57 protein-coding genes, 2 tRNA genes and 1 pseudogene (1 of these 60 only partly in view) are annotated in these 55,238 nt (G+C 60.9%); 28 read left to right on the forward strand and 32 right to left on the reverse strand.

What is annotated here, in order from left to right; all coding sequences use genetic code 11:
* Positions 1-116: 116 nt before the first annotated feature.
* Positions 117-503 carry a hypothetical protein gene (locus tag AC1U7K_RS17910; RefSeq protein ID WP_480253174.1) on the forward strand — a complete coding sequence of 129 codons (387 nt, stop codon included), beginning with the start codon at positions 117-119 and terminating at the stop codon, positions 501-503.
* A gap of 226 nt (positions 504-729) precedes the next feature.
* Here the strand turns inward: AC1U7K_RS17910 and AC1U7K_RS17915 are convergent, their stop codons facing one another.
* The gene (locus tag AC1U7K_RS17915; protein ID WP_480253176.1) at positions 730-1,179 is read right to left on the reverse strand and encodes an Hsp20/alpha crystallin family protein; all 450 of its coding nucleotides are present in this window, start codon (positions 1,177-1,179) and stop codon (positions 730-732) included.
* A 305-nt stretch (positions 1,180-1,484) separates the two neighbouring features.
* On the opposite strand from AC1U7K_RS17915, the gene AC1U7K_RS17920 reads away from it, so the two are divergent.
* Positions 1,485-1,880 carry a hypothetical protein gene (locus tag AC1U7K_RS17920; RefSeq protein ID WP_480253177.1) on the forward strand — a complete coding sequence of 132 codons (396 nt, stop codon included), beginning with the start codon at positions 1,485-1,487 and terminating at the stop codon, positions 1,878-1,880.
* A gap of 596 nt (positions 1,881-2,476) precedes the next feature.
* Here the strand turns inward: AC1U7K_RS17920 and AC1U7K_RS17925 are convergent.
* The 3 genes from AC1U7K_RS17925 to AC1U7K_RS17935 form a co-directional block, all read right to left on the reverse strand.
* The gene (locus AC1U7K_RS17925; protein ID WP_480253179.1) at positions 2,477-3,229 is read right to left on the reverse strand and encodes a protein-L-isoaspartate(D-aspartate) O-methyltransferase; all 753 of its coding nucleotides are present in this window, start codon (positions 3,227-3,229) and stop codon (positions 2,477-2,479) included.
* A gap of 152 nt (positions 3,230-3,381) precedes the next feature.
* On the reverse strand, positions 3,382-4,035 hold the full coding sequence (locus AC1U7K_RS17930; RefSeq protein ID WP_480253181.1) for a hypothetical protein: 654 nt from the start codon (positions 4,033-4,035) through the stop codon (positions 3,382-3,384).
* Between the two features lie 156 nt (positions 4,036-4,191).
* Positions 4,192-5,472, reverse strand: a complete 1,281-nt coding sequence (locus tag AC1U7K_RS17935) for an MFS transporter (RefSeq protein WP_480253182.1) — start codon at positions 5,470-5,472, stop codon at positions 4,192-4,194.
* A gap of 293 nt (positions 5,473-5,765) precedes the next feature.
* Between AC1U7K_RS17935 and AC1U7K_RS17940 the strand changes: the two genes are divergently transcribed.
* Positions 5,766-6,233, forward strand: a complete 468-nt coding sequence (locus AC1U7K_RS17940) for a response regulator (protein WP_480253184.1) — start codon at positions 5,766-5,768, stop codon at positions 6,231-6,233.
* A 64-nt stretch (positions 6,234-6,297) separates the two neighbouring features.
* On the opposite strand, the gene AC1U7K_RS17945 is transcribed toward AC1U7K_RS17940, so the two are convergent.
* A complete protein-coding gene (locus tag AC1U7K_RS17945) occupies positions 6,298-6,690 on the reverse strand; it encodes a hypothetical protein (RefSeq protein ID WP_480253186.1) in 393 nt (130 codons plus the stop codon).
* 664 nt (positions 6,691-7,354) lie between these two features.
* Here AC1U7K_RS17945 and AC1U7K_RS17950 point away from each other — a divergent pair.
* Positions 7,355-7,543, forward strand: coding sequence for a hypothetical protein (locus AC1U7K_RS17950; protein ID WP_480253188.1), 189 nt, complete (start codon positions 7,355-7,357; stop codon positions 7,541-7,543).
* A 70-nt stretch (positions 7,544-7,613) separates the two neighbouring features.
* On the opposite strand, the gene AC1U7K_RS17955 is transcribed toward AC1U7K_RS17950, so the two are convergent.
* Positions 7,614-8,342 (reverse strand): PEP-CTERM sorting domain-containing protein, encoded by a 729-nt coding sequence (locus AC1U7K_RS17955; RefSeq protein WP_480253190.1) that lies wholly within the window; start codon positions 8,340-8,342, stop codon positions 7,614-7,616.
* Between the two features lie 396 nt (positions 8,343-8,738).
* Positions 8,739-9,131 carry a hypothetical protein gene (locus AC1U7K_RS17960; RefSeq protein WP_480253191.1) on the reverse strand — a complete coding sequence of 131 codons (393 nt, stop codon included), beginning with the start codon at positions 9,129-9,131 and terminating at the stop codon, positions 8,739-8,741.
* Positions 9,132-9,626: 495 nt separating this feature from the next.
* On the opposite strand from AC1U7K_RS17960, the gene AC1U7K_RS17965 reads away from it, so the two are divergent.
* Together AC1U7K_RS17965 and AC1U7K_RS17970 are read left to right on the forward strand one after the other, a co-directional pair.
* The gene (locus AC1U7K_RS17965) at positions 9,627-10,040 is read left to right on the forward strand and encodes a hypothetical protein (protein ID WP_480253193.1); all 414 of its coding nucleotides are present in this window, start codon (positions 9,627-9,629) and stop codon (positions 10,038-10,040) included.
* Between the two features lie 79 nt (positions 10,041-10,119).
* Positions 10,120-11,229 carry a hypothetical protein gene (locus AC1U7K_RS17970; protein ID WP_480253195.1) on the forward strand — a complete coding sequence of 370 codons (1,110 nt, stop codon included), beginning with the start codon at positions 10,120-10,122 and terminating at the stop codon, positions 11,227-11,229.
* 121 nt (positions 11,230-11,350) lie between these two features.
* Here AC1U7K_RS17970 and AC1U7K_RS17975 read toward each other — a convergent pair whose 3' ends face one another.
* The 5 genes from AC1U7K_RS17975 to AC1U7K_RS17995 all read right to left on the reverse strand — a co-directional run bounded on the left by AC1U7K_RS17975 (position 11,351) and on the right by AC1U7K_RS17995 (position 16,316).
* Positions 11,351-13,486, reverse strand: coding sequence for an LEPR-XLL domain-containing protein (locus tag AC1U7K_RS17975; protein WP_480253197.1), 2,136 nt, complete (start codon positions 13,484-13,486; stop codon positions 11,351-11,353).
* A gap of 346 nt (positions 13,487-13,832) precedes the next feature.
* The gene (locus AC1U7K_RS17980; RefSeq protein ID WP_480253199.1) at positions 13,833-14,321 is read right to left on the reverse strand and encodes a response regulator; all 489 of its coding nucleotides are present in this window, start codon (positions 14,319-14,321) and stop codon (positions 13,833-13,835) included.
* A gap of 287 nt (positions 14,322-14,608) precedes the next feature.
* A complete protein-coding gene (locus AC1U7K_RS17985) occupies positions 14,609-15,454 on the reverse strand; it encodes an outer membrane protein (RefSeq protein ID WP_480253201.1) in 846 nt (281 codons plus the stop codon).
* 299 nt (positions 15,455-15,753) lie between these two features.
* Positions 15,754-16,089: a DUF4142 domain-containing protein gene (locus tag AC1U7K_RS17990; RefSeq protein WP_480253202.1), complete on the reverse strand. Its 336-nt coding sequence runs from the start codon at positions 16,087-16,089 to the stop codon at positions 15,754-15,756.
* A 29-nt stretch (positions 16,090-16,118) separates the two neighbouring features.
* Positions 16,119-16,316 (reverse strand): hypothetical protein, encoded by a 198-nt coding sequence (locus AC1U7K_RS17995; protein WP_480253204.1) that lies wholly within the window; start codon positions 16,314-16,316, stop codon positions 16,119-16,121.
* A 280-nt stretch (positions 16,317-16,596) separates the two neighbouring features.
* Between AC1U7K_RS17995 and AC1U7K_RS18000 the strand changes: the two are divergent.
* From AC1U7K_RS18000 to AC1U7K_RS18010, 3 genes and pseudogenes are all read left to right on the forward strand, one after another.
* Positions 16,597-17,511 (forward strand): annotated as a pseudogene (locus tag AC1U7K_RS18000) (alpha-amylase family glycosyl hydrolase); the annotation flags it as partial.
* Between the two features lie 45 nt (positions 17,512-17,556).
* Positions 17,557-17,760, forward strand: a complete 204-nt coding sequence (locus AC1U7K_RS18005) for a DUF3459 domain-containing protein (protein WP_480253327.1) — start codon at positions 17,557-17,559, stop codon at positions 17,758-17,760.
* 194 nt (positions 17,761-17,954) lie between these two features.
* A complete protein-coding gene (locus tag AC1U7K_RS18010) occupies positions 17,955-18,131 on the forward strand; it encodes a hypothetical protein (RefSeq protein WP_480253205.1) in 177 nt (58 codons plus the stop codon).
* Positions 18,132-18,666: 535 nt separating this feature from the next.
* Here the strand turns inward: AC1U7K_RS18010 and AC1U7K_RS18015 are convergent.
* From AC1U7K_RS18015 to AC1U7K_RS18035, 5 genes are all read right to left on the reverse strand, one after another.
* On the reverse strand, positions 18,667-19,161 hold the full coding sequence (locus AC1U7K_RS18015; RefSeq protein ID WP_480253206.1) for a hypothetical protein: 495 nt from the start codon (positions 19,159-19,161) through the stop codon (positions 18,667-18,669).
* Positions 19,162-19,356: 195 nt separating this feature from the next.
* Positions 19,357-19,752, reverse strand: a complete 396-nt coding sequence (locus tag AC1U7K_RS18020; protein ID WP_480253208.1) for a hypothetical protein — start codon at positions 19,750-19,752, stop codon at positions 19,357-19,359.
* A 94-nt stretch (positions 19,753-19,846) separates the two neighbouring features.
* The gene (locus tag AC1U7K_RS18025; protein ID WP_480253209.1) at positions 19,847-20,134 is read right to left on the reverse strand and encodes a hypothetical protein; all 288 of its coding nucleotides are present in this window, start codon (positions 20,132-20,134) and stop codon (positions 19,847-19,849) included.
* Positions 20,135-20,140: 6 nt separating this feature from the next.
* Positions 20,141-20,857 carry a hypothetical protein gene (locus AC1U7K_RS18030; RefSeq protein WP_480253211.1) on the reverse strand — a complete coding sequence of 239 codons (717 nt, stop codon included), beginning with the start codon at positions 20,855-20,857 and terminating at the stop codon, positions 20,141-20,143.
* Positions 20,858-20,878: 21 nt separating this feature from the next.
* Positions 20,879-21,619, reverse strand: a complete 741-nt coding sequence (locus AC1U7K_RS18035) for a DUF1499 domain-containing protein (RefSeq protein WP_480253212.1) — start codon at positions 21,617-21,619, stop codon at positions 20,879-20,881.
* 645 nt (positions 21,620-22,264) lie between these two features.
* Here AC1U7K_RS18035 and AC1U7K_RS18040 point away from each other — a divergent pair.
* From AC1U7K_RS18040 to AC1U7K_RS18050, 3 genes are all read left to right on the forward strand, one after another.
* Entirely contained in the window at positions 22,265-23,575 is a 1,311-nt protein-coding gene (locus AC1U7K_RS18040; protein ID WP_480253214.1) for a glycosyltransferase family 87 protein, read from the forward strand.
* The gene (locus AC1U7K_RS18045; protein WP_480253215.1) at positions 23,572-24,288 is read left to right on the forward strand and encodes a polyprenol monophosphomannose synthase; all 717 of its coding nucleotides are present in this window, start codon (positions 23,572-23,574) and stop codon (positions 24,286-24,288) included. Before AC1U7K_RS18040 ends, AC1U7K_RS18045 begins: the two co-directional genes overlap by 4 nt.
* Positions 24,289-24,414: 126 nt before the next feature.
* A complete protein-coding gene (locus AC1U7K_RS18050) occupies positions 24,415-24,690 on the forward strand; it encodes a SemiSWEET family transporter (RefSeq protein ID WP_480253217.1) in 276 nt (91 codons plus the stop codon).
* A gap of 686 nt (positions 24,691-25,376) precedes the next feature.
* On the opposite strand, the gene AC1U7K_RS18055 is transcribed toward AC1U7K_RS18050, so the two are convergent.
* The 6 genes from AC1U7K_RS18055 to AC1U7K_RS18080 all read right to left on the reverse strand — a co-directional run bounded on the left by AC1U7K_RS18055 (position 25,377) and on the right by AC1U7K_RS18080 (position 30,566).
* A tRNA-Arg gene (locus tag AC1U7K_RS18055) sits at positions 25,377-25,452 on the reverse strand.
* A 137-nt stretch (positions 25,453-25,589) separates the two neighbouring features.
* On the reverse strand, positions 25,590-26,357 hold the full coding sequence (locus AC1U7K_RS18060; RefSeq protein ID WP_480253219.1) for a CBS domain-containing protein: 768 nt from the start codon (positions 26,355-26,357) through the stop codon (positions 25,590-25,592).
* Between the two features lie 110 nt (positions 26,358-26,467).
* Positions 26,468-27,286, reverse strand: coding sequence for a glucosamine-6-phosphate deaminase (locus AC1U7K_RS18065; protein WP_480253220.1), 819 nt, complete (start codon positions 27,284-27,286; stop codon positions 26,468-26,470).
* On the reverse strand, positions 27,274-28,350 hold the full coding sequence (locus AC1U7K_RS18070) for a glycosyltransferase family 4 protein (protein ID WP_480253222.1): 1,077 nt from the start codon (positions 28,348-28,350) through the stop codon (positions 27,274-27,276). Before AC1U7K_RS18070 ends, AC1U7K_RS18065 begins: the two co-directional genes overlap by 13 nt.
* Positions 28,351-28,374: 24 nt before the next feature.
* Positions 28,375-29,964, reverse strand: a complete 1,590-nt coding sequence (locus tag AC1U7K_RS18075) for a N,N-dimethylformamidase beta subunit family domain-containing protein (protein WP_480253223.1) — start codon at positions 29,962-29,964, stop codon at positions 28,375-28,377.
* Positions 29,965-30,473: 509 nt separating this feature from the next.
* Positions 30,474-30,566: transfer RNA gene (locus tag AC1U7K_RS18080), tRNA-Ser, on the reverse strand.
* A gap of 251 nt (positions 30,567-30,817) precedes the next feature.
* Here AC1U7K_RS18080 and AC1U7K_RS18085 point away from each other — a divergent pair.
* A complete protein-coding gene (locus tag AC1U7K_RS18085) occupies positions 30,818-31,297 on the forward strand; it encodes a response regulator (protein WP_480253225.1) in 480 nt (159 codons plus the stop codon).
* Between the two features lie 536 nt (positions 31,298-31,833).
* Here AC1U7K_RS18085 and AC1U7K_RS18090 read toward each other — a convergent pair.
* Positions 31,834-32,517 (reverse strand): response regulator, encoded by a 684-nt coding sequence (locus AC1U7K_RS18090; protein ID WP_480253227.1) that lies wholly within the window; start codon positions 32,515-32,517, stop codon positions 31,834-31,836.
* 190 nt (positions 32,518-32,707) lie between these two features.
* Here AC1U7K_RS18090 and AC1U7K_RS18095 point away from each other — a divergent pair, with 190 nt between their 5' ends.
* From AC1U7K_RS18095 to AC1U7K_RS18125, 7 genes are all read left to right on the forward strand, one after another.
* Positions 32,708-33,328 carry a chemotaxis protein CheB gene (locus tag AC1U7K_RS18095; protein ID WP_480253228.1) on the forward strand — a complete coding sequence of 207 codons (621 nt, stop codon included), beginning with the start codon at positions 32,708-32,710 and terminating at the stop codon, positions 33,326-33,328.
* Complete coding sequence (locus tag AC1U7K_RS18100; protein ID WP_480253230.1) at positions 33,325-35,205, forward strand: CheR family methyltransferase; 1,881 nt, start codon at positions 33,325-33,327, stop codon at positions 35,203-35,205. The genes AC1U7K_RS18095 and AC1U7K_RS18100 overlap by 4 nt, the downstream gene beginning before the upstream one ends.
* A gap of 16 nt (positions 35,206-35,221) precedes the next feature.
* Positions 35,222-35,593 carry a hypothetical protein gene (locus tag AC1U7K_RS18105; RefSeq protein WP_480253232.1) on the forward strand — a complete coding sequence of 124 codons (372 nt, stop codon included), beginning with the start codon at positions 35,222-35,224 and terminating at the stop codon, positions 35,591-35,593.
* 9 nt (positions 35,594-35,602) lie between these two features.
* A complete protein-coding gene (locus AC1U7K_RS18110; protein WP_480253234.1) occupies positions 35,603-36,205 on the forward strand; it encodes a chemotaxis protein CheB in 603 nt (200 codons plus the stop codon).
* Positions 36,206-36,562: 357 nt separating this feature from the next.
* Entirely contained in the window at positions 36,563-37,054 is a 492-nt protein-coding gene (locus AC1U7K_RS18115; protein WP_480253236.1) for a PRC-barrel domain-containing protein, read from the forward strand.
* Between the two features lie 306 nt (positions 37,055-37,360).
* Positions 37,361-38,944 carry a hypothetical protein gene (locus tag AC1U7K_RS18120; RefSeq protein ID WP_480253238.1) on the forward strand — a complete coding sequence of 528 codons (1,584 nt, stop codon included), beginning with the start codon at positions 37,361-37,363 and terminating at the stop codon, positions 38,942-38,944.
* An 87-nt stretch (positions 38,945-39,031) separates the two neighbouring features.
* The gene (locus tag AC1U7K_RS18125) at positions 39,032-39,427 is read left to right on the forward strand and encodes a hypothetical protein (protein ID WP_480253239.1); all 396 of its coding nucleotides are present in this window, start codon (positions 39,032-39,034) and stop codon (positions 39,425-39,427) included.
* 127 nt (positions 39,428-39,554) lie between these two features.
* Here AC1U7K_RS18125 and AC1U7K_RS18130 read toward each other — a convergent pair whose 3' ends face one another.
* From AC1U7K_RS18130 to AC1U7K_RS18150, 5 genes are all read right to left on the reverse strand, one after another.
* Positions 39,555-40,349 carry a PAS domain-containing protein gene (locus AC1U7K_RS18130; RefSeq protein WP_480253241.1) on the reverse strand — a complete coding sequence of 265 codons (795 nt, stop codon included), beginning with the start codon at positions 40,347-40,349 and terminating at the stop codon, positions 39,555-39,557.
* A 269-nt stretch (positions 40,350-40,618) separates the two neighbouring features.
* Positions 40,619-40,927, reverse strand: coding sequence for a hypothetical protein (locus tag AC1U7K_RS18135; protein WP_480253242.1), 309 nt, complete (start codon positions 40,925-40,927; stop codon positions 40,619-40,621).
* A gap of 243 nt (positions 40,928-41,170) precedes the next feature.
* On the reverse strand, positions 41,171-42,259 hold the full coding sequence (locus AC1U7K_RS18140; protein ID WP_480253243.1) for an AI-2E family transporter: 1,089 nt from the start codon (positions 42,257-42,259) through the stop codon (positions 41,171-41,173).
* Positions 42,260-42,297: 38 nt separating this feature from the next.
* Positions 42,298-42,924: an MlaC/ttg2D family ABC transporter substrate-binding protein gene (locus tag AC1U7K_RS18145; RefSeq protein ID WP_480253245.1), complete on the reverse strand. Its 627-nt coding sequence runs from the start codon at positions 42,922-42,924 to the stop codon at positions 42,298-42,300.
* Positions 42,925-43,136: 212 nt separating this feature from the next.
* Entirely contained in the window at positions 43,137-44,363 is a 1,227-nt protein-coding gene (locus AC1U7K_RS18150; RefSeq protein WP_480253247.1) for a glycosyltransferase family protein, read from the reverse strand.
* A 482-nt stretch (positions 44,364-44,845) separates the two neighbouring features.
* Between AC1U7K_RS18150 and AC1U7K_RS18155 the strand changes: the two genes are divergently transcribed.
* From AC1U7K_RS18155 to AC1U7K_RS18190, 8 genes are all read left to right on the forward strand, one after another.
* Positions 44,846-48,181: a YhdP family protein gene (locus AC1U7K_RS18155; protein WP_480253328.1), complete on the forward strand. Its 3,336-nt coding sequence runs from the start codon at positions 44,846-44,848 to the stop codon at positions 48,179-48,181.
* 23 nt (positions 48,182-48,204) lie between these two features.
* On the forward strand, positions 48,205-49,359 hold the full coding sequence (locus AC1U7K_RS18160; protein WP_480253248.1) for a M24 family metallopeptidase: 1,155 nt from the start codon (positions 48,205-48,207) through the stop codon (positions 49,357-49,359).
* Between the two features lie 93 nt (positions 49,360-49,452).
* Positions 49,453-50,421, forward strand: a complete 969-nt coding sequence (locus AC1U7K_RS18165) for a succinate dehydrogenase/fumarate reductase iron-sulfur subunit (protein ID WP_480253249.1) — start codon at positions 49,453-49,455, stop codon at positions 50,419-50,421.
* A gap of 3 nt (positions 50,422-50,424) precedes the next feature.
* Positions 50,425-50,865 (forward strand): archease, encoded by a 441-nt coding sequence (locus AC1U7K_RS18170; protein ID WP_480253250.1) that lies wholly within the window; start codon positions 50,425-50,427, stop codon positions 50,863-50,865.
* An 87-nt stretch (positions 50,866-50,952) separates the two neighbouring features.
* On the forward strand, positions 50,953-52,404 hold the full coding sequence (locus tag AC1U7K_RS18175; protein ID WP_480253251.1) for an RtcB family protein: 1,452 nt from the start codon (positions 50,953-50,955) through the stop codon (positions 52,402-52,404).
* Positions 52,401-52,763: a nuclear transport factor 2 family protein gene (locus tag AC1U7K_RS18180; protein ID WP_480253252.1), complete on the forward strand. Its 363-nt coding sequence runs from the start codon at positions 52,401-52,403 to the stop codon at positions 52,761-52,763. Before AC1U7K_RS18175 ends, AC1U7K_RS18180 begins: the two co-directional genes overlap by 4 nt.
* A 132-nt stretch (positions 52,764-52,895) precedes the next feature.
* Positions 52,896-53,162, forward strand: a complete 267-nt coding sequence (locus AC1U7K_RS18185; protein ID WP_480253253.1) for a hypothetical protein — start codon at positions 52,896-52,898, stop codon at positions 53,160-53,162.
* 38 nt (positions 53,163-53,200) lie between these two features.
* Positions 53,201-53,650 (forward strand): hypothetical protein, encoded by a 450-nt coding sequence (locus tag AC1U7K_RS18190; protein WP_480253254.1) that lies wholly within the window; start codon positions 53,201-53,203, stop codon positions 53,648-53,650.
* Here AC1U7K_RS18190 and AC1U7K_RS18195 read toward each other — a convergent pair.
* The 3 genes from AC1U7K_RS18195 to AC1U7K_RS18205 all read right to left on the reverse strand — a co-directional run.
* Positions 53,647-54,243 (reverse strand): LemA family protein, encoded by a 597-nt coding sequence (locus AC1U7K_RS18195; RefSeq protein ID WP_480253255.1) that lies wholly within the window; start codon positions 54,241-54,243, stop codon positions 53,647-53,649. The genes AC1U7K_RS18190 and AC1U7K_RS18195 overlap by 4 nt on opposite strands.
* A gap of 87 nt (positions 54,244-54,330) precedes the next feature.
* On the reverse strand, positions 54,331-55,065 hold the full coding sequence (locus AC1U7K_RS18200; RefSeq protein WP_480253256.1) for a GIDE domain-containing protein: 735 nt from the start codon (positions 55,063-55,065) through the stop codon (positions 54,331-54,333).
* Positions 55,066-55,072: 7 nt separating this feature from the next.
* On the reverse strand, positions 55,073-55,238 hold the 3' portion of the coding sequence (locus tag AC1U7K_RS18205) for a zf-TFIIB domain-containing protein (protein WP_480253257.1). The gene runs 383 nt beyond the window's last position; the window shows 166 of its 549 coding nt (coding positions 384-549); the start codon falls outside the window, past its right edge; its stop codon occupies positions 55,073-55,075.

The following is a 55,238-nucleotide window of genomic DNA, read 5'->3' on the forward strand; positions in this document are numbered from 1 at the left end:
GAACACGGCTCGCCGGCTGTCCGGATCACGAGCCCGGCTCCGCCTCTCTTGACAAGCCGCCCGGCGATGATTATTGGCGGCTCCGCGAGCACCACTCTGGACGAAAGGAGGTTGGCATGACGAACATTCGCGCGTGCGGCGTCGCGGTCGTGGCTTGTTGTCTCGTCTTCATGGGCCTTGTGGCAGGACCAGTGGCCCCAACCGGCCTTGCCTATGCGGCTGAACTCAATGTCGATAATCTGCCCGGCGATCCCAAGGCCTTCAGAGCGCAGGTGGATCAAATCGTCGGCAAGGTCAGCAGCATCATCGAGAAAGCGAAGGACAGCAAAGGGACCGATCCGGCGTTGCTCGACCTGATCCAGACTCGCGACAATATCCTTCGCGAAGTGCCGAAGGTTGAACACACACCGGACGGCGCGAAGTGGACGGCAAAAGAAGCGCAGGCCAGTGTGCAATCGATGCTCAAGCTTCTCAAGACGCAACTCGACAAGGTCTCCACCTAACGTCTCTGACCGCGCATTTTCCTCGGTCTCGATCCGCGGGCGCCGCGTCGATACACGGCGGCGCCTGTCGCCCCGGGCCTTTGGCCAATCCCGCGGAAGAAGGACTGCACAGGCGGGAGCCGATGCCATCCACATCGATCACATCGATGTGGCCTCGCATGTGCTGTTCGGGGGAATCCGTGGCGGGACGGCGATCCAGGACCGGTCCCGTCCACGGATCGCGTCGTCACGTCACTTTTACTTCGATGGCTTTCGGTTTGGCCTTCTCGGATTTCGGAAGGCGCACGTGCAGGACACCTTGCTTGAACTCCGCTGAGACTTTCGTCTCATCGACAGAGTCGGGGAGAGCAAAACTCCGCACGAAGCGACCGTACGACCGCTCCACGCGGTGGAAGCGCTTGCCCTTCTCCTCCTTCTCCTGCTTCCGTTCGCCTTGGAGCGTGACCACACCGTCTTCGAGCGTGATCTTGACGTCGCCCTTGTCGAGCCCGGGAAGTTCAGCCTGGAGATGGTACTCCGTATCGGTTTCGGTGACATCGACGTCCGGAGACCACTCGGCAACGGCGAGCCACTCCTTGTCATTGTCGCGGCGGCCGTTGGTCCGGCCGAATACCCGATTCAGGCGATCGGTCATTTCGGCTAATTCATGGACAGGATCCCAACGCACGAGGTTCATTGACTCTCACCTCCTTCAGTTTTTGGCGCGACCTCCATCCGGCGTGTCACCATCGGGCCGTGACGCGCCAGGTACCGACCGGTCACGGCAATTGACCACCGGAAGCGGTGTCGCGTTGCGACTCTCTCTCTATTTGTGATGCCTCATGGAGATACTAATCTCGCCGACGGCGAGGTCAAGAAGACCATCGCCTCTTGACCTTTTGAGAGATGGCATTATTACTTGGCCAGCAACAAGAAGTAGAGTCTGAGTGAGATCAGGCGGTCCTGATCTCATAGTGAAACCGGTCACGAAAGGAGGGACGTATGCGAAAGATCATCTCGGTCGTCGCAATGCTGTCCCTGCTGCTGGGCGGGATTGCATTGTGGCCGTCAACGGCGCACGCGGCGCCATGGATTTCCGCCGGCGACACGTACGCGGCCGGCTGGGTCAAGGATATCGAGCAGGAGTTGAACAAGGCGGACTATCGCGCCGTGTTCCTCAATGATCCTCGTACCCCGCAGACCTCAGTGCTTCGGTTCTTGAACCGTGCCGCTGTCGCGGCCGAGGCGGGCAACTCGGGGCTTGCCGCGGAATTGAAGCAACAGGCGATCGGGGTACTGGAGGAGGGCGTGCACAAGCGCTATTACGACGAAACGGACATTGCCCCGATCATCAATTACATCAATCAGCATGTCCCGATCGGCAAACGGTCGGCGTAACGACACGAGGAGGGAGCAATGCTAGCCGTATGGTGCTTGTTCGGATTGATGTTGTTGACCTGGGCGGCTGCCGTGTGGGCCACGTATGCTGAGGAAGAAGAAGATCAACACACCGTTGCCCCATCTGGCTCTTCTCGCTTGAAGGCTGCCTAAGGTCCATCAATAGGCGGGGGATTCCCCCGCCTCCGAACCTCTTCTTTAGGGTCGTCTCTCTGTCCTCAGAGCGAATTCCTTCCAGGACAGTGCGCCCGTCACCGAGATCACTGTCGTGTCACAGCGGGTCTGATGTCAGCGCGATGCCGATGGGCAAGACGCGCGGCATCAGGTATCTTCGTACTACACGACGATTGCGAGGGTCTTGTGACGCATTTCGCGGAGGAGAGAACAGATGTCATTAGCCGAACATCTTCGTGACTGCTATCTCTGCGCAGCGCACCGATTTGTTCAGCGAACCATGCAGGTGTGCGGCGAGTGCGGCCGACACTTCTGCGGAAGCCATGGCTTCATCATCAGCGGCCGCTGCACCCCATGCTGGAAGGATGATCAGCAACGCATCGCGGTCTGAAACCGAATCGTCATCAGTCTAGCCGGCCTCCTTACCGTTCCTTCCCGCCTTCGATCAGCGGTACAAACGCCACCGGTGCAAGCGCCGTCGACTCAATGCGGTCGGCAGTGCGGCGGTACAGCACGAGGCGTTGATCCTCGTCAGGGCCGATGGGAATGACCATCCGGCCGCCTTCTGCAAGTTGCGGGAGTAGGAGCGGTGGAACCTGCTCGGCGGCCGCCCCGACAATGATCGCGTCGAACGGCGCTTCGTCGGGCCACCCCACAGACCCGTCGCCTACTCTCGTTGTGACATTCGTGTAGCCGAGGTCATGGAGCGTCTGGGCCGCGCCCTCCGCGAGCGACGGAACGATTTCGATGGTGAACACGCGCTGAGCGATCTCAGCCAGAAGGGCCGTTTGATACCCCGATCCTGTGCCGATTTCCAACACGCGATCGTCGGCGTGAAGCTCCAGCGCTTCGAGCATGTACGCGATGATAAATGGCTGGGATGCCGTCTGACGGAAGCCGATCGGGACCGGCGCGTCATCATAGGCCATGGAGGCGTACCTCGCAGGGACGAACCGATGGCGGGGAACGTGCCGCATCGCGTTCAGAACATGTTCCGCCGTGATGCCACGCGCGATGAGCTGGTGGGCGACCATCGCGTCGCGCTCTGTTTGCCGATTCGCATCCGTTGACGGGTATGGCGCTGGTGGTGTGGCTGTGCAGGCGAGAACCGGCACAAGGAGGCCCAGGACGAGCCCGATTGCCGTCGCATAGGTCCCACTGAACGATGGCCTCACGTCGAGGCGGGGCCTCGTTTCCGTTGCCGCGTGTGAACGTCTGTCACGAAGGCCGCACCGTGGCCGCATGCAAGCGCTCCAGGCGGGATTCGTCGTATCGGGGGTGAGCCGGCTACCTCAGGGACACTGGGTGCGACGCCGCGTCGGCATGCTCATGCCACGCGCTGCCGGTTCCTCCCGTCTCCCTTCTTTTTTGATACGGCGCCCTGCGCCGCATCGGCTCGTCCTGCCTGCTGACGGAGCCTCAGTGCGAGGCCGATGAAGACCAGCGAGCCGATGACAATGAGCCCGAGCACGCCGCTGCCGAGAATCACCACCGGGTTGGTCCGGCGGGGCCAGGGAAATTCGAATGCGTCGGCGTTCTCGAAGGTCCAGCGGGAGAGACCGCCTAGCGGATACTCGGTCGTATCCCGAAGGTCCAGCTCGTCCCTGCCGCTATAAAATTCCTCGATGAGTCGAAGATGCGATTTCGCCTCCTCGTCGAAGTAGATCGGGGGTGTGACGTGGCGAATGAAATGGAGGACGTCTCTCGCTCCATCCGGCGAGAGGCCGCCGGCTCGGCTTCCGATCATGGCAATCAACCGACCCATCTCTTTCCGCGCGCGAGCTGTGTCGCCCGCTGAGACGGCATCTTCGATGCGTTCGAGTGCATCGAGGTAGACGGGTTGTGCCGGAAGATTCGCACCAGCGGTGTCGAGGTGTTCGGCGATCTCGCCGATCCACGAGGAGCCGGACGCGCTCGCGGCCGCCAGTGGCAGCACAAGCACGGTTGCGATCATCAGCATGGCACGAACAGTGGGATGCATGACGGCAGGCTCCACATGACCTCGAGAACCCTGCATCCGCTGACGTTCCAGGAGAGAGGGACGTTCTTTAGGATGAGCGATTCACGACGCGTGGTCAAGAACCTTGAGGGTCGCCGCCGCCGGACTGCAATTCGACGTCCGGCGAAAAGGGCGGCGTTACTGAGCGACCACACCGGCCTCTACCGGATACCGGTCTTCCTCCTTCGGCATGCCGAGGGGGAGAAAGGGCAGCCACACAAAGCCGAGGGCCGTCACCGCCGCATGGATGTAAAGGAGTGGCGCGAAGTCATGATGGAAGAGCTCGAAGAGCAGTGATCCGCAGACCTCGGAGACTTGGCCGGCGGCACTGAAGATCGCCATGAACAGCGCGAAGCCAAACCCGGCGTGCGCCGGCGGGCACGATGCGGCGGCGAAAGAAAAAATCGTCAACAAGGGGATCATGCTGACGGCCCCCGCGACGAAATACCAGATGACCGCAGTCTGAGAGTCGGTGATCAAGAGATATCCCATCGTCGTCGCGATGCCGAGGAGCAGGCTGATGCAGAGCAGACGGCGAAGCGCAATGCCTTCCGAGAGATACCGGCCATAGAGCCATGCTCCGCACACGGCGCCCGCGGCTCCAATCGCGTTCAAGTGTCCGATGAAAGCCTGATCAAAGTGCAGATGATCGACCAGGTGATAATACAACGGCGTGCCAAAGCCCGGCGTCAGGTTCCAAAAGGCAACGAAAGCGGCCGCAATCCACAAAGGCCTCGTCGCCAGGGTCCGGCCCACCGTTCGAGCCGCCATGCGGAGTCGTGCCGGATCAAGCGTCGTCCGCGGTTCCTGTACGGCGAACAGAGCGGCGCCTGCGAGACTTGCCGGTGCAACGGCGATGATGGCCGCCGCCGTCCGGAGCGCGGCCTCAGGGCCCAGGTGATGGCTAAGCCACCCGCCCAGGAGTCCGGTTCCGATTCGTGCGACGTTGAGCCAAAGTAATTGCTGGCCTTGGAAGAGCCTCAGCAACCCGGACCGCTGTCCCTGCTCCACGGTCAAGGCATCGACAACCACGTCCGTTGCCGCGATGCCGAGCGTCGTGAGCGTCAGCGTCAGGATGATGACATCGGTCGCGAACAATTGCGTGAGTATCAGATACCCGAGGGCCGCGAGGCTGGTTGTGAGCAAGAGGTAGCTTTTTCGATGATAGCCGAAGAGCGGGACGACATCGCTCAGCAGTCCCCAGAGCGGCTTGACGATCCACGGCAGTGCGACGACGGCCAGCGATTGCGCGACCACATCGACGGCCATGCCATTCGATTTTAAATAATAGACCAGCGGCTGCGTGATAAGGCCGCCCGTGATGCCCTGGACAAAATACGCCAATCCAAAGAAGGCCACGAGCCGGTGCTCGGACGGCGTGAGTGATCGTCCTTCCGGACCAACGAGTTTCCCATGCATAAAAGCGAATACTCCAGTTACGTGGCCGTCGCGACCGTCCGACTACTCTAAAGCTCCGGCCTTGTCCACGGGAGTAGGAGACAGCGACACTCGGCGTCTCATCGATCGTTACGTATTTTGCTGGTGAAACCGGAAAACCAACCCGAGCGAGGATTGATTGCAGCCGTAGGGCGGTAAGCACATGTCTGACGGTTGCATGGGAAGCAACAGCGGGCTCGCAGTGACGAGATGCTGAATGCGAACGAGACAGACGTACGGTATAAGGAAAACAAGACGAGGGGGCAGAGAGAGCGATGCACAGAATCTTGATCGTCGACGACGACCGAGAATGTTTGAGGGCGTTGTCCGACCGTCTCCGGTTTTGGTTCCGGGGTCTCAAACTCGTCATCGACACGGCCGATACGGCCTCGGACGGCCTGATCCTCGCTGCTCAATATGACTATGACTGCTTGATCGTGGATATCGTCATTCCCGGGATCAACGGGCTCAAGTTTGTCGAGCAGGTCCGGGAGCGACAGCCCCACACGCCCGTCATTCTGATGAGCGGGCGTGACGATGACTATCATGCGACGATCCAGCAACTCGCCGTCTTAGCGTTTCTGCCAAAGCCGATCGACTGTGGTGAGCTGCGTCGTCTCGTCGCCTTCGCTCTTCATCTCGATGACATCCACAGATCACAACACGTGGGTGCCCCTCAGCGGCCACGAGATCGATCACTTCACGTCCATTCAGAGCAGCGCGCCGAGATCTCTATGGGCTAATTCTCGTCCTGCCGTCACTCTTCCGCGCTGGCCGTTCTCCAGAGCTTGACTGCCGAGGCGAGAATTAAGACTTCGCGTCCGCCTTCTGTTCGTAGTATTCCCCGATGTGCTCGTAAACTTCAGCAGGAAATGCAAGGTCCTTGTAGACGTTGCATTCGTCCGGATTGTCGGGATCCGGACAAATGGGAAAATCCTGCTGCCGCTGCCACTCTAGAATGCGTTCCCGCCGCGGCGGACTGTAATCCTTGCCCTGAACCTGAAGACACAAGGCCCTCGCCTGCTCCTCGCTCACGCCGGGATTCTTCCTCAACCATTCACTCAGTTCCTCCGCCTCGAGAAAATGTCTCGCGACCATGGCAAAGACAAACCGACCGTAGTGGCCGATGTCTCGCTTTGCCTCGAGCGCGTCCAGTAGGTGAGCCATCATGCGACTTTTTCGGAGATCGGCAATCGACATTCGCACCTCCGTTCGTGATTCACGTCACCATACCCGAGCCCGCCGAGCCGTTCCTACCAGCCATGCGCCTACGCGCTGTCCCGCGAGACGCACCGGCTCTCGCCCGGCAAGCGTAGCCAGATGTCAGTCATAGGCCTACGGCGTTATAAGGGCCTGTACTTAATTCCTCCACAGGTAAGTCACAGACCGCGCCTTTTTTACCGCTGTCGTCATCTATTCGGCACACTTTCCCACGGTCCTGCTATATATGGTGAATTTCCAAGGGATGCCACAATGCCTAATTTATAAGCAAAACGCTGTCGCTCAGTATTGATCGACCTCCGGCCAACGTATCGGTTGGGTTTCCACTGACTTATCCACAGAAAATGTGTATGAGAAAACGGTTGACAGCGGTCCATTGTCCTACAGCGGGAAAGGGAAGCACGTGAGCCAAGTGACATCGCGCTCCCGCCGTTCTTTCTTACGGGATGGCTCGGCGTCGCGAAAGGGAAGCTCCGGCGCTCCTTTGTCGGTCGGTGGCCCGACGGTTTTTCCCGTGCGACGCCAACTCCCTTCTGATATGGGAAATGCCGAGCTGAAGTGAAGTCCGACTGCAGTCCTACATCTCTAGATCGATTGAGTTTGCACCGCCGATATTGGATGCTTGCCGTCTTGGGAGGCGCCTATGAATGGATTTGCGTTGCGGTGGATGACACGTCGAAGCGAGACAGAGACGGGTCGTCAGTGTGCGGACCAGCGGGCGGTCAAACGGCACGATGGCTGGACGTTTCGGCGGATGTTGACGCTGCCCGAGAGTAGCAAGCCCTTGTATCTCACGGTCAACTTGCCGCCTGAGTGGTTCGAGCGGAAGTGACGGCGGAGGAGGGCACCAACCGTATGGCGCCCTCCTCCGGCTGCTGGACTTCAGAGTACGCGCGGTACTTCTAGGCGATGTGCCGACGGCGCACGAACCAGCCCACGCTCACCAACCCTGACCCTAACAGGAGCAACGACGACGGCTCTGGGACCGGCCGCAGTGTCAGGTCTCCAGAGCCCACAATGGTGCCTCCGGTGAAAGGTCCAAGGGACACGCCGGTAATACTCGTATTGTTTCCTGCAAAGTCGGCATTGAGAACGAAGTTGCTCGAAAAGAATCCGCCCACCGGCTTCAAATCCAACACGACGTGAAAATCGCCTTGGGCCAGGGATGAAAAGACGTGCGCTTGGCCGGCGAGAAACGAGTCGGTGGTCGCCACGAGCGTTGACAGGCCGCCCGGCTGGCTCTGCGCGAACATCTGCAGATTAAAGCTATTGAAGGCGATATTGATTCCTCCCGATGCATCGGGCGTTGCCGTCCCGGACGCCGTGAATTGCCCCGTCAACGTGTAGCCGGGACTCTCATTCAACCCGCTATTGATGACCGGGGTCGTGAAATCGACCTTCCAATTACTGAACGACCCTGTCCCGCTTTCCGTAAAGGTGCAGGAAGGGACGCAGCCGACCGGACCGGTTTGATTGACCGTCGCGCTATAGCTGAAGTCGACGAGGTTGGCGGTAAATGGTCCTTGCGGGGCGCCGATTGCCGTCGGATCGATGGTGACACCCAAGCTGGGACTCGCAGCGCCCACCACGAGCGCCATCGCAAGACCCAGACGAACACATGTTTGTTTCATTGGTCGTTCTCCTCTTGAAAAATGGTTGTTGGAAGGCTGCAGCCGCATCGAGAGGGAGCAATGGAAGTGCCAACGCCGATCACGTTGATCCGTCTAAGTACTACACCTGGAACAGGGCCACCGTGTCGCCACAACTTTCCACTTGACCTTCTCTACCTAGGAACAAACATGGTCAGGGAAAGGGCCTGGGGCTGCCGCAGGCATGGGATTTATCGCTGCGAGTAGGAGTGAGTACGGAGGCGATGTCAGCGGGAAGGAGTCAAACGCGTTTGACACGGATCTGAGCGCGGACGTCAAGCCGGATCGCCACCTTTAAAGGAGAGGCTTCTCGTGATTCCTGTCGACGGGAGACGGAACGTGCGCGGGAACGAGACGATGAACCGACGAGCGGACTTGTCAGCGAGGTGCAGGCCCAGCTGTGAGTCCGAATGACCGAGTGTGCCGGCCGCGCGATCCGCCTAAATGGTCGTCGGCAGGCATAACGAGGAGGAGATGATTGTCAACGACCGAGCCGTTCAGGTGCTCCACGGCGTCACGGGCCGCTCTCGCACAGGCCATTTCGACATAGCCAAAGCGCAGTGATTCTCCATTGTCGCCGCGTTCGATTTCGGCGCTCACCACGCTACCGTGTGGCGAGAAGAGCAGGACGAGATCCTCGACGCCGTAGAAGGAGGGGACATTATCAATGAAGAGCCGCATGGCGTCCTCGAGGGGAAGGATGGCAGGCCGTACAGGAGGGGAAACGGCCATGCCATCAAACCGATGCCGGCACGCATCGGTTCTTCCCATGGCGCGATCCTGCCACTTACACCTAGGTAATAAAAATCGGCAATTGAGGAAGTTCCGCCGTCCCTCGTTCACCTACAGGGTGGGCGACGAACGCTGCGACGCACGAGCGAAGGAGGAGAGACCGGAGCACAAACGATGTTGGAATTGTGGCAGACTGAAAGGTGGACGGACTGTTGACCCGCAAGGCATACGTCTGAGGAGCCACTGGATAATTGATCGACAAGATGCCGCCGCAGTCACCGATGTACTGGGGTGCAGGGGCTCGTTAGACAGACAGTAGAGAGGGGACCGAGGAGCATCGCGGTTTAGTACCGAGCGCTGACGATGAGGTATGGTTTGAACCGGTCCAGCTTCGCGGTGTGCAGTTGGGCCGAGCGTATTGTCGTTTCCTGACAAGCGTGGTGCGTGGCGAGCGGGGAATTCTGACGCGTTGACCGTCATGGCCATTCAGGGGGCCGGCCGCCACGTCGGTGGAAGACCAGACGTGAGCGCTACATGAAGCGCTACCTCAGCTGTGCCGTGTTCATTGCACTGCCGTGCTTTCTCGCCTTGCTGATCTACGATTGGGTCGCGGTCGTCGCGGCGGCTCGTGGCCTCTATCGCTCGGTGCGCTGGTCGGACTTCGCGCAAGGAGCGCTGCAAGATGCGGGCTTGGCGAGTATCTATGGCCTCATGGTGACACCACGGGTGACCGGTTCTGTCGCCGGCGATGGCGAGCGTGCACGTCGGCTGTGTTTGATGATGCTCGGATTTGGTCTGGCCTGGTACGACGTGATGTGTGCATGGGTCACACGCTGGCTCAATGCCTCTCAGGACTTGGGTGTGAGCCTCGTCATGCTGTTTCTCGTGCCGTTTCTCGTTGCCCCTTGGTATGTCCGGTGGCTCAGGTCAAAAGTCCACGCCTCCTAACTGCGCCTCTGGGATTGTGGGTGTCCTCGGTATTACGCGAGAGGATATCGAAGACCGGTCCATGCATAGGAGCCATGCGATGGGACTACTCCACGGCATGATGTTGCTTTTGACTGTCTTGCTCCGACCGGCTGCAATCTGGGCGGATGACACGCCCATTCCGCGCCTCGCGGAATGGGAAGCCAACATGACGACGTATGGCAAGCAGCACTGCGCCAAGCTCGCGCCGAAGACCGCCGATTGGGCCACACAGGCCGAGAGTATTTACTATGACGGCGAGCGGGTGTTTTACCAAATTGCCTTGTACACGAACGACCCGAGCTGGAAAGATTGCGCGGCGCGTGCGGAAGCCATTTATCGAGATGGGTATGTGTTGCCTCATCAGGGCGGCGCGGCGGGGTTCAACAATTTTAGCGGCGGCCTCATGATGGATTATCACCTGACACAGGATGCGACGTCGCAACGGGCCGTGACACTGCTCGCGCAGAACGCAGCGTTCGCGAAGGACGGCACCCCGCTCAACTGGACGGCCGATGCCTTCTACAGTCGGGAGGTCGCGTACGTCATCATGGCGTATCTGAACGCGGAGGCCGTCGGCGAACCGAGGCGGCCGCGGCTGACTGACATGATCAACCAAGCGCTGGACCATATCGATCAATGGTTCGGCCGGAAATCGGCGAGCTTTGTCCGGCCGTTCATGGTCGGGATCACGATGCAGGCGTTGATTCAGGCCCACGCGGCGACAGGGGACCCCCGCATTCCGCCGGCCATCAAGACCGGCCTCGACGGCCTCTGGTCCCTCTGGGATGCCGGTGCGCAGGCCTTTCTGTATACGAACGTGGATACGAGCAAGTTTCCCCAGAACGCTCCTGGCTACAACACCGGCGGGCGCCAGCCCGCGCCGGACCTCAATCTTCTGGTGGCCCCTGCCTTCGCATGGTGGTATGCGCGTACGGGAGACGTCACGTACCGGGACCGAGGCGATCAGGTCTTTGCCGGCGGAGTGGCGAACGCCAAGAATTGGCTTTATCTGGGCAAGCAGTTTGATCAGAATTATTGGTGGAGCCCGCTCTACGTCGTCTGGCGGAAGGCGGCGACGCCCGGCAGACCGCTGCAGGCCTTGCCGCCCATGTCCATGACAACGATGCCGAACGCCGCGTCGGCCTCCGCCACACCAGGGACACCATGAGACGCTTCACCTTGCCAGCTTCGATCCAAAGCTGAAGGCGTCTTACCCGGCGCTTTAGCTGAGGAATCTCCGACGAACGCGTCCGGCCTACCGGCATCTCAAGGGCAACCCGCGCCGCTCTTTAACTCATCCACAGATTCAGCCCTTGGCTCCGCCACGCGACGTAGTCAAAACTCCACATATAGTTTTGATCGAAATGCTTCCCATCGCCAAGGTACGCCTGCTGCACCCCGCCAGCAAAAATCTGGTCCCCCTTGTTGAGATATTGAATATTCCCGGTCTGCTTATACATCCAGGCATAGGCGGGCGCGATGAGGAGATTCAGGTCAGGGGAGGGCTCGGTGCCGCCCGTATTGTACCCGACGCTGGACGGGTCGATCGTGCTGGTATCGACGTTGGTATACATAAACGCGTGCGCGCTCGGCACCCACATCTGGTTCCATAGCCCGTCCAGCGCTGTTTGAATGGCGGCCGGAATTCTGGGGTCGCCCGTCACCCCGTACGCCTGGATCAGCGCCTGCGCCGTCAAGCCGACCATAAAGGGTCGGATGTACAGCGCCGTCTGGGAGACGAACCACTGGTTAATGTGCCCGAGCGCTTGATTGATCAGATCGCCCATTCTTGGATCAGCCGCTACGCCGACAGTCATGCCGTTGACGTACGACATGATCGAGTATGCGACCTCTCGACTATAGTCCGGGGATTGGGTCCACGATAACGGGACCCCGTCCGCATTCCACATCTTCGTGCTCAGCTCTCGGATCGCTTGCAGGTCGAGCGGATTCCCGGTCTGCTGGTAATCGATCAACAGGCCGGTCGAGAAGTTCCAATAGCCCGGCACGCCGCCCGAGTTGGCGAGCACATAGGTATCCCGATAGATATGCAGCGCGGTTTGCGCATAGCCCAGCCAACTCGGATCACCGGTGTATTGCGCAATTTGATAGTAGACCCGCGCGGCATCGTAGTACGTCATCTCGAGTTGCGTCCCCCAATCCGTGGCATTCTGAAGCGCCTGGCCCGTTTGCTGTCCAAAGGTAATCATGTTCTGCTGCCACTGCTGGAGAATCTGGTTCCACTCGGCCGTCGACATCGCAGGGCCCGCCGTGAGGCTCTCCGATGAGACGACACGAAAAGCATCGGGAGGCCCGGCCGTCCGGCCCTCGGTCAACTGCGGCAGAGCCGTTGTCGACACCGAGGCCGAGCCAATCTGAACCTCCTGCGGGAGCGCCGGTGCCGCAATGAGATTGTCGGTGGTGAAGCCGCCTTGGATCCAGATCAGCCCGATGGCGCCATTGCCCACCTGCGACCCCACGCCCACCACGCTGCCGTGCATGGAGCCCCCCACAAAGAAGGCGCCCACTCCCCATGCCGTGGCGTCACCGGGACCTCCGAATCCGACGCTCACGGTACTTTGACTCATATCGCCGATGATGTTGAGCAATTGAATTTGGGACGCCGTGATGCGGCCGCCATGGATCGCGCCGAGCGTGAGCCCGTTCACCGGCCCGCTCACCGCCATGGGTCCTTGTAAGTCGAGTGCCGCCAGATTGAGATTGCCGATCGCGCCCGCGATCTGCATTCCTCCCGTCGGGAGGAGCGTGCCGTTCTGAGAGGTGACGGACAGTGTGGAGGTCGCGTCCGTTCCACTCAGTTGGATGGTCCATTGACCGTTCTGCATGCTGACGTTTCCGACGCCGGGACCGTCGAGGTGAAATGCCGCGACGTTTCCGGTTGCGTCCTGGAGGGACAGGTCCACGTTCGTCAGTTGTCCGGGGACCTGGCCGAATTGGCCGGAGATCGGGCCGGGCGAACTTGCGGCACTTCCCGGTGTGGTGAGTCCTTCAACCGTGGCCATGTCGGTCGGCACGACGAGGAGTGGGGACGGCTGCAGGCCGCGATCCGCCAAGCCGGTGAGTGCGATGACGGCCGACTCCGTCCCGCCAGGTGCCAACGGGCTCGCCAGTGTGGCTCCCACCCAGGTGGCGGGGGTGGACTGACCCGGTGAGGCGGCATACGCATTAAGATTGATCGCCCCCGATGCCGTGGTCCCGGTATTCTGGACCTGCACGGTAACGTGCGTTGGTGACTGTGGTGTGAGGGACTGGGGAATCTGTACCGCTTGGACGACGGCAGACAGGTCCGCATTCAGGAGCAGGCGTTCTTCGAGTGCCTCCAGCCAGCACGTCGTCCTGCTCGGTTGGTGCTTGGCACCGCGCTGTTGCTGTCGCCCGAAGCAAAGGAACCGATTCAGTCCCATACCCAGCCTCCTTGTGCCTAAGTTACAAAACGTAGTCTTACAAGGACGCCGTATACCATACTTATTCCTACATGACAACACCGAAGTACTAGGCGTGATCATTAACGCAGGCCAAAATTAAGTTAACTATCCTAGTGTAATAAACGTGTAGGGGATGGCCAGGCGAATGGCGTCTCTTTTTCAACGAAACGAAGCGGATACTGAAATTGTGACCGGGGGCGGTCTTGTTCCCGGCGGGAAGGGGTGAGGTCGGATTGGGCCGCCCGTCGATGACAGCGGCGGGCAGGTGGAGCCGAACGTTGGGGCGCTTGTTATGGATGTCGAGGTGCGGAAAGCCGACGAAGGGTTAGGGCGCGGTATGGTGCCTCGCCCTAGACACGTCCTGTACCACCTTGATGCGCGCGTTGGCCTTTTCGATGACGCTCCGTGCAGATGAGAGGCGGCGCGAGACCTCCTTCCGGTGCCGACAGAACGCGAACGCTCGGTCCATGATTTCGATGAATTGAGGGCGATCTATCGGCTTTTCGATGAAGCCAGTCGCCTTCATTAACGCATCGTATGGCTCCTCCAAGCCATGTCCGGTCAATACATACACCGGCATCTTGGGTAGCTCCTTCCGGAGCCTGGCGATGAACTGGTCCGCCCCGAGTTCTGGCATCACCGCGTCGCAGATTACGAGATCGATTCCGTGATGGCCGACAACACCTAGTGCTTCCTGTCCGGACACCGCGTGGATGACAGAGATGTGGGGGAACCGCCCCACCAACGTCAGCGTGAGCGCCTCGCGGAGCACGGCATCATCATGGACGAGTAGAACGTGCAACGGTGAGAGCATACAAGGCAGGTACCATAGCACGAGCCCCTGTCCCGTCAATCGTGCGGCTTGCTACGTAAACTGACGTCCAGACGATTCAGGAGAGCGCCGCGCGCACCGTCCAAAATGGCCATAGCGCCATAGGCGAGCGTCAGCCGATCGCTCCCCTTCAGTGTGGGACTCCATGGCGGCCCTCGGTCAACAAGATCTCGCGGAGAGCGTGCTTGTGGCGAGCTGCGAAGAGAAATGTCGGGCGAGAAGCGTGGCGGATCAGGGGATGTCATCGTGCTTGCCTGAACGGAATGTGGTTAAAAGTGGAGCGACAATCCGCCCACGACCATGCTCACCGAGTAATCTCCGCGCAAGCCGCCTCCCGGCGTCACCGGATTATCGAACGTGAAGGTCGCCCGGTTGTACTTGTATTCGCCAAACAGCGCGACATGCTCGTTGAAAAAGTATCGCAGCCCGGCTAAACCGTTGAAGCCCGGGACGGCGTTGTCAGAGCTGCTCGTGTTGCCCAAAAGGGCGCCATTGGCGTGAGCAAAGAATACGCCGAGGCCGGCCCCGACATACGGTTGAATGCGACACAGGCGTGTGCTGCGCGTATCCGCTGCCGATCGGACATCGGTCCGGCGGCGCGCCGGATCCTCGTCACGATATTCCTCACACCTGAACTTGCCGCGGATAATCGCGTTAAAGGCCAGTGTCGTGACCCGAAGCGTGGCGCCGGGACCAATCCCCGATTGTTGCAACCCCGGGCTCGTATTAAAGGCCTCCACCTCGAATCCGAGCCAATTCATATTGTCCGGTAGGAAATAGCCGACCTTGGCCCCGTAGACTCCACTATTCTTTAAATCGATGCTCCCCAAGGGCGTCCCGTTGGTCCCCTGGACATTGCTAAACGTGTGCGCGAAGGTGTATCCCCCGAAGCCGGCGACATAGAGCTCCGGCGGCCGGCGATAGTCATAAGCCAGATCATAGTCGCGTCGTGTGCCGAGGTCAGGGCGATCGGTATCACGCCGCACATCCGTTCCTCGCGGCACCCCTGGCTCCGCTGTCCCCGTCGTGTCTTGTCCGGCAACAAGAGCCGGCACAGCGAGCAGCAGGAGAGTCACACTGAAAACGGTCGTTCGAAAATGCTTGTGCGTCAACATGGCATCTCCTCCATTTAAAGTGTCGTGCAAGACATGTATCACGCCCGGCCCATGAACTCGGTAAAGTAATTTAGCTCTATAGCGCTACCACAGAATGATCGGAGTCGCGGGTTGTTCGGTGGAAGGAGCGAGCACAGACATCATCCAGAGCGGAGGGCGAGATGCGGTCAGGTTGCGAAGGCGATGGGTAACTCTGGAAGGCGTAAGCCGATGCGGCGACATCCAGTGGGGCACACTGAAGGTGCCCCGTGGGAAAGTCGGGCGCGGGCTCGCGCGGCCCGCGCCATCGCGGAACACCGTTAGGAGGCGGATCGCAATGACTGTTGGACGTCCTGCGCCGACATTAAATGGCGTTCCAAGACCGGCTGCGTTTGCTGAAGTAAGTGCTTCAATGCCGGGTTATTGGCGGACCGACTGGCTTCCTCTACCAAGGAAAGAACCTTCTGATGCATCGTGATCTCATGCGCAATGTACGCCCGGTCGAACTCCTTCCCTGATTTGGCCTTTAAACTGTCCAGTGTCGCCATGTGGTCTCGGACGAGAGTTTGGCCGATGTCCGGCTGAACCGGGAGGATCATGTGGGCATTGGATAATTGGGCCCCCTGTTCAAGCATCGCCGAGTGATCGTTGACCATGTGGCCCGCGAACGCTTTTACCCTGGGGTCTACGCCCGTCTGTTGCGCCAACTGCCCCACCCTTCGATGTCGCTTCGGTTCGCAATCGTCAGGAGCGAGATAATGTTGCCGTCCGACAAATTGTGCGATTGGGCGGCGGTACTGTCTGCCGCGCGCCCTGCCGCGGCGTACGTGAGGGCCAGCGACATTGCCACGAGGACCGTCTTACTGCACGCGCCTGTCATCATTACATCCTCCGTTCCTGTTGATCGTGTCGTGATTCTCGCATTCGGCGGAGCGTCACGTAATCGGCTTGAGGGCGACTGTCTCGTGGAAGTTCTTTGTAGCGCGCTGTGGTGCGGCGATGTTTCAGCAGTTCAGTTGCAAGGAGCAACGGTGCAGGTCATCAAGGAGCGGGTCGGTGTAGAAAGTCTCACGTACCTACCCTCGGCCGTTGCCGTCGTGGTGCGAGGACCATCACGATGAAGTTTGAAGCACTGGCAACGGCAAGGATCAACCACTGACGCCGTGGTTCTGTTCACTCCGGTCGCGGCGGCCTGGGAGTACGACACCGTGACGGGGCAGTATTACTATCACGCTTTTTTGGCCGCGCAACCTGATCTCAACTGGCGGAATCCTCAGGTGCGTGCTGCCATCTACGACGTGATGCGATTTTGGCTGCGGCGTGGGGTCGATGGGTTTCGGGTGGATGTCATCTGGCATCTGATCAAGGATGACCAATTCCGCGACAACCCCCCGAATCCGGCATTCACGCCGGACCAGCCTGCGTATCATTCGCAGATTCCGTTCTACACGACCGACCGGCCGGAGATCCACGACGTCATCGCCGAGATGCGGGCGGTCATCGAAGAATTCTCCGACCGGGTGTTGATCGGGGAAATTTATCTCCCCATTGAACGGCTCGTGGCCTACTATGGACGTGACCTCACGGGCTTACATCTGCCGTTCAACTTTAGCTTACTCACCGCACGATGGAAGGCGAGCACCATTGCAAGCTTGATCGGGCAGTACGAGGCCGCGCTGCCGGCCGGTGGGTAGCCGAACTGGGTGCTCGGCAATCACGACCAACCTCGCATGGTCAGCCGTGTGGGATCTCGGCAGGCGCGGGTCGCGGCCGTGCTCTTGCTCACGTTACGTGGCACGCCGACCATTTACTACGGCGATGAAATCGGCATGGAGAAAGTGGCGCTCACGCTCGAATCGGCACGAGACCCTTGTGCCCGGGAAGGCTTCGGCCGTGATGGCTGCCGAACGCCGATGCAATGGGATGCGATCCCGTACGCGGGCTTTTCCACGGTGGAGCCGTGGTTACCCATCGCGCCCAATGCCGGTAACGTGAACGTCGCCGCGGCTCGTGCGGATCCGGCATCCTTGTACCGATTGCACCAACGCTTGCTTAATCTTCGACGCAGTAGGTCCGCGCTGATCCGTGGCGCATACCGGCCGGTGATCGCGACGGATGATCTGATGGCATATATCCGGGAGCTCGACGGCGAAGCTTTGCTGATCGTGCTGAACTTTCGAGACGCACCCCAAGACGTCACTGCCCCGGCTGGTCCCCGCTCGATCCGTGTCCTGCTCTCATCCTACGGTGATCGCGAGGACGAAGAATTGCACGGGGAGATTCACCTCCGTCCTGATGAAGGCGTCGTCATCGAACTGCTGGAATAAGGGCGGTCCTCCTTCCAGGTCTCATCGTCGTGGAAATGTGCCGACAGTGGATGAACCGGCATTTGCGGGGGAGAGGACTGCAGCCCGGGGGCGGCGATCTGGGACATACGATTTATCTCTCTCCCGATGTGAACGACAGGCCGTTTTCGTTAAAAGGGAGACACAGACTCGCATATCGATTAAAGGATCAGATTATGCCATGCCCTCGTTGTCTCAACGAAGAATTCAGCCATACCGGCGCACTGTGGTGGTGCGCGCACTGCGGGTTCAAAATCACCGGACAGGCGCTGCGTGTGGACGAGCAGCGGCAGGGGCGGAACAGCAGATTGGCATCGCAGCCTGCCGCTCGTCCCGAACGGCGGGCGTCATAGTTGCCATGGAAATGAAAAATGAAATATGAAATCGTGGCGTTGTTGTTTAAATTGCAGAGCCTCGGACACCGCTGGAAAGTGGCACTGCGGTCCCATGCGGCTTGGTGTCACCGGACCGGCTCACAGGCCGGGTCAAAGGCCTTACTGTGATGAGTCTCGGCGCTGTTGCGTCTTGAGGCCGTCGCGGAGGTTCTTGATCGCCTGATCGACTTCCTGCCGGAACCGGCTACCGAACCGTTCCACCTCAGGCTCGATTTTCGCACTCAGGCGTTGAATCTCCTTCAGCGCATCCTGGACAGGCTTCGGAAGGTCCTCGATGCGGAGGTGTTCGTCCTCGCTCGATCCCGATCGGGTGGTGGAATCATTGGGACTTTGGTCCTCGGCGCAGGTCAACGGTGTTGCCGCGGCGAGACTCAGGAGAACAGCAACAACAAGAGCAGAGCCAGAGACGCAGCTCGGAGAAACGATGTGCCGCTCGAGGTGTCGAGATCGAGATGAGTTCTGATGCCGATTGTTGAACATCGGGCTTCTCCCTTTATGGCGATAGCATTTGCTTCAACAAAATGATCGCCCACAGCACGACAAACAGTCCCGGCAGACCGAGCAGCGACACCGTGGTCAACCAGTGTACGACGGGCCCGTCCTGAAGGGGCGGGAAGGCCTTGGTACTGGTGTCGTCACTTCCCGTTCGCTCTTCGTAGGCTTGATAGTAGTGTTGCAGTTCGCGGACGCGGATGATGGAAGCCGTCACAGCGCCGAGTGCCAGGAGCGCGGCGAGAAGGGCGGCGATAGGGACGAGCCAAAACAAGAGATCCTGTTGCCCGGCGAAGAGGCCATTCTTCGCCTGAGCCTGCGCGTTGAGCAACGTCGCAAAGCCGCCAACGAAAAACGCTTCCGCAATGAGCAGCCAGATCACGCGGTTGCTCGTCAGTTCGTTCTCGGCATCAATCTGCGATCGGAGCATTTGGTAGTAATCGGCCTGGCGCAGTGGGAGGTCGTTTCCCGATTCTCGGTGTTGGCTCAACTCCATGTCTCCATGGTCTCGCAGCCGCGATCGCGTGGCTATCAGACTGCAAGGACTCCGATGTCGTAGCCGTAGCACTCAGCCTGGTCGACGAAATGGTACGCGATTGTGCAGCGAGGAATACGGTGATGACCGCCTTCAGGTCTCATGCAGGCTGTTCGTGCCTGTCGAGAGTCGTCACACGACCGCATCCGGGTCCACCTAAGCGAGTGATGGGTTGCCGTCGTCAAAGTTCCATCGGGCTGAAGCAGTCGAGAAGACGATGAGTGACCCGAGCGCCGCGGGCGCTGACGCCAGCACCAGCAGCATGTCGAGCGACAGACGAAAGCCTAAGGCGAGTTTGATGACGATCGGAATGGTGAACAGAAGGATGCCCAGCGAGTAGCCGATGGCAAGGATGCGGGCTGCATTCCGCCGCCGGTACAGGCCGTATCCAATGACCGCGGCAAACAGCGCACCCATGCTGTCAATGGCGTCTCGATGGAGCCAGGTGAGGATGATCGTTACCATCGGTCCGAGCAGATACGCGGCGATGATGAGTTGCAGCCCAATTGGCGGCTGCCATCGTTGGTCAATCTTCTGCCGGCCGCATGCCACAGCGCATCGAAACAAGCCGGGCGGACTTCGGTCAAGAGTGATCAAGCTGTCACACCAGAGTTCAGCGTACCGTATCGAGGAACAGCGATGTAGTTTACCCAGCGAGGGGAGCCTGTGCCGCGTGGGTCCGGGCGAGGACTTCCTCGAGCAGTCGCTCCAGATATTGATGCATCAAGCCGATCTGCGCTTCCAGCATGTCGAGCATTTGCGCCCGAGCGCGGAAATCTTCGACGTCATACCGTCCCCCGGCCGCGAATAAGATCTGAGTGCGGTGAGCCTCCAATTTCGAGCCCGGCTCACCGAGTCGTCCATCGCGGCGCCACCGGGCGATAATCGCCGTGCGCAAGGTCGCGCGGGGGTCCTCTTCCAACGGGCGATTCAAAAACCGCTAGACCGCGGGCGGGTAGAGCGTCGACGTGCGCGGGCCTTCCCAGATGTCCCGCAGGAGATTTCGCGGATGCTTGAAGTCGAGCGTCTTGTGCTGAATGAGCGCCGCAGAGCCGAATGCGGTGGAGACCACCCCGCCCACGACGCCGACGATGCCCTCCGCGACCGATTCGTTGGCGATCGCCACCGCGCCGCCGACCAGCCCGGCGACACCGGCCGTCACCACAGCAAGGACGGTGAGGACGCGGGCATAGTGTTCCTCGCGTTCCTCGAGACGATCCGCCAGTTGGTCGGCCCGCTCCGCCTCACAGACGATTTCCGACAAGACGCTCCCAAGCTGCAAGAGGGACAGCAACACGCGATTCGATAATTCTTGCCGGAGCCGTTCCCGCCGCCGTTCGAGGAGTTCTCGACCTTCCAGTACCGGCTGCTCTGACGCCGCGATGTCCTGAAGCAGAGGCAAGGCATCAATGGCATGGGCCGCGTGGATACTTTCTACCGTAAAACGCGTCCCGTGTGCGATCTCCTCGAGTTGTGAGGGCGTTGCCTCGTCGGCTTCTCCGCTCTCGCTGGCGGTCGCGCGCAAGGGAAGCCGGTAATCTTGGACGGGATGGCAACGCCGCTCGAACGTTGTCGAGTCCGGCCGTGATGCCCGCTGACTGAGATCGGCACAACCCACGCAGACGATCAAGGCAATGAGACAGAGCCGGCGGGTCATGGGCGTGTGTCAGGACCGGAATTACTCGGCATAGGAGCGAATCTTTTCCAGGAAGGCACGAATGCGACGTGCATTGGCACCGACATCGGATTTGCCGACGCGCGACACCGAGCGCACATCGATACGGGTGGTATCGTCGAACGCGGTCAGCCTGACCACAATATCGTCTTTGAAGCCGAACCAAAACGTCGTATCGGTCGCTTCGATTCGGCCTTCCGCAGCATCGACGGCCACAATGTCCCATCTAAGTGCCTCCGCCGCTTTGAGCGCTTTGTTCAAGGCGAGTGTTCGCGGCAGGTGGAGCACGAGCGGCTGAATATCGGGATACGCTTTGAGTTGCTGAGTGGCGAGTGCGGGGCCGGCATACTCTACGGAGTTCGGGGCATCTTTGCGCAACGGCAGAATCGCGACAAAGCTTGGAGGGTTGCTCGTATCCGTCGTGATGTCGTGGATGGCGGGCACAGTGCGCGCCGTCTGTTGCATGTGCCATGGGATAATGACGACGATAAAGCTCAGTGCCAGCGCGCCGGTTGCCATGAACGCGCGCAACGGTGTTCGGAATCGGAGCGAGAGCAAGATGACGACCATGCTGCTCACTGCCGTCGCAAGGCCGAGATAGGCCGCCGCGGAGAGGAGTTGAAAGCCCATTCGATAATGCCACCAGCCCATGCGCGAGCCAAAGCCGGCCGTCACAGCCAATAGCGCGGACAACAGCACCAGAACGACTGTCAAAGGACTCCCAACGCGGAAGAGGGTCGGCATGTCACCATCCTAACCGAAGAACAAAATCAGTGACGCATACGGCATAGGGCCGGGCTTATCACGCTGGGCACGGCTTGGCGAATCGTACGCTCATCGACACGATAAGGCGCTCGCCATCCAAGTCAACGCGTGTGTAGCCCGTCGTTGTGTCAGCGCGAACGGAGGCCGAGGGAACTGCGAGCCTTACTGCTTGGCCTTGTCGTGCGCCGGGCCGAGACCGCTTGAGCCCTGCCTCCTCTGCGCACTATTCACAAAGATTCCTGCCACGCTGTGTGGGGCCAAGGCCGACCTTCGCCGCTGCTGCGTCCACGACATTGCCTTCGTCGTAAGTTGCGACCAACAAGGGTGACGCAACACCGACGCATCATCACTCAAGGAGCCGACTGCTGATTTCACCCGCTGGTGGTAACGCACAGCAAGGTTCGATAGCCTTTAAGAAGCACTCTTAGCGGGCGACATGACGTCAATGAGCATGACATACCGGCGGATGCTTGGAGATGGCGATCTTCCCCCGGTCTTCAATTGCCTGGGCGGACGACCCGTGCGCCTCCGCCATCCCGCCGGCACAGCGGTGAGGGGAGCGAGAGCCGCTGTTCCTCGCTTGCCCGCTCAGCGTGAGACTCTCGCCGTTCGGACGTTTCCTCGATGAGGCAGGTGGTCTGGTCGTCCCCGTCGCTTGCGCGGGCCATCGAGGTCGCGCTGCTTGCGGTCATCACCGTGCAGGGATACTTCGTCTCGTTCGGGCGGACGTGGCATTTCCGCGACTTCGATGTCCACCGCGAAGTCGGGCGCCGGTTCCTGACGGGAGAACCGCTGTATGAGGACGGCCTCTGCTATCCCTACATGCCGACGGCCGCGATGTACTTTTCTCCGCTGGCCCTGCTGGATCGTCATGTTGGTCTTGCCCTGCGGTACGCCGTCGCAGTCGGCTGCCTGCTCGTCACGCTGGCCCTGCTCGAGCGCTTGCTCGCTCACCGGCTGCCGCAGGCGCCATGGCAACGACGATTGATCAGCGGGGCGGCCGTGGTCCTCGCGCTGCAATTCATCCTGCAAGACCTCGATGACGGCGGACCGCATCTGATCCTGCTCGCCATCCTGACCGCCGGGCTCTATGCCGCGTGGAAGGGCCGGTCCGTGTCTGCCGCCTGCGCCATCGGCTTCGGCATTGCGGTGAAAGTAACGCCGGCGCTCTTCCTGCCCTTCTTTCTATGGAAGCGTCAGTACAAGTTGGCACTGTTCACGACGATTGCGGCACTCACGTGGATCGTGCTTCCCGCTCTCTGGATGGGGTCGTCGTCCTGGCTGGAGCATCAGGTGGAATGGACGCAGGGCGTGATTCGCTCGCTGCTCGATCAGCGGGTGGGCGATGAAATTATCAATGAGGAGCGCGTCCGGAACCAATCGTTGAAGCACTCCCTCATGCGCTATCTGGTGGCGTATCCTGAGGGCCAGTCCTTTCGCGCCGACGATCCGGGGTACATGCCGATTCTAGACCTCCCGATGCCGGCCGCCCGGGCGATCGTCGGCATAGCCGCACTTGCGCTGATCCTCGCGGTCGGCTGGCTGTCGCGGCGGCCATTTCGTGTGCGAGACCCCGAGTGGGCACGCGAATGCTCCGCGGTACTCATCCTGGCGCTGCTGTTCTCGCCGATCACGTGGGTGCAGCATCTCGTCTGGCTGCTGCCCGCGCTCTTTGTCGTGCTGACCGACGTCGCGAAACGGGGCCTTACCATGCTGACAGCGTCGGGATTGGCCGCCTACGCGCTGCTCGCCGTTATCTTGAACTATGAAGTGCTCGGGAAGACGCGCTTCGCCCAAATCTTGAGCTACCACCCGTTTGCGATTGCCATGCTCATCTTGATCGCCTTGCTCGTAGCCGGCGGCCGGCAGTCTCGCACCGGAGGGTTCAACGCCGCGCCATCAGCATGGAGTCAACATGGAGATCGCGTCGCATGAGAGCCGTCGTCGTCATCCCCACCTACATGGAGTACCACAACGTCGGGCCGTTGATCGAGCGCATCCGGGCGCTCCCGATCCCGCCGCTCGACCTCTTCTTCGTCGACGACGGCTCTCCGGACGGAACCGGGCGCTATCTCGAGGAGTTGAAGGGCAAGGATTCTCGGATCGATGTGCTGCATCGTCCGGGCAAATTGGGGTTGGGCAGCGCCTATCGCGAGGCGTATCGGACGTTGCTGGACAAGTCGTATGACGGCTTCCTGGCGATGGACGCAGATCTCTCGCATCCGCCGGAACGGATTCCCGCCTTGCTCGCTGCGAGCGATCGCGCCGATCTGGTGATCGGCAGCCGGTACTGTCCGGGCGGCGGAACACGGAACTGGTCCGCGTTCCGAAAGCTGCTGAGCAGGAGCGCCAATGCGATATCCCGGTCGCTGCTCGGCCTCACCGTGTACGACGCCACGGCGGGGTTCCGGTTTTACAGCGCCAAGCTCATCCGCGCGCTCGATCGCCTCGACATCCGCTCCGGTGGCTACGCGTACCAGATGGAGATGGTCTACTACACGCAATGCCTCGGCTTTCGGACCTGCGAGATCCCGATTCTGTTCGAGGAGCGGACTGAGGCCAAGAGCAAGATGAATCACCAGGAAGTCTGGCTTGCGGCGAGCACGCTGTACAGGCTCTGGCGACATCGCCGTCGCGGCCGGCTCTAGGTGCCGCCTGGTCAATATAATATAGTGTTGCCAAGAGATGAAAGGTTACAGAGGGGATGCTACGCCGCACGGTTCGGGCCTCCCAGCTCCGGTTGAGCCTCATCATGAGAGCAAACGGGAGGGTGGATGTTGCGCCAGGTGTTGGGTTGGACGGCCTCCGTGGTGTTGGTGCTGACGATCGGGACACAAGTCTATCGTCAGTGGCAACAGGGCTCGAGTAAGGGAGTGTCGAAATGGTTGTTCATTGGGCAGCTGACAGCGTCGTTCGGCTTTTTCCTGTATAGCTGGTTGATTGACGATATCGTGTTTCTCTTTACCAATGGCTTGATGTGTCTGAGTGCGATTGCAGGGCTCACGATCCTGCTGTGGCATCGGCGTAAGAACCCGGATGAGGCATCATGATGGTTGATGTGGCGTCGTTCGCGGGAGTCCTAAACCGGTTGCCTAAAGAAAGTTAGGAATTGGTGAGTGTGGTCTCCGTGCCATACGCTGAATCAATGCCAGGCCAGAAGGGATTTAGAAAGACGCCGACCAGGGGAAACCTCTGCCACTGCGGTCATCCGGCAGCGTTGCACCGCTCTATTCGGAAGCAACCGATGAGACGGAGTTGTATGATCTGCAACTGTCGCAAACACACGCTTCCCCAGAATCGGACTCTCGCCTAATCCTGCCCTTCAGGGTTTACGCTCATTGTGCGCTGACCATGTGATCGTGCCATCCGGACTGCGCACGTCACCAATTCGTGCCGAGACGTCACCCCTAGGTTCTCCTTCATTCGGTCGAGGTGTGTTTAGACGGTCTTGGGCGCTGATCTTCAACTCCTGCGCGAAATATACTTTTGAGCTGTGCATCGAGAGGTCCTTTGGTCATTGTTGGGACCTATGTGCGAACTTTGCGGATCCGCTGTGACAAGCCGCTTATCGACGTGGACGTGTGTAATCTGTGTGTTCGGGCACCGGATTTTTGCACGATTCAGCAATAGTCAACAGCATGAGGCAGCACTGAGCATGGCAAGTCTTGTTGATCAAACACTGCATGCAAATAAAGGTAAACAACCAAACCGCTCCTATAGGAGCGAGGAGCGGGAGTGGTGCGCCCGGCAGGACTTGAACCTGCAACCCCCAGATCCGTAGTCTGATGCTCTATCCATTGAGCTACGGGCGCAGAGAAGGGGCTTCGGCGGGGTCGGCGAGTCGCGACACGTTATACAGGGCTTTGATCGAGTGGGTCAAGCCGCAGGGAGATATTACGCCGACCGGGGCCGGGATGCTCAACCGCCCGCTCCGGTCGCGCGCTGCGCGCTACGTAATGTTCGAGTAATAGCGAAGCAGATCGGAGACCGAGAGCACGCCGATGATGGTCCCGTCCTCCGTGATAGCCAGGTGACGCACCCCGTTCTCCTTCATCATCTTCACGGCGGCTTCTAGCGGCTCGTCATCCTCAATGGTCAGGATCGGGCGGCTCATGCACGTCTTGACGGTCGTGGTGTTTGGATCGAGCCCTCGCGCTACCGCCTTGCGGCTGAGGTCCGTGTCGGTGATGATCCCGATATAGCGCCGGCCATCGTCGACCAGCAACGACCCGACCTTAAGCTTCTGCAGCAGCCGCCCCGCCTCTTTCAGCGTCGCATCGACCCTGATGCTTCGCACTTCCGGCGACATGTAATCCGCCACGCGGATTGCCGATTTCGCGTTCCGCCGCGACCGCTTCCCGTTCCCTGCCCGGTGCTTCTCCAGTTCGGCCATTGCGCTCTCCAGCACGCGTTTGCGTTGTTGCAAGCTTTCCCGTTCGAGGTCCTGCGCGCCGCTCTCCTGTGCCTCCTCCGGCAAATTGACGAGGCCGGCGGCTTCGCCGAATTTGGCGTATTGATAGGCTTCGAGCCATTCGGAGCTGGCTCCAAAAATCTCGCTCAGCGTCTGCTCCGTGATCCGGTCGAAGGCGACGAGCGAGCCCGTGCTCCCGCGCCGCGAAAGAAACGGTTTGAACCGCGTGAGCAGGTCCGTCAATCGTTCGAGATCCCGTTCGATGAAGAGTCCTCTGGTCAATCGGCTCGGCGCGCGTTTCTGCATCGTGTCTCCTCAAAAAATGGCGCCAAAAGATACCGCAATCGCGATACGGCTTCAAGAAGTCCGAGGTGCAAGGTTCGAGGTTGAAGGGGGCCACCGCATAGAGGAGTCTTTCAGCGCTCCACATGTGCTCGTCGGACGTCGAGCCCAGAACCTCGAACGCCTCGGCTCCGCCACAGCTCTGCGGTCCGGCGATAGTGGTCCCGGCGGGTGAGCTGCGCGGCTGCGCCTGCGTCAAGAAAGACGAGCGCATCAGGGTGAAGTTGCAGGGACGAGGCGGGAACGGAGGCGGTGACCGGGCCTTCCAGCGCGTTGGCGATCGCACCCGCTTTCGCTTCACCAAAGGCGAGCAGGAGCAGGCGTCTGGCTTCGAGAATCGTCCCGAGGCCCATTGTCACGGCGAACTGAGGCTCTTCTCCATCGGGGAAGAGATGGCGGTTGGCGTCGATCGTCCCGGGTGTCAACACCACGACGCGTGTCCGGGACGCGAGGCTGGACCCGGGCTCATTGAATCCCACGTGCGCATTCCGTCCGATGCCCAGCAATTGGAGATCCACGCCGCCCGCGTCATGGAGGCTCGCCTCATAGTCGCGGCACGCCTGGTCCGCCTCCTCGAGGCTCGCCGAGTGCAGCAGGTGCACGTGGTCCATCGTCACATTGACGTGATCGAGGAAATGCCGGCGTAGGAACGCCTCGAATCGGGAGGGATGGGTCGCCGGCAGGTCGACATACTCATCGAGGCTGAAGATCATGAGCTGCGAGTAATCCACTCGGTGCCGGCGCGACAGCTCGATCAGCTCGCGATAGAGAGGAAGCGGCGTCGTGCCGGCGGCCAGTCCGAGCCGCAGGCGCGGGTGCGCCCGGATGGCGTCTGTGATCACTTCGGCCGCCGTGCGAACGGCCGTCTGCGTCTCCTCGATTAGGACCACCATATCGTCCGCCCGGCTCGGGGCGAGGCCTCGCGCATGCGCTGGTGTTCCGTCCGCAACAGTCGCTCGTACACCTCGACATACTCCCGCGCCATCCGCGCCGCGGTGAAGCGCGTTTCGAATGCCTCACGGCACCGCCGGCGATCGATGCGGTCGAGGCGCCCGACCGCCGCGATCATCTCGTCCGGTGAACCGCAGAGAAAGCCCGTGACGCCGTCTTCGATGACTTCGGGAAAGGAGCCGTGGCGGTAGGTAATGACCGGTGTGCCGCAGGCGAGGGCTTCGATCAGCACCAGCCCGAACGGTTCCGGCTGAGACGGACAAATGACAGCGGCCGCGTCGCCCAAGAAGCCGTCCTTCTCGGCATCACCGATTTCGCCGATGTACTCGATCAGCGGATGGTCGAGGAGTGGTGCCAGTTGCGTCTGAAAGTACGCGCGATCGACGGGATCGATCTTAGCCGCCATCCGCAGGGGCACGCCGGCCGCCTTGGCAATTCGGATGGCGATGTCGGGTGATTTTTCCGGGCTCATGCGGCCCAGAAACGCCAAATAACGACCCGGTGCACCATGATAGCGATAGAGGTCGGTCGGCAGGCCGTGATAGATGGTCGCCTGCCAATTGGCGCGCGGGTAGGCCGCGCGCTGTGAGTTGGAAACCGAGACGAGCGGGACATCGGAGAATTCGGTGTAGATCGGCGCGAACTCAGGAAGGTCCAGGCGCCCGTGCACGGTACTGATGACGGGTGTCGGACAGCGACGGATCAGAGGGAACGCCAGAAAATCGACATGCGAATGAATGATGTCGAAATCGCCCGCCGACCGGAACACCTGCTCGAGCAGGCGCACGAGCAACGCGTCGCGGTTGACGATCGGGAGCAGCCTCGTGGCCCGGGCGCAGAGCGGGACCAAGTGCGCCCCGGTCGTGGAGTCTCCACTTGCGTACAACGTCACGTCATGACCGAGCGCGACGAGTTCCTCCGTGAGATACGAGACGACGCGTTCCGTTCCTCCGTACTGTCTGGGGGGGACGCTTTCAGCGAGGTGGGCGACTTGCGCGATCTTCATCAGTCCCTTCCTCCGGCTTGTCTGTCACTCGTCCGCGGCGGCTACGACTGCGCCACGGCGGGCTTGCCAAGACAGAGCATGATCGGACTCGAGCGTCAGGAGCGAACGTCGCGGCGCCGCCAGGCCGGCCAGGACGTTGCGCGTAATCTGCTCGACGGCCGGCTGACGGATCGACGCTCGCAGAAGGGGAACGGTATAATCATCAAGCCCCCAGCTCCACTGAATGGTGCCCGCGGCAAAGACGATCGCGCCGCTGGACGAGCGGTAGACCGTCATGTTGGCCACATGCGTTGCGCCGTCATGCCAGTACAACGCCTCGGCCACAATTTCTAAGTCGCCGGGCGCACCGGGAAAGACGCGGTCGGCTTCGTAGCCGAGTAGTCCCAGCAACCGGTCGCCGCGATGCAGCCCCGTGCCGGCGAAAACCCAGTGCGCCGGGTTGGTGATGATGAGGTCGCGGTCGGCCGGATTCCCGTCATACATGACCCCGACGAGCTGAACTTCCGGCCGGTTGATCGGCGCGTCGCGCCAGCGCGTCGTGATGAAGCGATCGTTAGCCGGATCATCGTCTCGGGCAAACGGATCTTCAGAGCCGGTGTCGTCCGTTTTGTACGAGATGATCGTCCGATGAGGAGCGCCCGTGCGGCTGGGCGCCAGTCGGATTTGCCAGTAGCACGTATTGGCGGAGAAGAAGGCGAGCCCGACACCCCGGTCTCGCGCCGCCTCGACGTGCGCACGCGCGTCCCAGGTCCAATATTCGTCGTGGCCCACCGAAAGCCAGCCGCGTCGGGCCCGAATGGACACCTGCACATGGGTGTCGACATTGGTCGTATAGCTGACGTCGTACCCCTCGCGTTCGAGCCACCGGACCATCGAATATTCCCAACCGGCCGCCGAGGAAGGATCGTGAGGCGGCACCGAGAGATTCGTGAGAAATTCTCCCGCGCCCATGCCGAACGCGGCGAGCGGGTTGCTGCTCGACGCGTAAGGACGATTGAATGACACGAGGCGGGCGCGCCCTCCCACGCTGTTGAAGTCATAGAGCGATTTACCGCCCCAATTGTTATACGCCTGGTATGTCGTCACGCTGGATTGGAAGACATAGTCCGGGATTCGCTCATCGTCCCGCACGACGAAGATCACATAGCTCTGTGCGCCGGTGGTGGTCGCCGTCAGTTTCGCAAGGTACACCCCGCTGACCCATTCAGACGCGTCACGCGCACCGCCGGCCACCACAACATATGGATCGGTCCAGTCGCACTCAATCAGACCGGTTGTCGTCTCCATCATCGGCATCGTCTGACGCACGCCCTTTCGCACGATCCCGCCGCGAATGAGCCGCCCCCCGGCGCCGCCATACCATCCCATGCGATAAATATCGATCCGGTATTCCGGGTCCGTGGTGTTGACGAAGAGGCTGATGTGGCCGCCCCGGTTCACGCTGGTCAACGAGGCGTAGCCTTCGATTTCGCGATGGACTGCAGGGTTCGTCAATTGCCATTCCGCCGTCCCAAGCCGGCTATTCTCCTCTTGAATGGGATTGGCGAATGCCCCCGTGAGATCGCCGAAGGAAAGGAACGGGAGCAGAACGGTCAGGAGCACGACGGCGGGCATAGTGTTGGATACCACGGGAGGACGAAGAACAAAAATAGTGGAAACCGCGTAGAGGAGGAATTATGAAGCGGCCGGCGGGGAATAGGGAACGGGCAACAGAGAATGAGAGAGAGGCGTAAAGTCAGAGAGGGCGAACGGTCAGCACGTCACAGGCAGCACTCCTCAAATCCCTCCTCGTGTCTGTCTTCTGCGTTTCATCACCTCAGCACTCGCTTGGTAGGCATGTGAGGGGAAAAGAGCATCCGTTTGCCCGACATTGGTAGAGGAGCAAATTATGGTGGCAAACGGGTCAAGCGAAGCTTGGTATGGCGGAGAGGGCGGGAATTTGAAGTCGCGCTTGGGTGCACTGACGTGCACGCGCTCCTACAAGGGGGCCGGCCCCCTCGTAAGCTCCCCATGAAGGGGGCACACCCCCTTCAGCATCCCCGTTCAAATCCCGCCCTCGTGTCTGTCTTTCTGGTCTTCATCAACTCAGCACTCAGCACTCGTCACTCGGCACTCGCTTGGTATGGCGGAGAGGGCGGGATTTGAACCCGCGACAGAGCTTTTGGCCCTGTGACGGTTTAGCAAACCGTTGCCTTCGGCCACTCGGCCACCTCTCCGTCTCGTGAATGCCAACGTGTCTGTATTGCCGGCTGGTATGTCCTCTCGCTTCGGTCCAAGCATGGACGCACGACCGAGCGAGGCAGTATGCCGCGTCCACCCGACGAGGGTCAAGCGCTCTGACGGTGTGAACCGTGGGCCAAGGAGATAGGACGCGATGACAGCCGCGCAGCCATACAGGCCCCTGAATGGATTACGTAACAGTTGGAACGATTGACGGGCTCCCAGGTATCCGCTAGCGTGCGGGACTATGTTTCACCCGTCCCTCTTACTCATCGATGACGATGCTGCTCTTCGGGAAGCGCTGTCCGCGACCATTCAGATTCACTTCCCTGATGTCAACGTGGTCGTCGCCGATTCCGAGCCGGAAGCACTCCGGATGTTGAACGAGCATCAGTTCGACCTCGTGATCTGCGACCTGATCATGCCCGGTGGCGGGGGAGGCCGGCTGATTCCGCAAATCCGAACGCGTTTCCCGGAGATCCCCGTGTACCTGCTGACAGGGTGCCTCTATCCTGAGCACATGTACCGGCATGTGGATGCGACGGGCTTTATCAAAAAGCCGATCGATCGTCAGGAGTTCATCGACACATTGCGACGGACGTTCGCGTGCCGGGAACAAAGCAAATCCGTTCGCGAGTTCACCGCTGCGGTGAAAGAACGGGCCGCGGCCGCGGCGGCACATGCTGAAACAGTGAAGGCTCGACTGGAATCTCGACTGAGACCGTAGCGCCTCTCGGCAGACCTACTGCTCCGCAGTCCGACAACCGTGTAAGAGAGTCTGAGGTCGCGGCAGTGACTGGCACCCTAGAGGTTCGTCGACTGCCTGCTCCTGACGGCGGGGTGGCGGCGCTCGGAGATCTGCCCGTCACTCGTTCAGGTCGCACACGATCCGCCGATCGGGGGATGACGGCGACCGCGCTCGCTGCCCTATCATCGCCTAGCCTGACGCCGTAAGAGCGACCTGTGCACGCGAGGTCATGCCATGGCGCACCAGAATGGCGATTGGAAGTTCGTGTGTGACGACTGCGGGGCGGAATGGTCGACCGAGTTCGAGCCACACGCCCGCGAACACGAGCGCACGCACAAGCATCGCGTCTATCACCGGCCAAAAGCCAAACACGAACAGACGAAACACCAAGCTCGAAGAGAGACTTAATTCCTGCCCCCAAGCCGTACTCCGCCCGTGCCTAGTCGTTTCGATGGCCGTTCGAGATACGCCGATGCCATAGCGAGAAAGCCGCGGCAGACGAATGCGCAGGGGCGTCAGCAGGGAAAGAGGCGTGTCAAGGCCCGCCGGCGGGCCTGCTCCCTCAGTTCGGCGACGTGCTCAGCTTGTCGCGCCAGGAGGTACTCGTACAGGCGGATGCGGCTCTCCATTCGTGCTAACGACCGCGCGATCCGTTCGAAGGACCGTTCGACCGTCCGATGCGATCGTTCCAGCAGTGTGCGGGTTTCAGGATTGCGCACCCTCGGACTCGGAGAGTGATCATGCTCGTGATAGGCTCGTGTCAGGTCTTGATACCTGACGCTCAGGCCGGCATACAAGAGTTGATGGTGTGACAATTTTTTCTTTAACTGATGCCATTCCAGAGCGGCCCTCACCGACGCCGCGATCACGTTCCGATCGAACGGCTTCAGGAGAAAATCAAACGCGCCGGCGTGTAACGCGCGACTGGCCAACTCGCGATCGGCCGCGCCGGTGATGAGCAGTACCGGGATGTCGTCTCTGACCTTCCTGATCTCCTCGGCCAGTGTGGCGCCATCCATCTGCGGCATCCGGAGATCGGTAATCAGCGTGTCGTAACGACCCGCGCGGATCAGTTCCAGGGCGACCACGGGTGACGGACACGTTTCGATCTGCACGGACGGCACACGCAACTTGAGCGTCATTGGCAGAGCTTCCAGCAGGGCAGGATCGTCATCGACCAGCAGCAGAGAAGCCGACACGAAGATTCCTCACCTCGGAACCGTAGAGAGAAGTACGCTAACACGGCGTTCCGGTCGGCGTCCAGGCCCAAAAGGCATGGAATCCCCGCCGGTTACTCTTCACCTTCGTGGCTGAACGGTTCAGGCTGAACCCTTGACCTTCGGGGCTGAACGGTTCAGGCTGAATCGTTATCCAGCTCGCTGACGGCCTATGACGCCTGTACCTGCTCAACATTTAAAGACGACGAGTTTTGGGATCGTCGCCGTGGCGACGTCTGCCGGCGGGTTGAAGGCGTTGAGCGAAGTGCTCGAAGCGTTACCTACGGACTTTCCCGTTCCGCTGGTCGTCGTGCAGCATCTCGACCCACATCATCGGAGCCTCATGGCCGATATTTTGGGACGGCGAACCTCGCTCGTCGTCAAAGAAGCCGCCGAAGGAGACCGCCTGGAATCGGGCACGGTGTTCGTGGCGCCGCCAAATCGACATCTGCTCGTCAATCCCGACCGGTCGCTCTCGTTGACGCAGTCCGAATTGGTGCATTTCGTGCGGCCCTCGGCCGATCTTTTGTTCGAATCCGTGGCGGCGAGCTACAAGGAGCGCGCCATCGGTGTGATCTTGACCGGAAGCGGTAGCGACGGGACGATGGGCGTGTGCGCCATCAAGAAGATGGGCGGGACGGTCCTTGTTCAAGATCCCGAGACCTGTGAGTTTCCGGGGATGCCCCAAGCGGCCATCGCGACGCGCTGCGTCGATCGCGTGTTGCCGCTGGACGGTGTGGCGCGTGCGCTTGTGGAGCTGGTCCATCGACAGAAGACCGGAGAGAGCCGATGAAGCAGAATGCCAATGGACCGTCCAAGCCCCGCGATCCATTCGATGCGCTGCTCACGTATCTGAAACGCAGCCGCGGACTCGATCTGACCGGCTACAAAAGTACGAGCTTGGTGCGGCGAGTCCAAAAGCGCATCGAGCATCTCCAAATCGAAAACTACGAGCGCTACATCGATTACCTCGAAGTCCATCCCGAAGAATTCAGCCAACTGTTCAATCATCTGTTGATCAATGTCACCTCGTTTTTCCGCGATCCTCAGGCGTGGGAGTATTTGGATCATGAGATTCTGCCGAAGATCATCGCCGAGAAGAAGCCCGATGACCAGATTCGCGTGTGGAGCGCCGGCTGTGCCGGCGGGCAGGAACCGTATAGCGTGGCCATGCTGCTGTGCGAGCGTCTGGGAACGGAGCGGTTCCAACAGCAGGTGAAGATTTACGCGTCCGATATCGACGAAGAAGCGCTGACCGAAGCGAGGCAAGCCTCCTATGCCCAGCGAGATATCCAAGGCGTCCCCCGGCCGCTGTTCGAGAAATACTTCGAGCCTGTCGGCTCGCGGTTTGCGGTGCGTCCTGACCTGCGGCGCACGGTCATTTTCGGGCGACACGATCTCATGGCCGACGCGCCGATTTCCCGCCTGGACCTCTTGGTGTGTCGGAACACGCTGATGTATTTCAACGCCGAGATGCAGCAGCATATTCTGGCGCGGTTTCACTTTGCCTTGAACGACAGCGGCTATCTGTTTCTCGGCAAAGCGGAGATGCTGTTGACCCATGCGGATCTCTTTACGCCGGTCGAGCTGAAATACCGGATCTTCATGAAGGTCGCCAAAATGACGCTGAGGGATCGACTGTTGGTGCTGAACCAAATGGGCGACGTCGAGGCGGGGGCACATGTAGCCCGACAGTTGCGGGCCCGCGAGTTGGCGTTCGAGATGACCCGCCTCCCGCAGTTCGTCGTGGACAGCGACGGCACGCTCTGTCTGGCGAACAGTCAAGCGCGGGGTCAATTCAGCGTGACGCCCAAGGATGTGGGCCGGCCCTTCCGGGATCTCGAGATTTCCTATCGCCCGGCCGAACTGCGTGGACCGATCGAGCAGGTCTTCAGTGAGCGGAAACCGGTGCAGCTCAAAAATGTGGAACGCCCGTTGGCCACCGGCACGACGCAACACTTCGACGTCGACCTCATCCCGCTGATCGAAAACGGCGGCACCATCGTCGGGGTCGCCATCACGTTTTTCGATGTGACTCCGACCTTCGCGCTGCAGGCCGACTTGCAACGCTCCAAGCAGGAGCTGGAGACGGCCTACGAAGAACTCCAATTGACCAACGAAGAGTTGACGAACGAAGAACTCCAAACGACCGTCGAGGAATTGGAGACCACGAACGAGGAGCTGCAATCGACGAACGAAGAACTGGAAACGATGAACGAGGAGCTGCAGTCCACGAACGAGGAGCTGCAAACCGTGAATACGGAGCTTCGCGACCGGTCGGACGACTTGCAACGAGCCAACCGATTCCAGGAATCGATTCTCGCCAGTCTCGGCTACGGCGTGGCCGTGCTCGACGAGCAGCTTAATGTGCTGCTCTGGAATCATGAGGCGGAGGAGATGTGGGGGGTACGGGCCGACGAGGTGAAGGGCAAATCGTTCGTCAGCCTCGATATCGGGCTCCCGATCTCCGAGCTTGTGGGGGCGATCGGTGCTGCGCTCCCCCCGACCGAGCAGCCGCACACGTTGAAGGTCTCCGCCGTCAATCGCCGAGGCAAAGCCGTGACGTGCCGCGTGAGCTGTTCTCCCTTACGTGACAACACGGGGATCGTGCACGGGGTGATCGTCTTTATGGAAGAATGGAATCAACAACCCGACACATCGGTAAACTAACCGCCGAGGATCCTCTATGCCAAAGCCTGCGGCCAATGCGCGCGCGACGCTGATCGGGTGTCCGAGTTGTTCCGGCGTGCTGAGTGTCGTGCGCGAGGATGACACGCGCCACATCCAGTTCATCTGCAGCATCGGCCATACCTTCGCCCTGCAAACGTTGTTGGAAGCCAAGGAAAGCCAACTGGAGACCGGGCTCTGGTCCGTCATCTCGTTGATGGAACACATTGACATGATCCTGGAATTCTTTGTGAAGCAAGTGGAGGACGGCACATTACCCGTTGAGAAGGAGGGTTTGCTGGCCCGCCGGGACCAAGTGCGGAGTCAATCGACCACGATTCGGCGACTCATTGACGAGACGCAGCCGCCGGACCTCGATCCGCGCTCGTAACGATCCATCATGGTCAACAGCGAGCGGATTCGGCGAGATGTGATCGTCCTCGGCGCCTCGGCCGGGGGCGTGGAGGCGCTCACGCGGATCTTCGCCGCGCTGCCGGCCGATCTTCCGGCCATCATTGGCGCTGTCCTCCACCGGAGCCCGCTCTACAACCTGTACCTCGGGCCCGTGCTGGGTCGTCGGTCTTCCTTGCCGGTACGGGAACCCGATCACGATGAGCCGCTCCGACCCGGCACGATCTACCTCGCGCCCCGGGATCACCACATGCTGTTGGACGGGGGCAAGGTGATCCTCAATCGCGGGCCCAAAGAGCATTTTACCCGGCCCGCGATCGATCCGTTGTTCGCGACCGCGGCCGGGTCGTTCGGCAATCGCGTGGTCGGCGTGCTGCTGACCGGGGGCGGTGCGGACGGGGTGAGCGGCTTGGTCGCCATTTCGGCACGAGGTGGCCTTTCGATCACGCAAGACCCCCAAGAAGCCAAGATGCCGTCGATGCCCATGAACGCGTTGACCCAAGACGACGTCGACCTCGTCGCGAGCCTCGCCGATATCCCCGGTCTGCTCGTCCGCCTGGCCCACGGTGAGGCGATCGAAAAAGCTCGCTAACACCGTTTCCGGCGCTAGTATCCCGCCCGCGTTCACCGAGACGGTTCATTCCGGCTGACCGGCACTCCGCAAACTCGTCAAACGTGATTGTTCGGGCCGCGTCAGCACGCAGTGTCCGAACTGGACAGTCAGTCCAGCCTTCTTGTCTTTGGAACCCGCCTCCCTCGACTCCGGTCGCTTGGTCACCCAACTCATCACAACCGGTACGGCGCCTTGAGATGCGCACTCCTCCCGGTGATGGATGACGAGTTCTGCCTATAAATCTAATGCCGTATTGCGTGCGCCGTTCCGGGCGCATCGTTTGCGAATAAACGGCAGGAAGAAACTCGGCGTGTGGTCAACGAAAGGAGGGTGACGATGAACCATGTCAGACAGGCAGCCTTGGTGCTGTCATTCAGCGCGCTCGTATGCTCCGTGCCGGCGTTGGCGGCGGTCGAAGGCGAGCAAGGTGGACGGGTGCCTCCCGATACGGCGGCGGGGACGACCCCCGACGAATATTCGATTCCCCCGGTGAATCCGAAATCGCTCAAGAACGCCGACAACCATCCCTGGAACAACAAGGAAGTCAAAAACCTCAAGGGCGAATCGCTGGGGAAGATCGATCACGTCATGGTCGACACCAAGAGCGGCAAGGACGTCTATGCGATGCTGAAGATCGCGGACAACATGCAGCCGATGCCGATTCCGTTCAATCGCTTCAAGGAAAGCGAGACGGGATTGATCCTCAACGCGAGCAAAGAGCAGTTGCAGCGCGGGGGACCGAATCTCGGCGGGAAGGAAAAGTCACAGGACTTCCAGCACAAGGGCGGCGAGCCCTTGAACCCAACCACACGACAGGGCGGCGGATGATGTTGGCGCGACGCCCATCGTACGTAAGGTATCGACCGTGACGCGCCAGACCGACCAACCGGCCATGCCATCGGACACCGGACGCGGTGTCGGCTTCGCCGACTCCGTCCCCTTTTCGAGTACCGCCATTGCCGGTGGGTTTCAAGTCGGAATGTTTCTCTCGCGACAAAACTCGAATGACGCGTCGCGCAGCGACACCGCTTCCGGTAATCAATCGCAGCGAGAGGGGGTATCTGGCGCGCCACTGCCGGAAGGTTTGAAGTCCGTAGGCTTCTATCGCGACAATAACGGAGGAGGATCAGGGATATGAAGAAGCAACATGTGGTGGCCCTCGGCGCCGTCCTCGTGGCGGGCGCGGTGGGGCTCGACTTCGTGACGGCCGGTGAGCAGCGAAGTCAATCGAAATCCGGTCAGCAGAGCCAGAGCCAAGGCGAAGGGCAGAAGAACTCGCCGTTCGGCCGGGTCGGCAATCAAGGTGAAGGATTCAGCGAAGAGCAGACGATCAAAGGGCGGGGCCAAAATCCCGAATCGACGCTCGGGCAAGACGTCCAGGTCACCCTCGGCGGCGCTCGGCCGGTCGTCGAAGGAGAGATTCTCAAAATTGCCGGCGAAGATTACATCATCAAGGACACGAGCGGCAGCCATGTCCGTGTCCGGGTGAACAAGGACAGCGACATGGTGTGCGCCGGCGGCCAGGGACAGCAAACCGCGATGACGACGGGCCGCGGGCGCGACGAGCAGCGCGAGATTCCGCCGACGGCACACATGCAGGAGCGGAGCGGCGGCCAGCAAGGCCAAGAGCAGGCTCGTCAGAGCGGGCAAAGCCAACAGGGTCAGAGCCAGCCGCAGATCGGTCAGCAGATCGTGCAAGAGCAACTGCAATCCCGGCAGCAGGGGAGCGCAGGTCAGCAGAGTGCGCGAGCCGGTCAGGGCCGTCCTGAATCGGAGGGTTTGACGGGGAAGGATGTCCGCGAGAGCGCGAAGGATAAGAGCGCGGCGGCCGGTGCCGGCCATCTGGGTCCCCAGGAGGGAAGCACCTCGTTCTCGCATTCCGGTGAATTTCCCGCCCAGGGACAGCAGCAGATGAGCCAGGCGCAGCAGTCGCAGCAGGCCATGGGGCAGACGCAGCAGGACATCGGGCAAGGGCAACGCTCCATGGGTCAGCAGGGGAGCCAGAGCAGCGCGCAGGGCCGTCAGGGAACGGGCCAGGGCCAACCCGCGCAACGCGGTGAGCGGATCGGCGACCAGAGCGGCACACAAACCCGATCGTCGTTGGGCAAGGAGTCGGGCGGCGACATCGCGCAGGGCTCCGGCTTTTCCATCGGCCCGAAAGGCGGCTGCCAGTTCAAGACCGGAGATAAAGTCCGCGCGCAGGTGTCGGATCTGGGCACCGTCCTGTACATCAAGCAGTTGACGGAGGAGGATCTGCGGTCCACGCAGACCGCGAGCGGCCAGATGCTGCCCATGTCGGAAGGCATTCCGCCGGGACAGCGTGAGTCGGCCGAGCAGCGTGCACAGATGATGAAGCCGGGCAGCGTGCCGGCTCCGGCGGATCTGCAAAGCCCGGGTACAACCACGCGCGAAGGCCAGCAGACCGCGAAGGCGGAGGCACAGCCGAAGAACCTCTGTGAGAACTGCAAGGTCATTCGGGGACAGGTGTTGCTCAACGATCGAGATTCGATCCTCATCAAGGACGCGTCGGAAAAAGAAGTGCGCCTCAAGCTGAGCGACAAGACGCAGCTCAGCAATTTTAGCCAACCCCGAGCTGCGCAGTTTGTCGAAGGAGACCGTGTGGAGGCCTTGGCCACGCCAGATGGCTATGCTTGGTCGATTACCGGCCTCAAGCAGCAACAAGGCCAGCCCGGAGTCATTGGCGCGCCGGGCGACTGAGCAGTCAAAGATGGAGGGGGCCGTCATCGGCCCCCTCTTTTTTTCGTGAAGGGAACTTCTGACGAAGAGAAGAAAAGGAGCATGAAGATGGATGTTCGAGGAGCGGTCATAACAGCCGGCGCGCTGATTGCTGTCGCAGCCACCAGCGGCCTCGCGTCCGCCGGTATGGTTCGCGGGACGCAGAGTGACGAGCGGACGATTCAGGCGCCGCTCGTCCTCATCGCCGAGGGCGGTCGAGGAGCGGGACAAAGCACACCGGGAGGGACAGGTCCTGGAAGCGGCATGGGCGCGACCGGTGGAACGGGAAAAGGTTCGCCAGGCGGAACCGGGCCAGGCAGCGGCACGGGGTCCACGGGCGGCACGTCCAGTCCCGGTACCAAAGGATCAGGGACCGGGGCGAGCGGCTCCATGGGCGGAGGAACGGGAGGAGCGATGGGCGGCGGTGGGACAGGATCGGGTGGCACGGGCGGAGGTGGTCGATAAGCATGGGCGGCGGCTGCCGCACGGCAGCCGCCATCCGTAACGTACGCCGCCGCTTGCGACGTCAGCCGGCACGAACGACACTGCCGGGACGCGTCGAGCCGGACAGCGCCAGGTCCCTCCAGCCCTCTCACCCTGTCAGTGGATCGTCCTTCGTCGCCTTCTCGAGACGGTCGATCTTCTTTTCCAATTCCATCAACCGCAGTTCGCGACCGACCGCGACGTCGTGGAATTGTTCCAGCTCCTGAACCTTGTCCACGAGCTCGCTCGTCTTCGCGCGTACCGCCTGCTCCAATTTCACGTTGAGCTGCTTCGCCGCGTCTTCCAATTCCTTCCGGCGGCTGATGTCATGCAACACCCACCGGATCTCGGCGCTCGGATTGTCCCGTTTCCGGCTCGCACTGCAGCGCGCCGACACGTCCACCGGTTTGGTGGTGTTAATCCGAAATTCGGTTTGCCAGATCACCGGGTAGGCGTTCGGCTGCGGCGTCTGCTGCGCGACTCTCGCCACAAAAGCTCGGAGTTCCGCTCGGTGCTCCGGGGCTACAAAGACCGGCAGCGGCTTCCCGAGAATCCCGGCCGGATCGGCCTGCAACAGATCACAGAGTGACCGATTCGCTTCCTGGATCACGCCATGCTCGTCCGTCACGCAGTATCCGTCGGGCGCGAGCTCGAACAGCTCGACATAGCGCTGACGATCCGCCTGGGCTCGTTCGAGCGCGTCCGCCAGCGCATGGTTTTGTTCGATCAACGTCTCCTCCGCGATTTTCAGCTCCTCCAACGCATTCTGAAGCTCGGCGTGCGTGTCCGTGTCTTCAGGACTCTTGATCAAGGCGGAGAGCCGTTCGATGTACGCAGTCAGATCGACAATAGGAGAAGACCCACGCGGGGGGACGGGACGAGGATGTGAATCGTGCAGCTCCATCGAAAACGATGATCCCGTTACCTGGTTTCTATTATGAGGACGCACCGGGCTGGGCAGCAGTGACGGCAGGAGAAGACTGTGATCGAAGGGAGAGGAATTCCGGCGTCAGACGGAGGGGCTCGCGTATCAGCATCCGCGAGGCCTCAGCGAGAAGAGCGGCGTGCGATTCACGCGGCACTACAGCGTGCAACAAGGAGGTGACAGGTCCATCGCACGCCGCCTTTCGCCATGCCGCGCGTGTGAGCACGCGGCATTCTCTTTGGAGCGTTTTACTTTCCGAGGTGAGAAGGGCCGCCCACCCCGCACTGCCTCTCTTTCTCGGCGCGCACGTGCGCGGTCGCCAATCGGATCAACGTACTGAGATTGACATCCATCCAATACGTGCTGCCGCTGAACAACCCTTCCTTCTTCATCGCATTGACGATGGAATGTTGGTGTTGCCAGTGTTCGTCCGTCATCTCCGACCGTCTGGTCGGAAATCCGCGCCACAAGGCGACGTGCCGACACAGCCACTTGACCCGTTCATCCTGCTTGGCGCGTTCGTCCTGGCGGGAGGGAGATACAGAGCCCGTTATCATGCCAATATCCTCGCGTATTGTGCTTCTTGTAGCATGTCCCAATAGGTTGCAGAATCAGACGGACGGCACGCTGCTGTTCGAATGCGATGACGCGGGTTTCCGTGCCGAGGACAAGCCGGTACGTAGCTGGGAGTACGGCAATCAGGCGGCGATTTCGTACGTGGTGCTCCCACGTCCCAGGGCCCAGGATCGGCAATGGCAGCGTGAGAAAAGGATTCTCGTCTGCGAGGCCGTTTGCGGGTTTCAAGTTTTTACGATTGGATATTCGGCTCGCTCGAGCGCGAAGATGTCCTCGTACACGTGGAGCGCTTCGACCATGATCGCAAGCAGCAGCGGGCCGATGAACACGCCGATGAATCCGAAATACGACATGCCGCCGAGGCTGGCAAAGAACAGAAACAGCATGGGGAGGCGGGTGGTTTTGCCCACGAGAAACGGCCAGAGTAGATTATCCATCAAGCCGACCAACGCCGCCCCCGCCAAGACGAGGATGACGGCGCGCGCAATCTGATCCTGGGCCACGAGATGAATGGCGACCGGTGCCCAGACGAACGCGGTGCCGCCCATCGGCAGGAGGGCGAGCAATCCGCTCAGGGCGCCGAGAAAAATCGGGTAGGACACCCCGAGCGCCGCATAGACGATTCCCGCGACGGTTCCTTGGGCCAGCGCGCTCAACAGCGTTCCGCGCACCACCGCCATGATCGTGTGGTTGAGCCGACCGAACATCTTCTCCTTGTGCTCTTCCTCGAGCGGAATGACGTGATACAACCGACGCTGGAGTTGCTCGCCGTCGTGGTACAGAAAAAAGAGCGTAAACATCATGAGCAAGAAATCCACGGCAAACAGCGCGGCATTTTTGGCTAGATCGGGACCTTGTTCAGCGAGAAAGGCCCCGAGCGTCCGACTCACCTCGAGGACCGACGTTTCGATCCCCGTATGGGATACGATGACGCGGCCCAGGATCTCTTGGAGAAGATGCCCGATGCTCGGGACGACGGACACCGCCTCGCCCAGCGCGGCAAACTCACGGCGTTTGATCGCCTCATTCAGCCATTCGACTAGCTGCGCCGTCTCTTCCAGGCCCAGCAGCAACAGGGCGATCGCCGGGACGACGGCCGTGACCGTGATGAGGATCGTGGACAGCCCCGCCGCCAGTCCCCGACGATCGCGCGTCCATCGCATGATGCGGCGGTGGACCGGATACGTGGTACTCGCGAGAATGATCGCCCAGGCAATCGGAACGAGGAAGGGTCGAAAAATCAGGATGAGCTGGACGAAGACGAGCAGGAACAGGAGGAGGAAGACCGCCAAGAAGAGGTGCCGGCGAGTCATGAGCCCGGTATCCGCGCACCATCACTCGGCCGCGCGGTTCAGCGGACGCGCGCTTCCAGTGCCACGTCCGCCTTCTCCCTCATCCGGGCGATCACGTCGTCATAGGAGAGGAGGCGGAGCATGCGGGCGAATTGACCGCGATAACTGTTGATCAGGCTGATGCCATCCACGACGACATCGAAGACCAGCCACTCGCCGGCTCGGTCGACGAGGCGGAAATCCAGCAGGAAATCATGTTTTGCTGAGACCAAGCGCGCTCGCACCTCGGCATAGCCGTTCGCCAGCCGCTCCCCGAGATATTCGATCTGCTCGCCCGCGTAGCCTTCGATCTTGTTGAGATAGGACTTGCAGAGCAGGGCTTGGAAGAGGCCGACGAACTCGCGCTTCTGCTCCTCGGACAACCTCTGCCAGTGCTCGCCCATGGCGCGCTTCGACATATCTTCATAGCTGAAGCGTTGGCCGACCGTCTCCAAAAGCCGCTGGCGTCGTTCGGCGGCACGGTCCGGCTGCCTCAGCTCATCGTCGTTGAGCACCAAGATGACCTTCTCGCTGGTGAGCTTCATCGCCTCGATCGGGGTTCCTGCACCCGCGATCGACGGACCGCCGACCAAAGCCGTGACCGCGATTCCGATGGCGATCCACACTCCCAAGCGATGTCGCGCCATGATGCTTCTCCTTTGTAGGACGGGCCTGTGCCAACCCACCGCGGAGGCCCGGGAGCTGCGGCGGGGCTTTCACGGCCGCGCCGTCATGCCATGACATTCCTAAAACAAAATTCGTATGTATGACTATCGGGAGGGTGTCCGAATTCGTGTCCGGTCTGTGCTGACGGTAGGAGAAGAAGATGTGATGAAGGTGGAGAAACGGGCCTCAGCCCTCAGTCCCCCTTCGGGTTCCACTCGTGGTCGGCCTCCACGGCCTGCACCAGGCGCTCGAACACGTCGGGGACGGCCGCGGCCACACGGCTCCAATTGGAGATCATCGGGATGCCGAGCGGATCCTTCAGGAACACCTCGGTGGCAAGCCCGATGCCCTTGAGAAAGACTTCGACCGCCATCCGCTCTTGATGCCGATCGAAGTACAAACTGTTGATCGCCGCATCATCTTCATATTTTTTGATCGCTTCCTGGGCGATCTGCAGATACGTGGCGCGCAGGGTTTTCAGCAAGCCATCGGAGAGGACCACGCCTTCGCTTGCCAAGTTGCGGAACATGGACTTGGCGATATCGACGCACATCTTGTGCAGCCCGCTGTTCGGGTCCTCGGCGGAGAGCGTCTGATGCTTGTGATCGTAGCTATCCGTCAAGTCGACTTGGCAGACACGGCGCAAGGCGCAGTTCCGATACACCTCCGCGAGCACGCCGACCTCCAAGCCCCAATCACCGGGAATACGGTTTGTCCACGCCAAATCGCTCACCATCGCAAATTCCCCCGCCAGCGGATAGCGGAAACTGTCGAAGAACGCCAGCATGGCGTGATGGCCGACGAGCCGTTCCAGGCTGCGGATCAACGGCGTAATAAATAAGCGGGTGACACGGCCGCCGAAATGGTCCGTCACCCGCGCATAATAGCCTTTGCAGAATTCGTAGCCGAGGTTGGGATTGGTCACCGGATAGCAGAGCCGGGCCAGGTAGCTCCGGTGGTAGCTCAAGATATCGCAGTCGTGCAGCGCGATGACCTTGCTCTTTTGCCGCGCCAGGACGTATCCAAATGCAATCCAGCAAGACTGCCCCTTGCCCGGCAGCCCGATGTCGATCTCGTGGTTGACCAGAAGTTTGAGGATCTCCTGAATGCGCGGACTCTCGATCCAAATCAGCCGGACCTCCTGCGGGAGCCGCTTGAAATAATCCTTGGCGCGACGGAATTCCAGCGCGGAGGCCGTGCCGAGGGCGATCACGATTTCCCGCAGGTATGAGACCTGGCGCAGGTGCTCCAGGATGCCGCTCAATGCCGGGCCTTGGAGCTCCGAATAGAGGCAGGGGAGCACGAGTGCAATCGGATTGCTGACGGTGTACTCCCGTAACTGCTGCTCGATCAGCTCGAGATTGTCCCGTCCGAGGCGATGCAGCGTGGCGATCGAGCCGGTCTGGTAAAAGTCAGCCATCTCTTAGGAAGTGCTGAGTTGAACGCGTTGAGTGCTGAGTTTCGGAAAGAACCTCTTTGAAGTGCCGTGCGCGGTGTGATGAGCTGGAAGACTCAGCACTCAGCACTCATCACTCAGCACTGTTCAGCGGGCAAGCCTGCCTGGGATGGCAAATAAAAGCAATTCGATGATTCATCGTAAAGCGACTGAAGTAGGTACAGAGCCGGCAGGGAAAGCCACTGCCGTCTCGGAGAATGGCCATGGATGCCGAAAGGCGTGCGCGTTCCTGGCACGCTCTCGCAGACGGTGGACCCGGCAGATGGCTTCATGAATGCCGGCACGTTGAATGTTGAACGCTGAATGTTGAATGATAAATTCGAGAGTAGATGATACAGTGAAGGCGACACGGAAGAGGCCTATCGCGGAAGACGAACCATTGACTCGTCACCGCTCGCGATTAGGTAATTTTTTTTGAGAGGAGGAAGACCGTTCGCGTCCGCACGCTGATCATCGCCGTCCTGGCGATTTTGCTTCTCGCACTCGGCATTTTGGCGTTTCCCCTTCTCTACGATCCCGATGCCGTCAAGCAGTTCCTGCTAAAGCAAGTCGAGCAGCAACTGGGCCGTAAGATCGAGGTGGGGCAAGCGCGGCTCGAAGTCTTTCCTCGCATCCGCTTGGAGTTGTCCCAGGTCACGATCAGAGATGTGAACCCGTCGGACGTGTTTTTCACGGCCGACCGCCTGGATTTGGTGCTGCGGGCCTATTCTCTTCTCCGGCAACAGGTCGTGGGAAAGCGCCTTGCGATCGATCATCCGCGCCTGCATCTGCATCGCGATCACGAGGGGCGGTGGAATGTCGAGCCGGCGCCTGCGGGACCAGGCGGGGCGGCGACCGACATGGGCGACCCCCTGGGCCTCTTGTTTCGTATTCGGGAAACCGTCTTGACAGACGGGGCGGTCAGTGTGGTGGACGACTTTCGTCCCGACGGCCCGCGTACGTTGACGATCGAGGGATTGGAGGCGCGGTTGTCGGTCGATCCGAAGGGGCAGCAGGCCGATCTCGAGTTGGATGGCAATGTGGCCTCGCCAGACGGCCACGCGCCGTTCGTCCTTGCCGGGCAAATTGCCCAACGGGAGCCGGCCGTGAAAGTGGCCCCTGAGGAAGGAGGGGCGCCGGCGCTGACGTTCGCCGGAATGGCGGAAGCGAAGCAACTCGATCTGTATCATCTCGCGGAGTTCTTCGGGCCCCGGCCGGTCCCCGAACGGGTCCGTGGGAAGGCCGACCTGCAGGGGCAGATCAGCGTCGTGCCGGGCATCATGGGTTATGACATGGTGCTGTCGAACATGAAGGCCGATCTGGAGGACCTTTCCATCAGCGGGCAGGCAAGCGTCTCCGGTCTGCTGGCCGCGCAGCCGACCTTCTCGCTGACCTTCTCGTCCTCCCCGGTGAATATCGAGGACGCGCTCACCCGGTTTCCGGTCCAGTGGCTCCCGGCCCAATGGCAGCAGGGACTCAAAGAGCGCACGATCGGCGGCACGATTCGGGTGGCCACCGCCACGGTGACGGGCTCGACGACCCCCGAACCGCGCTTTTCGTTGACCGGGGAGTTTCAGGTCAAGGACGGCCGGATGATCGTCGGGTCGGACCGAACGCTGATCCAGCAGGTCTCGGGCACCGTCTTCGTCGAGCCGGATCGTGTGCGGGTCGTGGAGCTGAGCGGCGCATACGGCCCGTTTCGGATTACGGCTGGAAAGGCGCTGGTGAGCCCGCTGGAACTGGATCCCTGGTTGGACTTGGAGGTACGAGGCGAGGTCTCGGCCGCCGATCTGATGGCGACCTTGGCGAAAAGCATCACCGTGCCGCAAGTGGCCAAAGCCTTTTCAGACGTGTCGGACATCAAGGGCCAGTCTCAGGTGGCCGTCGTCATTGGCGGGCCGCTCAAGAATGCCGACAGCGTCAAGATCGTCCGCGCGGAAGTCGTCGCCCGGGACGTCTGGTTTCGCAGCCCGCTGCTTGCCGAGCGGGTCGTCGACCTCAACGGACGGTTCCTCTATTCGAAAACCGGGATCGAATTCGACAAACTCGGGGGACGGCTCGGTCGAGTGCTGGTCGAGTTGGGCGGGGGCATTTCATTCGGGGAGCCGAGCCTCTATCAGGACTTCACGGTGCGCAGTCGCGGTGACGTGGGGCAGCTCTTGCGATTGCTTTCTCTCGGTCTGCCGGACGGACTGTCGTGGCAAGGCGGGGCGAGCGGGGCGGTCGTGCTCGGCGGCCCGTTGAAGTCGCCGCGGATCAAAAGCGTGATGGATGTGCGGGAGACGGAATTTGTCGTGCCCGACTGGTTCCATAAGCCGGCCGGGGCCGCGGCGTCCATGGAGTTCGAGGGCACGTGGACGGGCGATTCGTCGCTCGCCGTCGATCGATTCGAAGTGGTGCTGCCCCCGTTTCGGCTGGCGACCAAGGGGAAGGTCCGGCTTGATTCGCCGTTCACGATCGACGCGACGTTCGTGTCTGGGCCGGTCTCCATCGGCGGCCTGCCGCCCGGCATCACACTGGGCCCATTGAAGGACGGGATTCTCGAAGTGTCGCTCGACGTGAAAGGCAGAGGGACGGAGTGGCGGACCTGGCAGATGGGCGGCTGGGTCGCCCTGACCGACGGCCTGATCAGCGCAAAGGGCGCCGAGCACACGCTGACCGATCTCTATTTGCGCCTGAAGCTGGTACGCAATTCGGCGGAGATCAAGCGGTTGGCCTTCAAGATCAAGGACAGCGACGTGCGGGTCTCCGGCATGGTGCGAAATTGGAATCGCAACCCGCTGTTCAACGTCGATATCGAGTCGGCCCAGTTGGATCTCGATCTGCTGATTCCCAAGGGCAAGCGGTCCCCCATTCGGGATTTTCTCGAATCATTCGCCGACACGAGCCGCGTCACGGCCCTCGTCTCAATGGATCATGCGGTCTACAAGACCATCATGCTGAGTGGCGTCTCGTGCCGGTTGATGATCCGGAACAACACGCTCGATATCGACCGCATCAGCGGGGACACGGACGACGGGCACCTCGGCGGGCGTCTCGTGATTTACTTGCCCAAGGAAAAACCGGCGGAGTTGGACGTGAGTTTCCGGGTATCGGGCTTACCCTTCGAGAAGCTGATGCAACTCACCGGTGATGACTCTCGGTTGATGACGGGCGAGTTGTCCGCGAGCGGAAACTTTCGGGCCAACGAGGCGGATCCCGGCGGCTTTCTGCACAGCCTGGAAGGGAAGACGGAATTTCTCATCGAGGGCGGTCGGATTCGAAGGGGAAAGGTGGTGCCGAAGATCATCACGATCCTCAACCTGCCGACCTTGCTCCAAGGCAAAGTGGACCTGAACAAGGACGGCTTCCCGTTCGATAAGGTGATCGGCTCCCTTTCGCTCGCCAACGGCACCGTGACGGAAGACAATCTCGTCATCGACAGTCCGGTGATGAAAATGAGCGCGGCCGGGCATTACGAGATCCAGGCCGATCATGTGAACGGCATCGTGGTCGTCAGCCCCTTCGGCTCCTATTCGCAGCTCCTGAAAAGCATTCCCCTGTTCGGCAAGCTCTTCAAAGGCGAGCGCGAGGGGACGGCGCTCTTCGAGGTCAAGGGGTCGCTGAAAGATCCCGACGTCAACTATCTCCCGTTTCGGTCACTGGCCAAGAGCATGACCGGGCTGGCTCAACTCGCGTTCGACATGCTGCGCAACACGATCATGCTGCCGAAAGAAATCGTCTCGCCCGCCGATGAGTCGGCCACGGAGGCGTCGCGTGCCAAAGGCCGGGGCGAAGATCGGCCCGAACCGCGGTTGCCTTGAACGCCCCCCACCCCGATGCTACGATGAATTCACGATTGGAGGTGTTGATGACGAGCGACCGTGCGACCTTGATGATCGCGGCGAGCGAGACCGATTCGAATCTGTACTATGCCACGCGCTTCATCGCGCCCGATCCCTTCATCTTTCTCGAGATCAAGGGGGAGCGCGTGATGGTGATGAGCGATTTGGAGATGGATCGGGCGCGGGAACAGGCGGCCGTCGATCGCGTCTTGTCGCTGAGCGAGATCGAGCGTGCGCTGAAGGCGCGGGGTGTGGCAGAGCCGGGGACCATCGATGTGGTCGACGCGTTCTTGCAAGGCGCCGGCATCAAACGGGTACTCGTCCCGGGGACGTTTCCGTACGCCTATGCGGCTCGGCTCCAGCAACTGGGCTACGAGTTGGACATGAAGAAGGAGCCGTTCTTTGAGCAACGCGCCATCAAGACCGACGAGGAGGTCCGGCACATCGAGGCGGCGCAACGGGCGACCGAGGAGGCGGTCTCAGCCGCGCATGTGGCCTTGAAGCGAGCGAGTGTTCGTGACGGGGTCCTCTGGCTCGACGGGGAGGTGTTGACCTCCGAGCGCATCAAGAAACTGATCAACGTTACGCTGATGGAGCGCGACTGTATCGCGCAGCATACGATCGTCGCGGGCGGCGATCAGGCCTGCGATCCTCACAATGAGGGCACCGGGCCGTTGCCTGCGGATCGAAGCATTATTTTCGACGTCTTTCCGCGATCGGCCCATTCGCGCTACTTCGCCGACATGTCGCGCACCGTCGTGAAGGGCCGGCCATCGCCGGAATTGCGGCGGCTGTATCAGACGGTCAAGGATGCGCAAGAAGAGGCGATCACGAAGATTCGCGACGGGGCGGACGGCGCAAGGATCCATCAGGGCATCTGCGAGCGGTTCGAGGCGGCCGGGTACAAGACCGGCCTGGTCAATGGCCGCATGCAGGGCTATTTCCACGGCACCGGCCACGGCGTCGGCTTGGACATCCACGAACCGCCGCGGATCAGCCGGACCGGGTCGATCCTGCAGGAGGGGCAGATCGTGACGGTCGAACCGGGCTTATACTATCCCGGCCTCGGCGCCGTCCGGATCGAAGACATGGTGCTCGTGACCAAAGACGGATGCAGAAACCTCACGCAGTATCCGAAGACTTTCGAGCTGGAATAGGGCGGGACATTTTTAGGTTGTATTGTTGTCGTGATCCGATGAACTCAAAACGAAACTCAGCACTCACGACTCAGCACTCACTGCCGTAGAGCCATGCGCCTCACGTTTACCATTCGCCGCTTCAATCCCGAGACGGACGAGCAGCCACACGACGAGGAGTATCGCCTCGAAGTCGGACGGGGCACGACGATCTTGGACGGATTGATTCGGCTGAAGAATGAACAGGACGGCACTCTATCGTTCCGGTATTCGTGCCGGTCGGCGATCTGCGGCTCGTGTGCGATGACGATCAACGGCCATGAGAAGCTCGCCTGCCGGACGTCGGTGCGGCGCGAGTTGGAGCGGCACGGTCAGATTAGGATTCAGCCGCTCAAGAACATGCCGATCATCAAGGACCTGGTCGTCGAGATGGGGCCGTTCTGGCAGAAGGTTCGGGCCGTCACTCCTTGGCTCACGACCGATGTGCCGGGTGGCAAGCGAACGGGGAAGGGGCAATACAGATTGCTCCCCGGTACGTTTGATTTTCACAACGTGGATGCCTGCATCATGTGCGGCGCCTGCGTTGCCGCGTGCACGTCGCATGAGGTGTCGAGAGGATTTCTCGGGCCGGCCGCGCTCGCGAAGGCGGATCGGTTTCTCGAAGATCCACGCGAGCCCGATCAAGCGAAGACGAAGCGGCTCGTTGAGCTGGATGGGCGAGACGGGATCTGGGACTGCGTGCGCTGCAATATGTGTGTTCAGGTCTGCCCCAAGGACGTCCGCCCCATGGAGGGCATCGTGCGCCTGCGCCGGGCGTCCATTGAGCGCGGCGTGAGTCAGAGCGGGGGCGCGCGGCACATCACCGGCTTTACGCAACTCGTCGAACAGGAAGGCCGACTGAACGAGGCCCGGATGCCGCTCAAAGTCGTCGGCTTCAATCTGAAACGTCTGTGGCACGTCTTACCGCTCGGCTTGAACATGCTCCTGCACGGCAAAGTCCCGAATCCGTTGCATCCGCCGATTCCCGGCATCGCGCAAGTCCGCTCGATCTTCGCCGCCCGCCGCCGGCAGCCGACCCGCTGAACCATGTCCGGCTCGTTTCGCTTCCTCGAAGAGATCGCCGTGGCCGACGCCGCGTTCGAGGCCGTCGGCGATTCCCCGTCCGAGCTTTTTACGGCGGCTGCACAGGCGGTCGTCGAGACGATGGTGAAGCCATCGACTGTCGGCGACTCCTGGCGGTGCGTCGTTCAACGGGATGACGCGGAACTGTCCGATCTGCTGTTCGACTGGCTGGCCGAAATCGTGTATCGAAAAGATGCGGAGGCGGTCGTGTTCAATTGCGCACGGGCGGACGTCATCTATGACGCCGGGCGCCACGCGTGGCAGTTGAAGGGCGAATTGATCGGCGAGAGGATCGATCCCGACCGGCATGAGCTGCACGCTGACGTGAAGGCCGTCACGAAGCACCTGTATGACGTGCGTCAAGACGGACCGCGGTGGCGGGCGCGCGTTGTGCTCGACATCTAGAATAGTGCTGAGTGCTGAGTCTTGAGTGCTGAGTGAGAGAGAGTAGCAACGATCTGGATCGCCTCCTGGGCAGGAATCCGATCTGCGATGAAGCTGAACACTCACATGACGGTCAATCGGATCACGGATCAGGTGTGGGAGATTCCCGTGACCGAGAAGGACGGCATGCGCGTGCCGGCGAGGATCTACGCGTCCGAGCGGATCTTGACCGAGATGGACACCGGCGTGTTCGAGCAGGTGACGAACGTCGCCTGCCTCCCCGGCATTCGACGCTATGCCTTGTGCATGCCCGATGGCCATTGGGGCTATGGTTTTCCGATCGGCGGCGTCGCCGCGTTCGATCCCCGCGAGGGCGTGATCTCACCGGGCGGGGTCGGCTACGACGTCAACTGCGGGATGCGGCTGCTCAGAACCGATTTGACGTTGGAGGACGTCAAGCCGCGGCTCGAACAACTGATGACCGAACTGTTCCGCAAGGTGCCGGCCGGGGTCGGGTCGCGTGGGTTCGTGCGCGTGAATCGCCGGGAATTTGACGACGTCATGCGGCGCGGCGCGCGCTGGTGCATCGAGCGCGGCTACGGCTGGCACGAGGACCTCGAGCGGACCGAGGAGCAAGGGTGCATTCCAGGCGCCGATCCTTCAAAAGTGAGCGAGCATGCGGTTGAACGCGGCCACACGCAGCTCGGAACTCTTGGATCGGGAAACCACTACCTGGAGGTGCAGGTCGTGTCCAATGATCGGATCTTCGATCCTGAGACGGCCATGGTGCTCGGCATCACGGGCCAGGATCAAATCGTCGTGATGGTGCACTGCGGATCGCGGGGGTTCGGCCACCAGGTCGCGAGCGATTATCTCAAGGTGTTCGAGAAGGCGATGCGGCGGTACGGGATTACCGTGAAGGACCAACAGTTGGCGTGCGCGCCGTTTCGGTCGGTTGAAGGGCAGGACTACTTTGCCGCCATGAATTGCGCCGCGAACAGTGCCTTTGCCAACCGGCAGGTCATCACGCATCAAATCCGCGAGGCGTTTGCGGCGGTCTTCGGTCGATCGGCCGAGGAACTTGGGATGCACGTGATCTACGACGTCGCGCACAACATCGCGAAGGTCGAGCGGTACGAGGAAGGAGAATTGGTCGTGCACCGCAAGGGATCGACGCGCGCCTTTGGTCCGGGCCGGCCCGAGTTGCCGGAACGCTATCGGAAGACGGGTCAACCGGTCATCTGCGGCGGTTCGATGGAGACCGGATCGTACCTGCTCGTGGGGACGGAGCAGGCGATGCACGACACCTTCGGCTCGACGATGCACGGGTCCGGGCGCACGATGTCTCGGACGCAAGCGAAACGGACGGTCCGGGGCGAGCAGCTCAAGCGCGCCATGGCCGAACGCGGGATCATCGTGAAAGCGGTCTCGATGTCAGGGCTCGCGGAAGAAGCGGGCGCGGCCTATAAGAACATTTCCGACGTGGTGGAAACTGTTCATCTTGCCGGCATCACGAAAAAGGTTGCGGAACTGCGGCCGATCGGCAACATCAAGGGATGAGGCCGCCGAACGTCCAGCAGTTTGCCAAGGAGTGGATTGAAGCATGGAACCGGCATGATCTCGAGGCGATCCTCTCACACTATGCCGACGATGTCGTCTTTACTTCACCGTTCGTCGTGAGCTTGCTCGGCATCCCGGGCGGCACGGTGCGCGGCAAAGCCGGCCTTCGCACCTACTTCGCGAAAGGGCTGGCGGCGTATCCCGCGCTCCACTTTGAATCGATGCAAGTGTTGACCGGCGTCGACAGTGTCGTGCTGTATTATCGCAGCGTGAAGGACCTGCCGGCCGCCGAGGTCATGGCATTCGACGACAGAGGTTTGATCGTGAGGGTGCAAGCGCACTACACCGCCACCGACTGAGGTGACGGAAAAGTTGACAATGATCGCCGCGCGCGCCTGTTTTGAAACTGGGGCTCTAGAATTTCCAAGAGGTCGCGTTCTGGCATGCCCGATGCTTCTTTCTCTAGCAGCGAATAACTAGGTGGAGGTATCATGGGCAGGCTAGGCACCGCGATGATCGTCGGAATGTCGGCTGCGCTTTCCATGGCGTCCGTTGTACAGGCCGAGCACGATCTCGCGCAGCGTCTTCGCCATGACGCGCAGGTTCAGTCCAACAACGGCAAGTATGAGGACGCGCGGCAATTGCGGGCGATCGCCGATGCGTTGAAAGATAAAGATGCGTCCACCGCGCAGCAGGTCCAGGCGGAAATCACGAAAGGGAACCGGGACAAAGCGATGGACTTGCTGAAGGTCCGATAGAGGCCCACAGCCAAGAACCGCCGGTGGTGTCATTCAGCATGCGGATGTGTCGGAAGGCCACGCTCGCCTCTCTCCTTTGTCTTGTCTGGATCGCGTCGACCGCCGTCGTCTCCGCTCAGCCTACCACGCCGGCGTATTTTGTCAGCGAGTACCATGAGCTCGTCAAGAAGGCGACGCCGTTGCTGGAAGAGATTCGGGCCGCACGGCAGCGCGGCGAGCTGATCAAGCGCGACGACGTGTTACTCATGCGGAAAGCCGTCAGTGACTTGATCCGCAAGGTGCGCAAGTACGACCAGGATCATGTGCTCGCGGCCCGACGCAAAGGGCTGGCCTACGACGAACGCAGCGAGATCCTGACCGTGCTCCGCGCGTGTGATGCGATGAACCGCGTCTTGGATGCCGAGATCAAGGTGAACGACTGGTTGCAGCTCGTCCGCCGGTATGAGGACAGCTGGAAGCAGGCCGAGCAGGCGATGCCGGCGCCTTAGGTCGAGGCGATCGCCGGCTTGATGCGGTTGGCAAACGTCAATGTCACGTCGCCTCGCTCCACTTGCGGCACCTCCAGCAGACGGCGCGCGCAAAAGCCGGTCTGTTGCGCGACCAACAGTGCGGGGATTTGCGCGATCTGAATGTTGTAGAGATTGACCGAGTCGTTGTAGAACTCCCGCCGGTCCGCGATCGTGCTCTCCAAGGCGGAAATCCGCTCCTGCACGTGCAGGAACTCCTGATTCGCTTTCAGCTCCGGATACTGCTCGGCCACCGCGAAGAGCGTCCGCAAGGCACCCGTCAACTGATTCTCGGCGTGCGCTTTCTCATCCACCGTCCCGCTTCTGTCATAGAGGGAGCGGGCTTTCGTCACTGCCTGCAGCGTCTCCCGCTCGTGTCCCATGTAGCTGTTGCAGACCTCGACCAGTTTGGGCAATTCGTCGTGGCGTTGTTTGAGGACCACGTCGATGTTCGACCACGCCTTGTCGATATTGTTGGCCAGGCGAACGAAGCCGTTATACGTCGTCACGACGTATGCGATGATTCCCGCGACGGCGAACAACAAGAGAACGGTCACCACCATGAGCGTTGTCATAGGTACTCCTTGATGAGAGAGTTCACAGCGCTGGTCGTCCCCGAAACCCCGAGCCTCGAATCTTAACCTTCAGACCTTCTCACGTGTTCAACGTCCGACGCTCACGTACCAGGACAAGACGGCCCATACACACGCCGCGGTCAACGCCGGCCCACCGAAAAGCGCCGCAGCTGATTTCCATCGCAGCGCGGACAGCAGTGCCGACTCGCTCTGATCGGAGATGATGAATTCACCGTCGGGGCCGTGCCCGATAAAGAGGCGGCTCGCGTTGTCGCTGCGTCCGATGGCCGAGCTGTTCTCTTGCGCGCTGCCGAGGACGTACACCTCCTCGTCGGGAAGGATGAAGCCCTCGGTACATCGCATCGGCTTCTCCGAGAGCCATCCCGACGTCGTGATGCCGAGAGAAGCCAACCCCGAAGCGGCGGTCGGGGAAAGCGCACAACCGGGTCCGGATTGAAACCTGGCACGTGGCTCGATCATGAGGTGCGCTCCCACGGGGACAACCATGACCTCACCGGTGTCATCCCTGAGAAGGAAGGGCTGGTGCGATTGCCCTTTGGCGACCGTCACCCATTTGGTGCTTTTGCCCGTCCGCCGCTGTTCCTCCGCCTTGTAAAAGTAAAAGACACATGGCATGTCACCAAAGGGCGACGTCAGCAGTGGTCCGGCCGCCTCTGCGCGACCGATGATCTCCACCAGCCCCATGGCCAACGACCGGACCGTGGACGTGGGTGTGCTTTCGATCAGCCGGGCGCGGCGGTGCAATCGAAAACCGATGGCGAAGAGGATGATGCCGCCTAGCGTACCGAGCAGGAGCAGCACGAATTGTTCATCGGGAGGCCGGCTCAGCCGGCCCTTGAGGAAAACTTGGTGCAGGCCTTCCCCCCATGAGGACGGTGATCAGCAGAAACCCAATTCCGAGTACGAGGAGCCAATACAGCAGGTCGACGATCTGGACGGGGTGCCCTTCGCGTGCTGTCGGTCGGCGTCCGGTC

It is taken from the genome of Nitrospira sp. Vd2 (assembly GCF_979581665.1).

What these genes read in the sequence shown, in the direction of transcription:
- AC1U7K_RS17910 (WP_480253174.1), top strand. Translation starts at nt 117, where the DNA reads ATGACGAACATTCGCGCGTGCGGCGTCGCGGTCGTGGCTTGTTGTCTC.
- AC1U7K_RS17915 (WP_480253176.1), bottom strand. Translation starts at nt 1,179, where the DNA reads ATGAACCTCGTGCGTTGGGATCCTGTCCATGAATTAGCCGAAATGACC.
- AC1U7K_RS17920 (WP_480253177.1), top strand. Translation starts at nt 1,485, where the DNA reads ATGCGAAAGATCATCTCGGTCGTCGCAATGCTGTCCCTGCTGCTGGGC.
- AC1U7K_RS17930 (WP_480253181.1), bottom strand. Translation starts at nt 4,035, where the DNA reads ATGCATCCCACTGTTCGTGCCATGCTGATGATCGCAACCGTGCTTGTG.
- AC1U7K_RS17935 (WP_480253182.1), bottom strand. Translation starts at nt 5,472, where the DNA reads ATGCATGGGAAACTCGTTGGTCCGGAAGGACGATCACTCACGCCGTCC.
- AC1U7K_RS17940 (WP_480253184.1), top strand. Translation starts at nt 5,766, where the DNA reads ATGCACAGAATCTTGATCGTCGACGACGACCGAGAATGTTTGAGGGCG.
- AC1U7K_RS17945 (WP_480253186.1), bottom strand. Translation starts at nt 6,690, where the DNA reads ATGTCGATTGCCGATCTCCGAAAAAGTCGCATGATGGCTCACCTACTG.
- AC1U7K_RS17950 (WP_480253188.1), top strand. Translation starts at nt 7,355, where the DNA reads ATGAATGGATTTGCGTTGCGGTGGATGACACGTCGAAGCGAGACAGAG.
- AC1U7K_RS17955 (WP_480253190.1), bottom strand. Translation starts at nt 8,342, where the DNA reads ATGAAACAAACATGTGTTCGTCTGGGTCTTGCGATGGCGCTCGTGGTG.
- AC1U7K_RS17960 (WP_480253191.1), bottom strand. Translation starts at nt 9,131, where the DNA reads ATGGGAAGAACCGATGCGTGCCGGCATCGGTTTGATGGCATGGCCGTT.
- AC1U7K_RS17965 (WP_480253193.1), top strand. Translation starts at nt 9,627, where the DNA reads ATGAAGCGCTACCTCAGCTGTGCCGTGTTCATTGCACTGCCGTGCTTT.
- AC1U7K_RS17970 (WP_480253195.1), top strand. Translation starts at nt 10,120, where the DNA reads ATGGGACTACTCCACGGCATGATGTTGCTTTTGACTGTCTTGCTCCGA.
- AC1U7K_RS17975 (WP_480253197.1), bottom strand. Translation starts at nt 13,486, where the DNA reads ATGGGACTGAATCGGTTCCTTTGCTTCGGGCGACAGCAACAGCGCGGT.
- AC1U7K_RS17980 (WP_480253199.1), bottom strand. Translation starts at nt 14,321, where the DNA reads ATGCTCTCACCGTTGCACGTTCTACTCGTCCATGATGATGCCGTGCTC.
- AC1U7K_RS17985 (WP_480253201.1), bottom strand. Translation starts at nt 15,454, where the DNA reads ATGTTGACGCACAAGCATTTTCGAACGACCGTTTTCAGTGTGACTCTC.
- AC1U7K_RS17990 (WP_480253202.1), bottom strand. Translation starts at nt 16,089, where the DNA reads ATGGTCAACGATCACTCGGCGATGCTTGAACAGGGGGCCCAATTATCC.
- AC1U7K_RS17995 (WP_480253204.1), bottom strand. Translation starts at nt 16,316, where the DNA reads ATGATGACAGGCGCGTGCAGTAAGACGGTCCTCGTGGCAATGTCGCTG.
- AC1U7K_RS18005 (WP_480253327.1), top strand. Translation starts at nt 17,557, where the DNA reads ATGGCATATATCCGGGAGCTCGACGGCGAAGCTTTGCTGATCGTGCTG.
- AC1U7K_RS18010 (WP_480253205.1), top strand. Translation starts at nt 17,955, where the DNA reads ATGCCATGCCCTCGTTGTCTCAACGAAGAATTCAGCCATACCGGCGCA.
- AC1U7K_RS18015 (WP_480253206.1), bottom strand. Translation starts at nt 19,161, where the DNA reads ATGGAGTTGAGCCAACACCGAGAATCGGGAAACGACCTCCCACTGCGC.
- AC1U7K_RS18030 (WP_480253211.1), bottom strand. Translation starts at nt 20,857, where the DNA reads ATGACCCGCCGGCTCTGTCTCATTGCCTTGATCGTCTGCGTGGGTTGT.
- AC1U7K_RS18035 (WP_480253212.1), bottom strand. Translation starts at nt 21,619, where the DNA reads ATGCCGACCCTCTTCCGCGTTGGGAGTCCTTTGACAGTCGTTCTGGTG.
- AC1U7K_RS18040 (WP_480253214.1), top strand. Translation starts at nt 22,265, where the DNA reads ATGAGGCAGGTGGTCTGGTCGTCCCCGTCGCTTGCGCGGGCCATCGAG.
- AC1U7K_RS18045 (WP_480253215.1), top strand. Translation starts at nt 23,572, where the DNA reads ATGAGAGCCGTCGTCGTCATCCCCACCTACATGGAGTACCACAACGTC.
- AC1U7K_RS18050 (WP_480253217.1), top strand. Translation starts at nt 24,415, where the DNA reads ATGTTGCGCCAGGTGTTGGGTTGGACGGCCTCCGTGGTGTTGGTGCTG.
- AC1U7K_RS18060 (WP_480253219.1), bottom strand. Translation starts at nt 26,357, where the DNA reads ATGCAGAAACGCGCGCCGAGCCGATTGACCAGAGGACTCTTCATCGAA.
- AC1U7K_RS18065 (WP_480253220.1), bottom strand. Translation starts at nt 27,286, where the DNA reads ATGGTGGTCCTAATCGAGGAGACGCAGACGGCCGTTCGCACGGCGGCC.
- AC1U7K_RS18070 (WP_480253222.1), bottom strand. Translation starts at nt 28,350, where the DNA reads ATGAAGATCGCGCAAGTCGCCCACCTCGCTGAAAGCGTCCCCCCCAGA.
- AC1U7K_RS18075 (WP_480253223.1), bottom strand. Translation starts at nt 29,964, where the DNA reads ATGCCCGCCGTCGTGCTCCTGACCGTTCTGCTCCCGTTCCTTTCCTTC.
- AC1U7K_RS18085 (WP_480253225.1), top strand. Translation starts at nt 30,818, where the DNA reads ATGTTTCACCCGTCCCTCTTACTCATCGATGACGATGCTGCTCTTCGG.
- AC1U7K_RS18095 (WP_480253228.1), top strand. Translation starts at nt 32,708, where the DNA reads ATGACGCCTGTACCTGCTCAACATTTAAAGACGACGAGTTTTGGGATC.
- AC1U7K_RS18100 (WP_480253230.1), top strand. Translation starts at nt 33,325, where the DNA reads ATGAAGCAGAATGCCAATGGACCGTCCAAGCCCCGCGATCCATTCGAT.
- AC1U7K_RS18105 (WP_480253232.1), top strand. Translation starts at nt 35,222, where the DNA reads ATGCCAAAGCCTGCGGCCAATGCGCGCGCGACGCTGATCGGGTGTCCG.
- AC1U7K_RS18110 (WP_480253234.1), top strand. Translation starts at nt 35,603, where the DNA reads ATGGTCAACAGCGAGCGGATTCGGCGAGATGTGATCGTCCTCGGCGCC.
- AC1U7K_RS18115 (WP_480253236.1), top strand. Translation starts at nt 36,563, where the DNA reads ATGAACCATGTCAGACAGGCAGCCTTGGTGCTGTCATTCAGCGCGCTC.
- AC1U7K_RS18120 (WP_480253238.1), top strand. Translation starts at nt 37,361, where the DNA reads ATGAAGAAGCAACATGTGGTGGCCCTCGGCGCCGTCCTCGTGGCGGGC.
- AC1U7K_RS18125 (WP_480253239.1), top strand. Translation starts at nt 39,032, where the DNA reads ATGGATGTTCGAGGAGCGGTCATAACAGCCGGCGCGCTGATTGCTGTC.
- AC1U7K_RS18130 (WP_480253241.1), bottom strand. Translation starts at nt 40,349, where the DNA reads ATGGAGCTGCACGATTCACATCCTCGTCCCGTCCCCCCGCGTGGGTCT.
- AC1U7K_RS18135 (WP_480253242.1), bottom strand. Translation starts at nt 40,927, where the DNA reads ATGATAACGGGCTCTGTATCTCCCTCCCGCCAGGACGAACGCGCCAAG.
- AC1U7K_RS18140 (WP_480253243.1), bottom strand. Translation starts at nt 42,259, where the DNA reads ATGACTCGCCGGCACCTCTTCTTGGCGGTCTTCCTCCTCCTGTTCCTG.
- AC1U7K_RS18145 (WP_480253245.1), bottom strand. Translation starts at nt 42,924, where the DNA reads ATGGCGCGACATCGCTTGGGAGTGTGGATCGCCATCGGAATCGCGGTC.
- AC1U7K_RS18150 (WP_480253247.1), bottom strand. Translation starts at nt 44,363, where the DNA reads ATGGCTGACTTTTACCAGACCGGCTCGATCGCCACGCTGCATCGCCTC.
- AC1U7K_RS18160 (WP_480253248.1), top strand. Translation starts at nt 48,205, where the DNA reads ATGAATTCACGATTGGAGGTGTTGATGACGAGCGACCGTGCGACCTTG.
- AC1U7K_RS18165 (WP_480253249.1), top strand. Translation starts at nt 49,453, where the DNA reads ATGCGCCTCACGTTTACCATTCGCCGCTTCAATCCCGAGACGGACGAG.
- AC1U7K_RS18170 (WP_480253250.1), top strand. Translation starts at nt 50,425, where the DNA reads ATGTCCGGCTCGTTTCGCTTCCTCGAAGAGATCGCCGTGGCCGACGCC.
- AC1U7K_RS18175 (WP_480253251.1), top strand. Translation starts at nt 50,953, where the DNA reads ATGAAGCTGAACACTCACATGACGGTCAATCGGATCACGGATCAGGTG.
- AC1U7K_RS18180 (WP_480253252.1), top strand. Translation starts at nt 52,401, where the DNA reads ATGAGGCCGCCGAACGTCCAGCAGTTTGCCAAGGAGTGGATTGAAGCA.
- AC1U7K_RS18185 (WP_480253253.1), top strand. Translation starts at nt 52,896, where the DNA reads ATGGGCAGGCTAGGCACCGCGATGATCGTCGGAATGTCGGCTGCGCTT.
- AC1U7K_RS18190 (WP_480253254.1), top strand. Translation starts at nt 53,201, where the DNA reads ATGCGGATGTGTCGGAAGGCCACGCTCGCCTCTCTCCTTTGTCTTGTC.
- AC1U7K_RS18195 (WP_480253255.1), bottom strand. Translation starts at nt 54,243, where the DNA reads ATGACAACGCTCATGGTGGTGACCGTTCTCTTGTTGTTCGCCGTCGCG.